This is a genomic window from Pontibacter sp. YIM B11418 (assembly GCF_059278805.1).
The window spans coordinates 803,492-857,806 of the sequence record NZ_JCAEMH010000001.1 but is presented as its reverse complement, the minus strand read 5'-3'; the positions used below and the strand labels follow the sequence as shown (position 1 = coordinate 857,806).

Annotated in this window: 65 protein-coding genes and 1 tRNA gene (1 of these 66 running past the window's edge); 36 read left to right on the top strand and 30 right to left on the bottom strand. The window is 50.9% G+C overall.

What is annotated here, in order from left to right; translation table 11 throughout:
• Positions 1–192: 192 nt before the first annotated feature.
• The 6 genes from hemB to AC4QZR_RS03955 form a co-directional block, all read right to left on the bottom strand.
• Entirely contained in the window at positions 193–1,167 is a 975-nt protein-coding gene (hemB, locus tag AC4QZR_RS03980; RefSeq protein WP_494479721.1) for a porphobilinogen synthase, read from the bottom strand.
• Between the two features lie 116 nt (positions 1,168–1,283).
• On the bottom strand, positions 1,284–1,454 hold the full coding sequence (locus AC4QZR_RS03975) for a hypothetical protein (RefSeq protein WP_494479720.1): 171 nt from the start codon (positions 1,452–1,454) through the stop codon (positions 1,284–1,286).
• 46 nt (positions 1,455–1,500) lie between these two features.
• Positions 1,501–1,626 (bottom strand): hypothetical protein, encoded by a 126-nt coding sequence (locus tag AC4QZR_RS03970; protein WP_256488427.1) that lies wholly within the window; start codon positions 1,624–1,626, stop codon positions 1,501–1,503.
• Between the two features lie 132 nt (positions 1,627–1,758).
• Positions 1,759–2,016: a putative signal transducing protein gene (locus AC4QZR_RS03965; RefSeq protein ID WP_494479719.1), complete on the bottom strand. Its 258-nt coding sequence runs from the start codon at positions 2,014–2,016 to the stop codon at positions 1,759–1,761.
• A gap of 121 nt (positions 2,017–2,137) precedes the next feature.
• On the bottom strand, positions 2,138–3,379 hold the full coding sequence (gene rocD, locus AC4QZR_RS03960; RefSeq protein ID WP_494479718.1) for an ornithine--oxo-acid transaminase: 1,242 nt from the start codon (positions 3,377–3,379) through the stop codon (positions 2,138–2,140).
• Positions 3,380–3,530: 151 nt separating this feature from the next.
• Positions 3,531–3,845 carry a hypothetical protein gene (locus AC4QZR_RS03955; RefSeq protein ID WP_494479717.1) on the bottom strand — a complete coding sequence of 105 codons (315 nt, stop codon included), beginning with the start codon at positions 3,843–3,845 and terminating at the stop codon, positions 3,531–3,533.
• A 145-nt stretch (positions 3,846–3,990) separates the two neighbouring features.
• On the opposite strand from AC4QZR_RS03955, the gene AC4QZR_RS03950 reads away from it, so the two are divergent.
• From AC4QZR_RS03950 to AC4QZR_RS03900, 11 genes are all read left to right on the top strand, one after another.
• Positions 3,991–4,164 (top strand): C1orf53 family protein, encoded by a 174-nt coding sequence (locus tag AC4QZR_RS03950; protein ID WP_494479716.1) that lies wholly within the window; start codon positions 3,991–3,993, stop codon positions 4,162–4,164.
• 133 nt (positions 4,165–4,297) lie between these two features.
• Positions 4,298–4,537, top strand: a complete 240-nt coding sequence (rpmB, locus tag AC4QZR_RS03945) for a 50S ribosomal protein L28 (protein ID WP_007652245.1) — start codon at positions 4,298–4,300, stop codon at positions 4,535–4,537.
• Positions 4,537–6,156, top strand: a complete 1,620-nt coding sequence (locus AC4QZR_RS03940; RefSeq protein ID WP_494479715.1) for an aminopeptidase P family protein — start codon at positions 4,537–4,539, stop codon at positions 6,154–6,156. The genes rpmB and AC4QZR_RS03940 overlap by 1 nt, the downstream gene beginning before the upstream one ends.
• Before the next feature lie 51 nt (positions 6,157–6,207).
• The gene (locus AC4QZR_RS03935) at positions 6,208–6,420 is read left to right on the top strand and encodes a PLDc N-terminal domain-containing protein (RefSeq protein WP_494479714.1); all 213 of its coding nucleotides are present in this window, start codon (positions 6,208–6,210) and stop codon (positions 6,418–6,420) included.
• Positions 6,421–6,542: 122 nt separating this feature from the next.
• Complete coding sequence (gene rpmG, locus AC4QZR_RS03930; protein WP_007652246.1) at positions 6,543–6,731, top strand: 50S ribosomal protein L33; 189 nt, start codon at positions 6,543–6,545, stop codon at positions 6,729–6,731.
• 2 nt (positions 6,732–6,733) lie between these two features.
• A complete protein-coding gene (locus AC4QZR_RS03925; RefSeq protein ID WP_007652248.1) occupies positions 6,734–6,886 on the top strand; it encodes a DUF4295 domain-containing protein in 153 nt (50 codons plus the stop codon).
• Between the two features lie 115 nt (positions 6,887–7,001).
• Positions 7,002–7,961, top strand: a complete 960-nt coding sequence (gene ftsY, locus AC4QZR_RS03920; RefSeq protein WP_494479713.1) for a signal recognition particle-docking protein FtsY — start codon at positions 7,002–7,004, stop codon at positions 7,959–7,961.
• An 18-nt stretch (positions 7,962–7,979) separates the two neighbouring features.
• Positions 7,980–8,492: a carboxypeptidase regulatory-like domain-containing protein gene (locus AC4QZR_RS03915; RefSeq protein WP_494479712.1), complete on the top strand. Its 513-nt coding sequence runs from the start codon at positions 7,980–7,982 to the stop codon at positions 8,490–8,492.
• Between the two features lie 157 nt (positions 8,493–8,649).
• Positions 8,650–9,054, top strand: coding sequence for a hypothetical protein (locus AC4QZR_RS03910; protein ID WP_494479711.1), 405 nt, complete (start codon positions 8,650–8,652; stop codon positions 9,052–9,054).
• Between the two features lie 208 nt (positions 9,055–9,262).
• Positions 9,263–10,576 carry a 30S ribosomal protein S12 methylthiotransferase RimO gene (gene rimO / locus AC4QZR_RS03905; RefSeq protein ID WP_494479710.1) on the top strand — a complete coding sequence of 438 codons (1,314 nt, stop codon included), beginning with the start codon at positions 9,263–9,265 and terminating at the stop codon, positions 10,574–10,576.
• A gap of 180 nt (positions 10,577–10,756) precedes the next feature.
• A complete protein-coding gene (locus tag AC4QZR_RS03900; RefSeq protein WP_494479709.1) occupies positions 10,757–11,152 on the top strand; it encodes a hypothetical protein in 396 nt (131 codons plus the stop codon).
• 1 nt (position 11,153) lies between these two features.
• Here the strand turns inward: AC4QZR_RS03900 and AC4QZR_RS03895 are convergent, their stop codons facing one another.
• The gene (locus tag AC4QZR_RS03895) at positions 11,154–11,534 is read right to left on the bottom strand and encodes a PH domain-containing protein (RefSeq protein WP_256488421.1); all 381 of its coding nucleotides are present in this window, start codon (positions 11,532–11,534) and stop codon (positions 11,154–11,156) included.
• Positions 11,535–11,780: 246 nt separating this feature from the next.
• On the opposite strand from AC4QZR_RS03895, the gene bshC reads away from it, so the two are divergent.
• Both bshC and AC4QZR_RS03885 read left to right on the top strand, forming a co-directional pair.
• Positions 11,781–13,358: a bacillithiol biosynthesis cysteine-adding enzyme BshC gene (gene bshC, locus AC4QZR_RS03890; protein WP_494479708.1), complete on the top strand. Its 1,578-nt coding sequence runs from the start codon at positions 11,781–11,783 to the stop codon at positions 13,356–13,358.
• Positions 13,358–13,939 (top strand): 5-formyltetrahydrofolate cyclo-ligase, encoded by a 582-nt coding sequence (locus tag AC4QZR_RS03885; protein ID WP_494479707.1) that lies wholly within the window; start codon positions 13,358–13,360, stop codon positions 13,937–13,939. Before bshC ends, AC4QZR_RS03885 begins: the two co-directional genes overlap by 1 nt.
• Here AC4QZR_RS03885 and AC4QZR_RS03880 read toward each other — a convergent pair.
• The 4 genes from AC4QZR_RS03880 to mnmC2 form a co-directional block, all read right to left on the bottom strand.
• Complete coding sequence (locus AC4QZR_RS03880; protein ID WP_494479706.1) at positions 13,936–15,024, bottom strand: endonuclease/exonuclease/phosphatase family protein; 1,089 nt, start codon at positions 15,022–15,024, stop codon at positions 13,936–13,938. The genes AC4QZR_RS03885 and AC4QZR_RS03880 overlap by 4 nt on opposite strands.
• A gap of 184 nt (positions 15,025–15,208) precedes the next feature.
• Complete coding sequence (locus tag AC4QZR_RS03875) at positions 15,209–15,526, bottom strand: hypothetical protein (protein WP_253401125.1); 318 nt, start codon at positions 15,524–15,526, stop codon at positions 15,209–15,211.
• A gap of 271 nt (positions 15,527–15,797) precedes the next feature.
• On the bottom strand, positions 15,798–16,337 hold the full coding sequence (locus AC4QZR_RS03870; RefSeq protein WP_494479705.1) for a glutathione peroxidase: 540 nt from the start codon (positions 16,335–16,337) through the stop codon (positions 15,798–15,800).
• 66 nt (positions 16,338–16,403) lie between these two features.
• Positions 16,404–17,081 carry a tRNA (5-methylaminomethyl-2-thiouridine)(34)-methyltransferase MnmC2 gene (mnmC2, locus tag AC4QZR_RS03865; protein WP_494479704.1) on the bottom strand — a complete coding sequence of 226 codons (678 nt, stop codon included), beginning with the start codon at positions 17,079–17,081 and terminating at the stop codon, positions 16,404–16,406.
• Between the two features lie 307 nt (positions 17,082–17,388).
• On the opposite strand from mnmC2, the gene AC4QZR_RS03860 reads away from it, so the two are divergent.
• Together AC4QZR_RS03860 and rlmN are read left to right on the top strand one after the other, a co-directional pair.
• Positions 17,389–17,817, top strand: coding sequence for an acyl-CoA thioesterase (locus AC4QZR_RS03860; RefSeq protein WP_494479703.1), 429 nt, complete (start codon positions 17,389–17,391; stop codon positions 17,815–17,817).
• Between the two features lie 21 nt (positions 17,818–17,838).
• Positions 17,839–18,912, top strand: coding sequence for a dual-specificity RNA methyltransferase RlmN (rlmN, locus tag AC4QZR_RS03855; protein WP_494479702.1), 1,074 nt, complete (start codon positions 17,839–17,841; stop codon positions 18,910–18,912).
• Between the two features lie 75 nt (positions 18,913–18,987).
• On the opposite strand, the gene AC4QZR_RS03850 is transcribed toward rlmN, so the two are convergent.
• On the bottom strand, positions 18,988–19,977 hold the full coding sequence (locus tag AC4QZR_RS03850) for a YihY/virulence factor BrkB family protein (RefSeq protein ID WP_494479701.1): 990 nt from the start codon (positions 19,975–19,977) through the stop codon (positions 18,988–18,990).
• 73 nt (positions 19,978–20,050) lie between these two features.
• Between AC4QZR_RS03850 and AC4QZR_RS03845 the strand changes: the two genes are divergently transcribed.
• Positions 20,051–20,839, top strand: coding sequence for a hypothetical protein (locus tag AC4QZR_RS03845; protein ID WP_494479700.1), 789 nt, complete (start codon positions 20,051–20,053; stop codon positions 20,837–20,839).
• A 132-nt stretch (positions 20,840–20,971) separates the two neighbouring features.
• On the opposite strand, the gene AC4QZR_RS03840 is transcribed toward AC4QZR_RS03845, so the two are convergent.
• The 3 genes from AC4QZR_RS03840 to AC4QZR_RS03830 all read right to left on the bottom strand — a co-directional run bounded on the left by AC4QZR_RS03840 (position 20,972) and on the right by AC4QZR_RS03830 (position 24,200).
• Positions 20,972–22,426, bottom strand: coding sequence for a DUF4403 family protein (locus tag AC4QZR_RS03840; RefSeq protein ID WP_494479699.1), 1,455 nt, complete (start codon positions 22,424–22,426; stop codon positions 20,972–20,974).
• Between the two features lie 75 nt (positions 22,427–22,501).
• Entirely contained in the window at positions 22,502–22,840 is a 339-nt protein-coding gene (locus tag AC4QZR_RS03835; RefSeq protein WP_494479698.1) for a thioredoxin family protein, read from the bottom strand.
• A gap of 382 nt (positions 22,841–23,222) precedes the next feature.
• On the bottom strand, positions 23,223–24,200 hold the full coding sequence (locus AC4QZR_RS03830) for an NAD-dependent epimerase/dehydratase family protein (RefSeq protein WP_494479697.1): 978 nt from the start codon (positions 24,198–24,200) through the stop codon (positions 23,223–23,225).
• 386 nt (positions 24,201–24,586) lie between these two features.
• Between AC4QZR_RS03830 and AC4QZR_RS03825 the strand changes: the two genes are divergently transcribed.
• The 5 genes from AC4QZR_RS03825 to AC4QZR_RS03805 all read left to right on the top strand — a co-directional run bounded on the left by AC4QZR_RS03825 (position 24,587) and on the right by AC4QZR_RS03805 (position 28,426).
• Positions 24,587–25,990, top strand: coding sequence for a hypothetical protein (locus tag AC4QZR_RS03825; RefSeq protein ID WP_494479696.1), 1,404 nt, complete (start codon positions 24,587–24,589; stop codon positions 25,988–25,990).
• A 65-nt stretch (positions 25,991–26,055) separates the two neighbouring features.
• Positions 26,056–27,252 (top strand): glycine C-acetyltransferase, encoded by a 1,197-nt coding sequence (gene kbl, locus AC4QZR_RS03820; RefSeq protein ID WP_494479695.1) that lies wholly within the window; start codon positions 26,056–26,058, stop codon positions 27,250–27,252.
• Between the two features lie 105 nt (positions 27,253–27,357).
• Positions 27,358–27,648 carry a hypothetical protein gene (locus AC4QZR_RS03815; RefSeq protein WP_494479694.1) on the top strand — a complete coding sequence of 97 codons (291 nt, stop codon included), beginning with the start codon at positions 27,358–27,360 and terminating at the stop codon, positions 27,646–27,648.
• A gap of 7 nt (positions 27,649–27,655) precedes the next feature.
• On the top strand, positions 27,656–28,186 hold the full coding sequence (locus AC4QZR_RS03810; protein WP_494479693.1) for a hypothetical protein: 531 nt from the start codon (positions 27,656–27,658) through the stop codon (positions 28,184–28,186).
• A gap of 27 nt (positions 28,187–28,213) precedes the next feature.
• Positions 28,214–28,426, top strand: coding sequence for a PLDc N-terminal domain-containing protein (locus AC4QZR_RS03805; RefSeq protein ID WP_494479692.1), 213 nt, complete (start codon positions 28,214–28,216; stop codon positions 28,424–28,426).
• 80 nt (positions 28,427–28,506) lie between these two features.
• Here AC4QZR_RS03805 and AC4QZR_RS03800 read toward each other — a convergent pair whose 3' ends face one another.
• From AC4QZR_RS03800 to folP, 3 genes are all read right to left on the bottom strand, one after another.
• A complete protein-coding gene (locus AC4QZR_RS03800) occupies positions 28,507–28,848 on the bottom strand; it encodes a hypothetical protein (RefSeq protein WP_253401112.1) in 342 nt (113 codons plus the stop codon).
• 298 nt (positions 28,849–29,146) lie between these two features.
• The gene (gene cdaA / locus AC4QZR_RS03795) at positions 29,147–29,995 is read right to left on the bottom strand and encodes a diadenylate cyclase CdaA (protein ID WP_253401111.1); all 849 of its coding nucleotides are present in this window, start codon (positions 29,993–29,995) and stop codon (positions 29,147–29,149) included.
• Positions 29,992–30,849 (bottom strand): dihydropteroate synthase, encoded by an 858-nt coding sequence (gene folP, locus AC4QZR_RS03790; RefSeq protein ID WP_494479788.1) that lies wholly within the window; start codon positions 30,847–30,849, stop codon positions 29,992–29,994. Before folP ends, cdaA begins: the two co-directional genes overlap by 4 nt.
• 42 nt (positions 30,850–30,891) lie before the next feature.
• Here folP and AC4QZR_RS03785 point away from each other — a divergent pair, with 42 nt between their 5' ends.
• The 5 genes from AC4QZR_RS03785 (at position 30,892) to AC4QZR_RS03765 (ending at position 34,706) form a co-directional block, all read left to right on the top strand.
• Positions 30,892–31,446 carry a DUF1599 domain-containing protein gene (locus AC4QZR_RS03785; protein WP_494479691.1) on the top strand — a complete coding sequence of 185 codons (555 nt, stop codon included), beginning with the start codon at positions 30,892–30,894 and terminating at the stop codon, positions 31,444–31,446.
• A gap of 140 nt (positions 31,447–31,586) precedes the next feature.
• Complete coding sequence (locus AC4QZR_RS03780) at positions 31,587–32,057, top strand: hypothetical protein (protein ID WP_494479690.1); 471 nt, start codon at positions 31,587–31,589, stop codon at positions 32,055–32,057.
• A gap of 72 nt (positions 32,058–32,129) precedes the next feature.
• Positions 32,130–33,221 carry a BT_3928 family protein gene (locus AC4QZR_RS03775; RefSeq protein WP_494479689.1) on the top strand — a complete coding sequence of 364 codons (1,092 nt, stop codon included), beginning with the start codon at positions 32,130–32,132 and terminating at the stop codon, positions 33,219–33,221.
• Positions 33,222–33,236: 15 nt separating this feature from the next.
• Positions 33,237–33,758 carry a shikimate kinase gene (locus tag AC4QZR_RS03770; RefSeq protein WP_494479688.1) on the top strand — a complete coding sequence of 174 codons (522 nt, stop codon included), beginning with the start codon at positions 33,237–33,239 and terminating at the stop codon, positions 33,756–33,758.
• Positions 33,759–34,136: 378 nt separating this feature from the next.
• Positions 34,137–34,706 (top strand): sterol desaturase family protein, encoded by a 570-nt coding sequence (locus AC4QZR_RS03765; RefSeq protein ID WP_494479687.1) that lies wholly within the window; start codon positions 34,137–34,139, stop codon positions 34,704–34,706.
• Between the two features lie 68 nt (positions 34,707–34,774).
• On the opposite strand, the gene AC4QZR_RS03760 is transcribed toward AC4QZR_RS03765, so the two are convergent.
• The 5 genes from AC4QZR_RS03760 to pheS form a co-directional block, all read right to left on the bottom strand.
• Complete coding sequence (locus AC4QZR_RS03760; protein WP_188500559.1) at positions 34,775–34,945, bottom strand: hypothetical protein; 171 nt, start codon at positions 34,943–34,945, stop codon at positions 34,775–34,777.
• 205 nt (positions 34,946–35,150) lie between these two features.
• Positions 35,151–35,224 (bottom strand) — tRNA-Asn (locus AC4QZR_RS03755).
• A 135-nt stretch (positions 35,225–35,359) separates the two neighbouring features.
• Positions 35,360–35,749, bottom strand: coding sequence for a hypothetical protein (locus tag AC4QZR_RS03750; RefSeq protein ID WP_494479787.1), 390 nt, complete (start codon positions 35,747–35,749; stop codon positions 35,360–35,362).
• A 22-nt stretch (positions 35,750–35,771) separates the two neighbouring features.
• Entirely contained in the window at positions 35,772–36,629 is an 858-nt protein-coding gene (locus AC4QZR_RS03745) for a 3-hydroxyacyl-CoA dehydrogenase NAD-binding domain-containing protein (RefSeq protein WP_494479686.1), read from the bottom strand.
• A 218-nt stretch (positions 36,630–36,847) separates the two neighbouring features.
• Positions 36,848–37,876 carry a phenylalanine--tRNA ligase subunit alpha gene (gene pheS / locus AC4QZR_RS03740; RefSeq protein ID WP_494479685.1) on the bottom strand — a complete coding sequence of 343 codons (1,029 nt, stop codon included), beginning with the start codon at positions 37,874–37,876 and terminating at the stop codon, positions 36,848–36,850.
• 321 nt (positions 37,877–38,197) lie between these two features.
• On the opposite strand from pheS, the gene AC4QZR_RS03735 reads away from it, so the two are divergent.
• From AC4QZR_RS03735 to AC4QZR_RS03700, 8 genes are all read left to right on the top strand, one after another.
• Positions 38,198–39,049, top strand: coding sequence for a LiaF transmembrane domain-containing protein (locus tag AC4QZR_RS03735; protein ID WP_494479684.1), 852 nt, complete (start codon positions 38,198–38,200; stop codon positions 39,047–39,049).
• Positions 39,049–40,107, top strand: a complete 1,059-nt coding sequence (locus AC4QZR_RS03730) for a sensor histidine kinase (protein WP_494479683.1) — start codon at positions 39,049–39,051, stop codon at positions 40,105–40,107. The genes AC4QZR_RS03735 and AC4QZR_RS03730 overlap by 1 nt, the downstream gene beginning before the upstream one ends.
• Positions 40,082–40,825, top strand: coding sequence for a LytR/AlgR family response regulator transcription factor (locus tag AC4QZR_RS03725; protein WP_494479682.1), 744 nt, complete (start codon positions 40,082–40,084; stop codon positions 40,823–40,825). The genes AC4QZR_RS03730 and AC4QZR_RS03725 overlap by 26 nt, the downstream gene beginning before the upstream one ends.
• A gap of 263 nt (positions 40,826–41,088) precedes the next feature.
• Entirely contained in the window at positions 41,089–41,727 is a 639-nt protein-coding gene (locus tag AC4QZR_RS03720) for a TetR/AcrR family transcriptional regulator (RefSeq protein WP_494479681.1), read from the top strand.
• A gap of 19 nt (positions 41,728–41,746) precedes the next feature.
• Positions 41,747–43,222: a TolC family protein gene (locus AC4QZR_RS03715; protein WP_494479680.1), complete on the top strand. Its 1,476-nt coding sequence runs from the start codon at positions 41,747–41,749 to the stop codon at positions 43,220–43,222.
• Between the two features lie 30 nt (positions 43,223–43,252).
• On the top strand, positions 43,253–44,401 hold the full coding sequence (locus AC4QZR_RS03710; RefSeq protein WP_494479679.1) for an efflux RND transporter periplasmic adaptor subunit: 1,149 nt from the start codon (positions 43,253–43,255) through the stop codon (positions 44,399–44,401).
• Positions 44,402–44,419: 18 nt separating this feature from the next.
• Complete coding sequence (locus AC4QZR_RS03705) at positions 44,420–47,854, top strand: efflux RND transporter permease subunit (protein WP_494479678.1); 3,435 nt, start codon at positions 44,420–44,422, stop codon at positions 47,852–47,854.
• Positions 47,855–47,857: 3 nt separating this feature from the next.
• Positions 47,858–48,115: an acyl carrier protein gene (locus AC4QZR_RS03700; protein WP_494479677.1), complete on the top strand. Its 258-nt coding sequence runs from the start codon at positions 47,858–47,860 to the stop codon at positions 48,113–48,115.
• A 168-nt stretch (positions 48,116–48,283) separates the two neighbouring features.
• On the opposite strand, the gene AC4QZR_RS03695 is transcribed toward AC4QZR_RS03700, so the two are convergent.
• The 3 genes from AC4QZR_RS03695 to AC4QZR_RS03685 form a co-directional block, all read right to left on the bottom strand.
• A complete protein-coding gene (locus tag AC4QZR_RS03695; protein ID WP_494479676.1) occupies positions 48,284–49,024 on the bottom strand; it encodes a M48 family metallopeptidase in 741 nt (246 codons plus the stop codon).
• Between the two features lie 265 nt (positions 49,025–49,289).
• Entirely contained in the window at positions 49,290–49,982 is a 693-nt protein-coding gene (locus AC4QZR_RS03690; RefSeq protein ID WP_494479675.1) for a DUF1232 domain-containing protein, read from the bottom strand.
• Between the two features lie 179 nt (positions 49,983–50,161).
• Positions 50,162–50,782, bottom strand: a complete 621-nt coding sequence (locus AC4QZR_RS03685) for a C40 family peptidase (RefSeq protein WP_494479674.1) — start codon at positions 50,780–50,782, stop codon at positions 50,162–50,164.
• Between the two features lie 291 nt (positions 50,783–51,073).
• Here AC4QZR_RS03685 and AC4QZR_RS03680 point away from each other — a divergent pair, with 291 nt between their 5' ends.
• Positions 51,074–51,451, top strand: coding sequence for a hypothetical protein (locus AC4QZR_RS03680; protein WP_494479673.1), 378 nt, complete (start codon positions 51,074–51,076; stop codon positions 51,449–51,451).
• Position 51,452: 1 nt separating this feature from the next.
• Here AC4QZR_RS03680 and AC4QZR_RS03675 read toward each other — a convergent pair whose 3' ends face one another.
• Entirely contained in the window at positions 51,453–52,088 is a 636-nt protein-coding gene (locus AC4QZR_RS03675) for a thioredoxin family protein (RefSeq protein WP_494479672.1), read from the bottom strand.
• A gap of 9 nt (positions 52,089–52,097) precedes the next feature.
• The gene (locus AC4QZR_RS03670; protein WP_494479671.1) at positions 52,098–52,454 is read right to left on the bottom strand and encodes a TlpA disulfide reductase family protein; all 357 of its coding nucleotides are present in this window, start codon (positions 52,452–52,454) and stop codon (positions 52,098–52,100) included.
• Positions 52,455–52,711: 257 nt separating this feature from the next.
• Between AC4QZR_RS03670 and AC4QZR_RS03665 the strand changes: the two genes are divergently transcribed.
• Entirely contained in the window at positions 52,712–53,269 is a 558-nt protein-coding gene (locus AC4QZR_RS03665) for a type 1 glutamine amidotransferase domain-containing protein (protein ID WP_494479670.1), read from the top strand.
• A gap of 205 nt (positions 53,270–53,474) precedes the next feature.
• On the opposite strand, the gene AC4QZR_RS03660 is transcribed toward AC4QZR_RS03665, so the two are convergent.
• Complete coding sequence (locus tag AC4QZR_RS03660) at positions 53,475–54,020, bottom strand: DUF6992 family protein (protein WP_494479669.1); 546 nt, start codon at positions 54,018–54,020, stop codon at positions 53,475–53,477.
• Between the two features lie 124 nt (positions 54,021–54,144).
• Positions 54,145–54,315, bottom strand: partial view of a YceI family protein gene (locus tag AC4QZR_RS03655; protein WP_494479668.1) — the final stretch only. 552 nt of this gene lie beyond the right edge of the window; only the last 171 of its 723 coding nucleotides appear in the window; the start codon falls outside the window, past its right edge; it ends in the stop codon at positions 54,145–54,147.

Below are 54,315 nucleotides of genomic sequence, written 5' to 3'. Positions count from 1 at the left end.
TTTAGGTAGAAGTTTAGAACCACCAATATAGCTAAAAGTGCCCGAACCCCAAACTGGTTCAGAATGAATCAGATAATTGGCTAAACATTGACTTTGAAGTTATCTATACCTGATGTTAATCAAGCCATTTACAAAAAAAAGCGCCCTGCATTTTTAGTACAGGGCGCTCTCAATTTCAGAAGGCTTATCCGGTTATTTTCGGAGGTAGTTAGCAAAGTCTTTGGCGAAATAGGACAGGATGATGTCGGCACCGGCACGCTTGATGCTCAGCAGACTCTCCAGCATGGCCTTTTCACCGTCGATCCAACCTTTGAGGTCCGCGGCTTTCACCATGGCATACTCCCCGCTCACGTTGTAGGCGGCGATGGGTAGGTGAGAGTTGTCGCGGAGCAGCTTGATGATGTCCAGATATGCCAAAGCAGGTTTCACCATCAGGTAATCAGCTCCTTCTTCGGTGTCCAGGGCAGCTTCGATCAGGGCTTCGCGGCTGTTAGCCGGGTTCATCTGATAGGTTTTTTTGTCACCCATTTTCGGGGCAGAATCGAGAGCGTCGCGGAACGGACCGTAGAAAGCGCTCGCGTATTTGGCGGTATAGCTCATGATGCCCACCTTGTGGAAGCCGTTCTCATCGAGTACGCGACGGATGTGCCCAACGCGCCCGTCCATCATATCCGAAGGACCCACAATGTCGGCCCCGGCTTGCGCCTGTGTGAGCGCCATGTTGCCCAGTACTTCCAACGTTTCGTCGTTCACGATCTCACCGTTTATCACAATGCCGTCGTGGCCGTCGGAGCTATAAGGATCCATAGCAACATCGGTCATCAGCACCACATCCGGGAAGTTTTTCTTGATCTCGCGGATAGCTCTTGGGAACAAGCCGTCGGGGTTCGCGCTCTCTCTGGCGTACTTGTCTTTCAGGTTTTCGGGGATGCTCGGGAAAGGGGCGAAAGCCTTGATGCCCAGGTCCACGCAGGAGGCCACCTCATCGAGCAGGGTATCCACAGAATAGCGGTTGATGCCTGGCATGGAGCCTACTTCCACCTTCTGATTCTGGCCCTCGATGATAAAAAGTGGGAAAATGAAGTCGTTTAGTTCGAGGGCAGTTTCCTGCACCATGCTGCGGATGACTTCGTTATAGCGGTTTCTTCTTGGTCTTTTCGTGATCATAATATAGCGTTTGCTCTAAAATGTTTCAACATAAGTATACCGCAAAGGTACGGCTTATGCGGGGCAAAGCGAAGTTATACCTTATATTTTGGCAGGCGCTATACCTGGAATCGCGTCTACTCCTGATGAGGTTCAGAAATAGCTTCCGGTGCGATGTTGTCAGATTTTGTATGCTGCTTGTGCGCCACAAAAGCGCCAATACCAAGCCCCACCAAAAAGCCGGCAAATGCAAAGGCGATGATCCATTTTCTTAAGCGAAGAGAGAGGGAATGGGTGTTGGGTTTCATTGATGGGAGTTTGCCGCGGGGAATCGTTGAAAGAAGTCGAACTGTATTAAACTGTAATATAATAAATTGCCTCACCCATGCTTTTGCCGAAACTGTAAATAGCAAAAGCCGAAGCGGCAAGTAAGATTGCTTTGATGATTATCGGTGTCAGGTATAGGTCTCCTTTTTTCATAACGGATTAGCGTGTTATGTTAAAAATAAGTTCGCCAATACTGCTTCCGACCTGTTCTCCTGCTATGAACACTATAACAAGCGCTATTATGATAGTGCCTATTCTAACTGATTTTTTCATAAGTCAAATTTGCTAGTCTTCATTGTCAAAAGCGGCGTCATTAAAACCCTCTAAGAGTCTTTTGGCCTCCTCTTCATCCTGCTCTGAAATAATCAGTTTCACCGGATTAAAGCCGCCTGAACTTACCTGCCAGGGCGCGATGCTACCCATGTGCTCGTTTTGCATGAACACGTAAATGCTATGGTTCTCAAGCATGTTTTTGATGACGGCCGCCCGGTGGAAGTCGCCGGAGAAGATAACTATTGGGTTGGTTTGATCGGATTTGGTCATGTTTTCAAAGCTGTTGCTTTCTAAAGCTAGTGAATTTAAGGCAGACTTGAATGCTCGATGCATAACAAAAAAGGCGAAGCCGCTACAGCCTCGCCTTTCATGCGTTTCAGGTATACCTGACTTAGAATTTCATGATCACCTTTTCGATGATATCGCAGCATTCGTGCAGTTGCTCCTCTGTCATCACCAAAGGCGGTGCGAAGCGGATGATATCACCGTGGGTTGGCTTGGCGAGCAGGCCGTTCTCCTTCAGTTCTACGCACACATCCCAAGCAGTGCGGCCGTCAGTTGCAGGCTTGATCACGATGGCGTTGAGCAATCCGCGGCCACGTACCAGCGTTACTACTTCCGGGCGCTTTGCCATCAGTTGGTTCATGCGGTCCCGGAAGATCTCACCCAGTTTGTAAGCATTCTCCACCAGGTTTTCATCTTTGATCACCTCCAAAGCAGCAATAGCCACAGCGGCAGCCATCGGGTTGCCACCAAAAGTAGAACCGTGCTCGCCTGGCTGAATGCACAGCATGATATCGTCGTCGGCCAGCACACAAGACACCGGCAGCACACCTCCCGAAAGAGCTTTGCCCAGTATCAGGATGTCGGCTTTCACGTCGTCGTAGTACGTAGCCAGTAGCTTACCAGTGCGGGCTATACCTGTCTGAATTTCATCGGCCATCAGCAGCACATTATACTCTTTACAAAGCGCATGTGCCTTGGATAGGTAGCCGTCCTGCGGCACGACCACACCCGCCTCGCCCTGAATCGGCTCCACCATGAAACCGCATACGTTCGGGTTTTCTTTCAGAGCTGTTTCCAGCGCTTCCAGATCATTGTAAGGAATTACTTTAAAGCCCGGCATGTACGGACCAAAGCCTTTGGTCGAGTCCGGGTCGGTAGAAAAAGAGATGATGCCCGTGGTGCGGCCATGGAAGTTGCGCTCCACTACAATGATCTCGGCGTTGTGCGAAGCGATACCCTTTTTCAAATAACCCCACTTGCGGGCCAGTTTAATGGCGGTCTCCACAGCCTCGGCGCCGGAGTTCATGTAAAGCGCCTTGTCGTAGCCAAACAGCTCGCAGATGTACTTCTCGGCTATACCTAACTTGTCGTTGTAAAAGGCGCGGGAAGTAAGTGTAAGCTGCTTTGCCTGTTCGATCAGGGCGTTGATGATGTGCGGGTGGCAGTGTCCCTGGTTCACGGCGCTGTAGGCCGACAGGAAATCATAATAGCGTTTGCCTTCCACGTCCCACAGGTATACGCCCTCACCTTTGTTAAGCACCACCGGCAGTGGATGGTAGTTGTGGGCGCCGTATTTTTCTTCGGTTTCGATGGCCTGTTGGCTGGAAGTAATGGATAGCGTGCTCATAGTTGATGTGTTAAAAAAGCTGTTGTCTGAAACTCGGGACAGGGCTGCACCACAGGCTGCAACTCCGAACCTATATCTACAGGGTTTCTGATGATTTGTTGTAAATATAGCGATAAACAGCCTGAATTATACCCTCGCCCGGAAACTAAGCCTATGCGCGCCTCGCCTGCCCTTTCAGGCATTGTCTGAACACAGCGTAGAAGCCCTCCGGATCATACTCGGCGTAAATGTTGGTCATGATGCCGAACTGGTTGTCATCGGTGCGGAAGCCGTATATCTCCTCTTCGCCACTCTGCGCAGAAGGCGAAGGCACGATATGCCGCTCGAGCAGGGTAAGTTGGGTAGGGGAAATGGATTTACTCAGCTCAGAGCAATATACCTGCTGGTGCTGTATGCTGAAGGTGTTCACGAAGCCGCGGGCGCGCATAACGGATACAGCCTCACTCAAATTGTTGAAATGGGACATAGTTTATATGATTTAGGTATTGAATGCGCGGCAGGGAGCAATATCTTGTTTAACGGATATTGTGAGGAAGGTATAGAGAGAAGCACAGTTATTTGGTGAGCGTCCTGGTTTTGCCGATATTTGGCGTTTAAAAAGAAGTATAGCCGTGAGCGATCTGAGAGAAGGAGAGGATTTTTACTTTGAGCGGGGACTGATGGTGCTGACGGCCAGGTACCTGCTCAAGCGTGGCTATTGCTGCAAAAACGCCTGTCGCAATTGCCCTTATGGCATCACTAAAAAGAAGAAAGAAGCCGGAGAGAAAGGTTCGGACAAGGTATAGGTGACGCAATTTAAAGGCCTTTGTAGCTGTTTTAGAGCATGTTTTGCTAAAATTATCTGCTATGCCTTTGACATTGTGTTTCTTTTTATAGATATTTGCACCCCTATTGAAATAATTTAGAAGAAAATACAAGATGGCACGAGTTTGCGATTTAACCGGAAAGAGAGTACAAGTAGGAAATAACGTTTCTCACGCTAACAATAAGACAAAGCGTAAGTTCTATCCGAACCTTCAGAAGAAGCGTTTCTACATCCCTGAAGAAGATGCTTGGGTAACCCTTAAAGTTTCTACTTCAGCATTGAGAACAATCAACAAAAACGGTATTTCTGCCGTTCTGAAGAAAGCAGTAGAGCAAGGCTTCATTATGTACTAATGGCAGCCTTCCGGCTGTGCGTACTGTTATGCTGGCTGTCTTTTACGGCAGTAGCGCATCCGCACGCAGGCTCGGGAAAGCCATCTGATACTTTAGATAAAGAGTTTCACCGGCAACGGAGAGAGGTACTGCGGCAACAGCTGCCCCCTCGCTCCGTTGCCGTTCTTTTTGCCAGTCCCGTGCGCAACCGCGCCAACGACGTGGACTACTACTACCATCCCGACCCCGACTTCTACTACCTGACCGGCTATACCGAGCCGAATGCGGTGCTGCTGCTTTTCCAGAGTCCGCAGAACGTGAATGGCAAGCAGGTGCAGGAAGTTTTGTTCGTGCAGCCCAACGACCAGATGCAGGAACTCTGGAACGGTAACAGGCTAGGCGTGGAAGGAGCAGAGAAGGAACTAGGTATAGCTACGCTCGAGAACACCGACTTTGCCGGCTTTAAACTCGACACGATCAACCTGCAGCACATCCTGATCAAGGAATTGCCGCATGACGTGCGCGACGATGCTGCTGACGAAGCCGACTTGTTTAGCCTGCTCGGTCAGTTCAAAACGAAGGTAAAGTACCCGGCCAACTTCAGCGCCACCCGGAGCATGCTCTACGGCATTGTGCGCGAACACGGGCTGGGGCAGGCAGAAGGAGTAGCCGCCTACATTCAGGAGGCCATGCAACGAGAGCCGGATCTGAAGCATGACAAGTCGCTACAGGGTTACCTGCAAGCTAAAGATATGCGCTCCCGAACCAAAGCCGTGGCCGCTATACCTAATCAGAAACTCGACGCTTTCACCCTAGACCAACTGCTGGACGGCATGCGGGAAGTGAAAACCGATGCGGAAATTAATCTCCTTCGCAAGGCGGCAAGTATGTCGGCTATCGGGCAGATAGAGGTGATGAAAGCCATGAAGCCGGGCATGTCCGAAATGGAAGTGCAGGGTATACACGAGTTCGTGTTCAAGAAATACGGGGCGAAACATGTAGGCTACCCGAGCATAGTGGGCGCCGGCAACAACGGCTGTGTGCTGCACTATACCTCCAGCGCCAAGCCGGCTATACCTGGCAACGAACTGGTGTTGATGGATGTGGGAGCCGAGTACCTGGGCTATACCGCCGACGTTACGCGTACCATACCTGCCAACGGCAAGTTTACCAAAGAGCAAAAGGCCATTTATGAACTGGTGCTGAAGGCGCAGGAGGCGGGTTTCCAGCAGTGCAAGGTGGGCAATGCTTTTAACGCACCGCACCAGGCAGCCGAAGCCGTGATTGCTGATGGACTGGTGAAGCTGGGTGTTATTAAGAAACGTGAAGAAGTGCGGCGCTATTTTCCGCACGGCACCTCGCATTACCTGGGCCTCGACGTGCACGATCGTGGTAGCTTCGGACCTTTCCAGGCAAACACAGTCATTACCGTGGAGCCAGGCATTTATATACCGGAGGGCAGTCTCTGCGACAAGAAGTGGTGGGGCATTGGCGTGCGCATCGAAGATGATATTCTGATCACTGAAAAAGGCTGGGAAAACCTCTCGAAACTGGTGCCGCGCACCGTAACGGAAATCGAGAAGACCATGGCTCAGCCGAGCGCATTGGATGGTTTTAAATTGCCAACATTAGAACACTAGTAGTTAAGGCGGCCATCAGGTATATTGCATACTTGTTCAGGTATAAAGAAGATGGATGCAAACTTTAATGAATCAGCGCTTTATTATGTTATTGGCGCCTTACTTATCCTGCAGATGTATATCGTGTGGGACATATACCGGAAAGACTTTAGAAGCGAGTGGGGCAGAACGCTGTTTCTGGCGGCTGTGATGCTGATTCCTGTTGCTGGTATGTTACTGTATGCCCTTTTCTCCCACAGATTTCTGAAAGAGCAAGACGCATAAGCAGGTATAAACGTGTACTTCTGGCGGCTCGAAAAAGCTTCTTCAGAAAAATTTATACTTTGTTTGTAATTAGAGATTTAAGCTTGTATATTTGCAGTCCTAAATAAAAATTTACTGTTGAGATGGCTAAAAAAGCAAAAGGTAATAGAATCCAGGTAATTATGGAGTGCACAGAGCATAAAGCGACTGGCATGCCTGGAACTTCAAGGTACATCACTACCAAAAACAGAAAGAACACAGCTGAGCGTTTAGAGCTTAAGAAGTATAACCCTGTGTTGAAAAAAGTAACTGTACACAAAGAAATTAAATAACCATGGCTAAGAAGGTAGTTGCAACCCTAAAGACCGCTACAGGTAAAGATTGGGCAAAAGTGATCAAAGCCGTTAAGTCTCCAAAAACTGGTGCTTACAGCTTTAAAGAAGAGATGGTGCCTGTTGACAAAGTACAGGAGTTCCTAAAGAAGTAATTAAGCCTACTCTACTTATACATAGATAGAATACTTAAAGAAGTCCCTTTACCGGGACTTTTTTAGTATATTACCGTATCACACCGAGATAGTCTTCACCCTACAAAACACGCAGATGGGAATTTTTGACTTTTTCAGCAAAGAGCAGAAGAAAGAATCGCTCGATAAGGGCCTTGAGAAAACCAAAACCAGCTTTTTCGGGCAATTGAGCAAAGCAGTCGTTGGCAAATCTACGGTAGACGTGGAGGTGCTCGACGAACTGGAGGAAATTCTGGTGCATGCGGATGTGGGGGTAGAGACGACGGTAAAAATCATCGACCGCATTGAGAAGCGTGTGGCCCGCGACAAGTACGTGAGCACCAGCGAACTCGATAGAATTTTGCGGGAAGAGATTGCCGCCCTGCTTGAGGAGAACCGTGCCGGCGACGGCGCCAACTTCGACCTGCCAGTAGGTATAAAGCCCTACGTGATCATGGTCGTAGGTGTAAATGGTGTGGGGAAAACCACCACCATCGGCAAACTGGCATCGCAATTCCATAAGGCTGGCAAAAAAGTCGTGCTCGGCGCTGCCGATACCTTCCGTGCCGCTGCAGTGGATCAGCTGATCATCTGGGGCGAGCGTGTGGGCGTGCCGGTGGTATCGCATGGCATGAACACCGACCCGGCCTCTGTGGCCTATGATGCCGTAAAAAAAGGCGTGGACATTGGCGCCGATGTGGTGATCATCGACACGGCCGGCCGACTGCACAACAAAGTGGGTCTGATGAACGAGCTTTCGAAGATCAAGCGCGTGATGCAGAAGATAACAGAAGACACGCCACACGAGGTGCTGCTGGTGCTCGACGGCAGTACAGGCCAGAATGCCCTGCTTCAGGCGCGTGAGTTCACCAAGGCCACTGACGTGACGGCGCTGGCCATCACCAAACTCGACGGCACGGCCAAAGGCGGTGTTGTGATCGGTATCTCCGACGAATTCAAGATTCCGGTGAAATACATCGGGGTAGGCGAGAAGATTGAAGATCTGCAGTTGTTCGACAAGAACCAGTTCGTAGAGTCGTTCTTCTCCCGCAAATAAATTTTTGCTGTTGCCTGTATGGGAAAATTGCTGCTGATAGGGCTCTCGCTGTTACTGACCGTTTGTAACGGCACTCAAGGCACCTCAGGCCAAGAGGGCGAAGCGCAAAACACGCAGCAGGAGCTGAAAACGCAAACCGGGCAGCAGATGCAGATTAAACAAGGTATACGGGGGCAGATTCTCTGGGAAGCCGGCAACCAAATGCCTTCTCCGGACGCCCCGCCCAGCCAACCAGGCGGCGTAGAGCGCACCGTGTACATCTACGAGCTGACCAACAGTTCGCAAACCACATCTCAGGACGGTGTTTTTCACACCAACATTCAAACTAAACTCATTACGCAGGTGAAGACAGACGCCAACGGCAACTTTGCAGTTCGTCTGGAGCCTGGCAGGTATAGCCTCTTCACAAAAGAAGAACAAGGCCTGTACGCTAACCTTTTTGACGGCGAAATGAACATTTTTCCGGTAGAGGTAAAGGAGGGCGAAGTAACGACGGTGGAGTTTCTGGTTAACTACAACGCATTTTATTAGCTTGTTCCGCCGTCATTGACCGTTTAACAGTACATTTGCTACAAGATCATCCTTTAGCCTATTGTTGGGCAAAAACTAAACAATTGGCAGCACTACCTCTTATAAAGCTATAAACAACTTCACTTACAAAGATCCACTCTTAACCGAAGGTGCCCTTATGGCTGGAAGCGAAAACAGGATGATGGAATTGGTGTACGAAGCTGCCTCCAATACATTAAGCGTAAAGTGGTCAGATGACCTGAGTGTAGAGTCCGAACAATTCTATGAAAGCATCGTCACGCTGTTTGTCGCGATTCGGGAGAAGCAGGTTGCCAACCTGATCGTGGCCTCTGGCAAGCCCTCGGGTGGTGTGCTCACCGAAGACATCATCCACCATATCGTCCGTAATATTCCCGGAACACCCCTGAAGCGCGTCGCCCTACTGGAGTCTCCGGATTATCTTTGGGACTCAAACCTGTACCAGGTAATCAAATTGCTTATAACCAGCTACAATCTGCCAATAGCCTTGGAGGTGATGAAAAGCGAGTCTGCCGCCAGAAAATGGTTTTATCAGCCGCTTTGAGCCGAAATTTGAGCGCTGGGAAAAGCCAGGAACCTGTCAAATGTGTTGCTGAACAGGTATAGCACGGAAAGAACAACCTGCTATACCGGAAGCTGTTCTGTTATTACCCAAACATGTTGTACTTTTGCAGTTCATTTGCCCAATCGAACTAATGCGCAGCCGCAATGGTTTTGAGTAATTGGGAATTACCGTGCTAATACATAGATAAGTGAAAGTAAGAAGTTTAAAGAAAGACAAGGTAAACGTCATCACACTGGGTTGCTCTAAAAACCTCGTGGATTCGGAAGTGCTGATGGGGCAGCTGCGTGCCAACGAGATTGACGTGGCGCACGAGTCTGCAAACGACGATTCGAATATTATCATCGTGAACACCTGCGGCTTTATCGACAATGCCAAACAGGAGTCTATCGACACCATTCTGCGCTACGCCGATGCCAAGGAAGCAGGCCAGATTGATAAGCTATACGTAACCGGCTGTTTGTCGCAGCGCTACAAAGACTCGCTGGAAGCAGAGATTCCGCAGGTAGACGCCTACTTCGGAACGCTCGAAATGCCGCAGCTCCTCAAAAAGCTGGAGGCAGACTACAAGCACGAGCTGATTGGTGAACGATTGATTACTACACCTTCGCACTTCGCCTATTTTAAGATAGCCGAAGGCTGTAACCGTCCTTGTTCTTTCTGTGCTATACCTTTGATGCGTGGCAAACACGTGGACCGTCCGATTGAGGACCTGGTGAAGGAGGCGAAACGATTGGCCAGCATGGGTACCAAAGAACTTATTCTGATTGCCCAGGACCTGACTTACTACGGATTGCAGCACTATGGTGAGCGAAAGCTGGCCGACCTGCTGCGCAATCTGTCGGATGTGGAAGGTATAGACTGGATCAGAATGCAGTACGCTTATCCGTCGCAGTTCCCGATGGAGGTGTTTGACGTGATGAAAGAGCGCGAGAATATCTGCAAGTACCTAGATATGCCTTTGCAGCACATCTCCGACAATATGCTTAAGACCATGCGGCGTGGCATCAGCAAGCGCCGCACCATCGAGCTCGTAGACCAGATCCGTCAGCGCGTGCCAGACATCGCGCTGCGTACGACACTGATCGCCGGTCACCCGGGCGAAACCGACCAGGATTTTCAGGAACTTTACGACTGGGTGGAAGAAACCCGCTTTGAGCGTCTGGGTATTTTTACTTACTCGCACGAAGAAAACACCCATTCCCATACCTTAGAAGACAATGTGCCGGACGAAGTGAAGCAGGAGCGTGCCGATGCCATTATGGAATTGCAACAAGGTATATCGGTAGAGCTGAACGAAGAGAAAATAGGCAAGACCTACAAAGTGCTTTTCGACCGTAAAGAGAGCGGTTACTTCGTGGGCCGTACCCAATACGACTCGCCGGAGGTAGACAACGAAGTGCTCGTACCAGCCGACAACCAGTATGTGCGCATTGGCGACTTTGCCAACGTGAAAATCACCGACTCCTCGGACTTTGACCTGTATGGCGAAGTCATAATTTAATTTTGCTCAGATCTAAGCGTTTAACTCACGTATAGACAATAATTAAAAGAGGAATTCCTTGGATGCTTCGGCAAACGAGGAATTCCCTTTTTGATTTTAGGGCATAATTGCGTATTATGGTTCTTCGAACCCCTATACATTCAAAAAGCAGGCTTTTATCAGCTAGTCTGTCTCTCCCAAATGCGACACATTAAATTACTCACTACCGACTCGTTCACCCTCGAGTATAACGCTGTGGAAGATTACATTGCCGCCACCTGGCATGGCACCTTTACCAGCGAGGTAATTAAACAGGGCTACGAACAGATCCTGTTTTTCCTGCAGAAAGAGCGCTGCCATAAGCTGCTCGACAACCACTACGACGTGCAGGGCCTCTGGGTAGAACTGACTGATTGGCTGGCTTATGATTGGCACCCTCGGGCAGAGCAGGCAGGCCTGCAATACCACGCCGCCGTTTATTCACGCGATTACTTCAGCCGGCTCTCCACTGACAGAGCCATGAGCATGGTGCGGGATGGCATTGCCAAGGGCTTCGAAACGGCTGAAAATGCTGAAAACTGGCTCAATTCGCTCTAGCTTATTTGAGCACGTATTTGCTCAGCACCTTGTAGGCGTCGTTCACGTTGTCACCTTTGCGGAATTCCTGTTTAATAGTGGGCGTGGCCTCTCCTGTCAGCCAGATCTTTAGCTCGGCTTCAAAGTCCATCATACCGGCGCTTTCTTTTGAGAACATTTTGATGCTGGCGTAGGGTACGCTCTGATACTCGATCTTCGAACCTGTTAGACCTTGTTTGTTCACCACGATCAGCCGCTTGTTCGTGAACACAAGCATGTCGCGGATGAGTTTGAACGCCTTTTCGATCTGTTCGTCCTCGAGCAGGATCGGCTGGAATTCTTTGGTGAGTTTCTCGACAGGCACCGCCGAAGCATGGCCCATCAATCCGTTTAGTAATCCCATATGGTTGACTGGAAAAAAGAGTGTTTGACAAAAAGCCGATTCAGGTATAGTCTGAGGGCATAAACGCTGATTTTGGCAAATAGGTATACGTACCTACTCTCTATTCTGTCCGCCTATACCTGTTTTCTGTCGTAACAGCTGTATATCAGGAATAAAAAAACGAACTTTGTGGCGCAACCCGGGCAAAGGCACCTTGTTATACCGTGCAGGTATAGCCTTGCAATGCCAGACCAAAAGACAAAGCAGATGGAAGTAACTGATATGAAAATAACGAAGGTAGACTATGCCACTACAGGCGCCTTCTCCCAAACAATAGCCGATTACCTTGCCCAAAGCGAAAAGCTGCAGGGGTTCTATAACCGCTTCCCGACGCTGGAGGCGTTTGGTAAACAGATCGAGGAAAAGCAATTCACCGAAGCCCAGCGCCATACCTTGTACCAGGCGCTGCAGGAGCAGTATAGTTCAGTGGCTGACATCCATCCCGCAGTGCAGCAAAACCTGGCGCTGCTGCAGCAGCCCAGCACCTATACCGTTACTACAGGCCACCAGCTCAATATCTTCACAGGTCCGCTTTACTTTGTGTACAAGATTGTAACGGCCATCAACACCTGTCGCCAGCTGAAGGAGAAGTACCCGGATTACAACTTTGTGCCGGTTTACTGGATGGCCACTGAAGACCACGACTTCCCGGAAATCAACCATTTCAATCTGTTCGGCAAACGCTATACCTGGGAGTCGAATCAAACCGGTGCCGTAGGCCGCTTCGCTACAACTGGCCTGGAAAAAGTGCTGGAGGAACTGCCCGAAGCTTTCCCGGTTTTTGAAGAAGCCTACCGTAACAGCAACACCCTGGCCGACGCGACCCGCGCCATTACCCATGCCCTGTTCGGGGAGTATGGTCTGGTGAGCATCGACGGAGACGACAAAGAACTGAAGAAGGCGCTGCTACCAGTAGTGGAAAAAGAACTGACCGGGCAGCTGTCGAATAAGTTAGTAGAGGAAACGAACGCACAACTGGAGCAACTCGGGTATAAGCCGCAGGTGTTCTCCCGCGAGATCAATCTGTTTTACCTGCAGGATGGTATGCGCGAACGTATTGTGCAGGAAGGCGACAGGTATAAAGTGCTTAACACCGACCTTAGCTTTACGCAGCAGGAAATACTGCAGGAGGCGCAGCAGCACCCGGAGCGTTTTAGTCCGAACGTGATTTTGCGCCCGCTCTACGAAGAGATGGTACTGCCGAACCTGGCCTACATTGGCGGTGGCGCCGAAGTGGCGTACTGGTTCCAACTCGGCAAGGTGTTCGAGGCCCATCAGGTAACTTTCCCGATCATCATGCTGCGCAATTCGGCCCTGTACATCAGCAAACCCAACGCTACCCGCATGCACAAACTGGGTCTGCAGCCACTCGATCTTTTCCAGGATTACCAGGAACTCAAAAAGAAACTCTCTTCGCAGCTACACGAAGCGGAAATAAACCTGGAGGCGCAGCGCGATGCTTTAGCGCAGATTTTTAAACAGGTAGAAGAACTGGCCGCAGGTATAGACCCGACTTTGGTGAAAGCCGTAGCGGCCGAACAGCAGAAGGCCATCAACTCCCTGCAGATGCTCGAAAAGAAGCTTTCAAAAGCCCGCGACAGCAAACACGAGCAGACCTTCAAGCAACTCGAGAACCTGAAAGATAAACTCTTCCCGAACGGCAGCCTGCAGGAACGTCAGGATAATTTACTCTCGTACCAGACCAACCACCCAAACTTTATACCTGCGCTGGTAGAGGCCTTTGACCCGCTGGAGTTTAAATTCACGATACTGGAGGAAGAATAATGCACAAAGCCGAGCTGCGAAAGACCATGCTGCAACGCCGCCGGGCACTTTCAGTCGACGAGGTGGCCGTGCGCAGTCAGCGCATTGCCGATTTGTTTTTCCAGCACTTTGCGCTAAAAGCGGGGCAGACGGTGCACGTGTTTTTGCCCATCATCAAAAATAACGAAGTAAATACCTGGGCCATTATTGAGCGGCTGCGGCTGGAGCACCCCGATGTGCGGGTGGTGGTGCCCGTGACTGATGCTGCACAAAACGTGCTCACCCATCATCACCTCACCGAAGCATCCGTGCTGGTGGAAAACGCCTGGGGTATACCGGAGCCGCAAGACGCGCAGATCATACATGCCAACGAGGTGGACCTGGTGCTGCTTCCTTTGCTGGCTTTTGATAAGCAGGGCCACCGGGTAGGGTACGGCAAGGGCTTTTACGACCGCTTTCTGGCCGACTGCCGGCCAGATGTAGTGAAGGTGGGGCTGTCGCTGGAGCCGCCTGTGGAGCGCATCACAGACCCCAACGTGTACGACGTGCCACTCGATTATGCTATTACGCCCGAAGGCGTCTGGCCGGAGGCTATACCTTAATCATCTTCTTCCTGCGCCTCCTCTTTGCCCTCTTTTATGGTCTTGGCTGCTTCTTCAGCCGTGTCCTCATCGGGTTGCGGCTCTTTCTGCTCATATTTGTTCTCAGGCTCAAAACTTAGAGTAGCCATCATCGGAAAGTGATCGGAGTTGATGTCCGGCAGGCGTTCCAGTTTCACCAGCTTGAAGTGGTCCGAGTGAAAGACATGATCCAGGGGCCATCGCAGCAACTTATACCTGGCGTGGAAGGTGTTGTAAAAACCACGGCCTATGCGCGGGTCCAGCAGGCCGCTCACTTCCTGAAACAAGAGGGTGGTCTTCGACCAGGCCACATCGTTGAAATCTCCCGCCACAATCACGGGGTAGTTAGAGCGCTTCACTTCTTTGCCGACCAGTACAATCTCCGCATCACGCTTTTTGGAGTCATCATCTTCTGTGGGTACGGGCGGTTTGGGATGAACAGCATGCAGTTCCACCCATACGCCGTTTCGCAGTTGCACATAAGTTTTAATAGAAGGAATTTCCTTGTCGAGCAAATGCCGGACGCGTGTCTGGCGAAGGGGCAGTTTGCTGTACAGGTGCATGCCGTAGGTGTTCGACAGGGGGGTGGTGACACGCTCCGGGAAAGCGTCGGTGGCGGGGCGCAGGGCTTCCTGCCAAATGCTATCCGTCTCGAGCGTGAGCAGCAGATCGGGGTTGCGTTCCTTTATCAGGTTAACAAGCAACTGGTGCTCCACATTATGCTGGTACACATTGGAGACCAGGATACTCAATTGTCCATTCGCGGGGGCATCGGCAGGCGCCTGTTTCACTTCTACAGGGGAGAGGAAGGTATAGGGATAAATATTCACCGCCTCATAGGCAAGAGAGACGACCAGCCCCATCAGTAAGGTTTTGTCTAAGCCGAAGCGCCACAGACGCATACCCAGGAAAAAAAGCAGTGTCAGGGCGGCCATAACAAATAGCTGGGCTCTTGGAAAATCAAAGATGCGGATATACCAGTCCTTAAAAGGCAGTAGCGGCACAAAGGTCGCTAGGATGAGTATGGTAGCCACAGTTCTCAGCGCAATGACTGCAGCGTTTTTCATGGTCTTTCGGGGTGCGTTTGGCAGGGTCTGGGGTGGGAGGATGATTTTCCTATATAGTTGGTTTGCAGTATTACGCAAGCTCCACGCAGATGTTAGGGGGCTTAGCCAGATGGCACCGGAATGGCAACAAAAAGCCCCGCTGCAGGTCTGCAACGGGGCTTTGAGTAAGGGACGCCGATAGCGTTTATTTCTTCTTGCCATTCACTGCCTGGCGGAGCTGGGCGACAGGGCCGAATTCAGCCTGCTCAATTGTTTTGCCGCCGAGGTAAATTTTGCGCAGCTGCACTTCAACAGGTGCCATGGTGCGGGTCATGTCTGAGGTTACCACTTTGCTGTAAAATTCACGGGCCTCCAAAACTGCGCCGCGCTCAAACTGGTGTCTTGACTCGTTCTTGTTAACGGGCAGGCCAGGGATCACCTGGTAAGTTGTGCACACTACTTCATACTTCGCCTTGAATGGGGTTACCAAAGGCTTCACCACTTTCTGTAATAATTTCTTCATTTTGCTTCCTGTTGATTTGCTTTCAATGCTTTAAGACAATGCAAAATAAGACTTAATTCCAGAAATAAAACAATTTTTGTAGCAGAGTCCGAAAAAAAATCAGACGAGTGGAATTGTAAGTGTCTGTTTTATACTTTGTTAAGATGAAACATGGCTGTAAGGAGCTAAGATTAAGCAGCTTGGTATAAAATGAAGGTATAGACTAAACCTGCTATACCTGTTCAACCATATAATCAGTACCCTAAGTTGAGATTTGCAACTTGCTGATATACTATTTGTTAGCTTGTTCTACTCTATCTGGAGTTACCTGAGCCTTCTGTAGCAGGCGCTCTATATCCGGTGTTATTTTCTCGGGTTTGGTAATCGGAGCATAGCGTTTTACCGGCTTTCCATTGGCATCGATCAGGAATTTAGTGAAGTTCCATTTCACCCGGCTGCCCAGCAGACCACCCAGTTCCGACTTCAGATACTGAAATACCGGATGGGCATTGGGGCCATTTACGTCCACTTTCTCCATCATCGGGAAACTAACGCCATAATTGATCAAGCAGCCCTGCTCTATTTCTTCTTTGCCGCCCGGCTCCTGGTTGCCAAACTGGTTACAAGGGAAGCCAAGTATCACCAATCCATCGTCCTTGTATTTTTTATAGAGGTTTTCCAGGCCTTCGTACTGAGGCGTGAAACCGCAGTGGCTGGCCGTGTTCACTACCAGCACGACTTTTCCCTTTAAGTGATCCATGTCCACTTCCTTGCCCTGCAATGATGTGGCCGAGAGATTATAAAATGGACTATTATTATTTTGATTGTTCATCGTTCGTTTGGGTATGTTTTCTACTTCAGGTATACTATACCTCAACCGAAAACGAGAGAAAAAGTTTTACTCGACTGGTCGGAGGCCGCGCGTCATTTCACGCTTGCCCGGAGGGCCTGGCAGGGCCTCTACTTCGTAGCCGGCTGCTTTGAGGCTGCGCTTAAACGAGCCCTTCGCACAGTAGGTAACCAGTACACCACCAGGGCGAGTGGCCTGAAACAGCTTGGCAAACATCTCGTCAGACCACAGCTCGGGCTGCTTTTCGGGAGCGAAGGCGTCGAAGTAGATCAGGTCGTAGTAAGCGCGTGGCGGCACGAACTCTTCGAGTGTTTCGTGGATCTTTTGTAAAGTAAAGTAGGGGATCACATCGACCGGCTCGTTCCAGGGGGCTTTGTGCAAGTCCAGAAACGCATCGTGCAGTTCCGGATTCAGGATTACTTTATCAAACTGAAGTTGCTCTACTACGTCCATGGTCAGCGGAAACTTCTCCAGGGTATCGTATTGGATGAAGGCTTTTTGAGCCAACGCAAAAGGGTAGGTGAGGATGGCGTTGAGGCCGGTGCCAAATCCTACCTCCAGTATTTTGATGTCCTTGCGCAGATTAAGCACATACTCCAGGCCGTGCTTAATGAAGACATGCTGCGACTCCTGCAAAGCGCCATGCACCGAGTGGTAGTGCTCGTTCAGTTCGGGCACATACAGGGTGTTGGAGCCGTCTTTGGTCTGCCTGATTTCGAGATGCATGATTATTTGTTTACTTTACAAATGTAAGCAATGGTTGGAGAATAATGAGGAATGAATAATGATTAATGAATAGTGAGGAATAAGGAATGAATAATTAGGAATGACTATGGAGGGATGATGAACGTGCTATACTGTTCCGCGGCTTGATTTCCTAACTCACTACTTTTCTAACTCTAACTCTACTTATACGCAGTTAATTAGGACATTCTTTTTCAAGAGCGTTTTAGTTACCGTAGGGACAGGTCGCGACCTGCCCAATCATACACAACCAACTATTCAACAATTTAACCATTTAACAATTCACCCCATGCCCCGCATCAAAGTAGCTATACCTACGCACGTTTCTTTTGAGACCACTATACCTGTTCGCATCACCGACCTGAACTACGGCGCCCATCTCGGCAATGATGCCCTGCTCTCCATCCTGCACGAAGCCCGCCTGCAGTTGCTGAAACACTTCGGCTATAACGAGCTCGACCTGGGCGGGGCCAGCCTGATTATGGCCGATGTGGCGATCGAGTACAAGGGCGAAGGCTTCTATGGCGATGTGCTGACGCTGCGGCTGGCATTCGACGATGTGCACAAGTATGGCTTCGATATTACCTACCATGTGCTCAACCAAAACGGCAGGGAAGTAGCCCGTGCTAAAACAGGTATGCTGTGCTTTAACTACCAGGAACGAAAATTAATGGCCCTACCCGACGAAGTAAAAGCCCGGATTGAAACTAAAGCCTAAGTATTTTTGTAATTTTGTGGTATGAATTTGATTGCAGATATACCCGTTTTAACTAAAAAAGACATCCGTAAGCTGTCACTTGACGACTTAAAGGCCTGGCTCGTGGAGCAGGGCGAGAAAGCGTTTCGTGCCAAACAGGTCTATGAGTGGATCTGGAAGCACTCGGCGCAGTCGTTTGAGGAGATGAACAACGTGAGCCTGGCCCTGCGCGAAAAGCTGGACCAGCACTTTGCCATTAACGCGGTGCAGGTGGCTACCAAGCAGATCAGCAACGACGGCACTATCAAATCTGCTTTCAAACTATACGATAGCAACATCGTGGAAGGTGTGCTTATACCTCACGAAGAACGTAAAACGGCCTGTGTGAGTAGCCAGGTAGGTTGCTCGCTTACCTGCAAGTTCTGCGCTACCGGCTACATGGACCGCGTGCGTAACCTCGATGCCGCCGAGATTTATGACCAGGTAGTGCGCATCAACCAGCAAAGTCTGGAGCAGTATGGTCAGCCGCTTTCCAACATCGTGTACATGGGTATGGGTGAGCCGATGCTAAACTATGCCAACGTAATGAAGAGCATCGAGCGCATTACGGCACACGACGGCTTAGGTATGGCCGCACGCCGCATTACAGTAAGCACAGCAGGTATAGCCAAAATGATCAAAAAGATGGCTGACGATGGTGTGAAAGCCAACCTGGCCCTGTCGCTGCACGCCGCCAACGACGAGAAGCGCAACCAGATCATGCCGATCAATGAAACAAACTCACTAGAGGCACTGACGGATGCCCTGAAGCACTTCCATGAGGTGACGGGCCGCAAAGTGACTTATGAGTACATCGTATTCCAGAACTTCAACGACACCCTGCAGGATGCTGAAGAACTGTACCGTTTCTCTAAAGTGATCCCCTGCAAGATCAACCTGATCGAGTATAACCCGATCGAGAACGCCGACTTTAAAAATACTGACGAAGAGCGCTGGCAGAATTTCATTTACTACCTCGCCGATCGTGGCGTGCAGGTGAACGTGCGCCGCAGCCGCGGCAAAGACATCGACGCCGCCTGCGGACAGCTTGCCGTAAAGGAGAAACAGCCCGCTTAAGGTATACCTGTCACAAATACAAAAGGCCCCTGCTATACCTGTAGCAGGGGCCTTTTGCTATACCTAAGTTTACGATTAACTGGCTTTGTTGAACCTGCCTTCCGGCCTTGGTCTGCCACTGGAGATGTCGTGCGGGTTATCAGTGATTTCCTGCTCCCTGAACAGCACCGCATGGGCCTTCGGACGGATCTCCTGGCCAAACTCTGCAGCGTACTGCTGGGTAAACTCCGCCCCGAACAGTACAATGAGCGACGAGTAATAGATCCACACCAGAATCACGATGATGGAGCCTGCCGCTCCGTAAGCCGAACCCGGATCGCTGGTACTGATAAACCAGCTGATCAGAAATTTACCGATCGTGAACAGCAAAGCAGTGATCAAAGCGCCTACCCACACATCTTTCCATTTGATAAAGGCATCAGGCAGGTACTTGAAAATAAGTGAGAACAGAGCCGTGATGATGGCAACTGACAGGATGAAATCCATGGCCTTGATGAGAAAGTAGAGCACATCAGGCGATATAAAAGTCAGGTAGTTGTCGAAGATGGCCCGGAGGTAATCGCTCAGGATCGAGATGACAGCACTCAGCAGAAGCGACACCAGCATCAGTAGGGCGATGCTCAGCACGATGCCAAAAGAGAACATGCGCACTTTCAACATCTTCACGATCCCGTTTGTTGGCTTTGGCTTCACGTTCCATACCCGGTTCAGCGACTCCTGCAGGGTGGCAAAAAAAGTAGTGGAGGCAAAAATCAACGTACCTATACCTATCCAGAACGCTATACCACCTCCTTCGCTCAAAGCCGCATTCTGCACAATACTTTCGATGGATTCGGCTGCGCTTGGGCCGATAGCGGTGGAGATCTGTGTTGAAAGCTCACCGGAAACAGCTTGCTCGCCAAAAAAGAAACCGGCTGCCTGTATGATGATGACCAACAACGGAGGTATAGAGAAAATAGCGTTGAAGGCCAGCGCCGCCGCGAGCATCAGGGAGCCATTGTCCAGAAACCCGTTGAAGGTGTTCTTTGTGAGAGGGAATATAATGCTGGTTATGGATTTGGTCATATCGCTTGTCAGTATCAGGATAGCTTTTTGATACGGCAGCGATAAATGTTAGGTTGGCAACTAGAGCTTATCAATGGCGGCATCTTGCGCGGGTATAAATCCGTACACGGGAGCGAACGTAAAGTATAGCCCGATGTTGCTACGAAACCTCCTCCAACCACTGTTGCTGTTCCTGCTGCTGTCCGGCTGCGCCCAAAGCCCCGACGATAAAACCAAAAGTATAGCCCGGGAGGTGATGGAAAACATGGGCGGGGAGAAAGGCTGGAACGACACCCGCTACCTTGCCTGGACCTTCAACAACCAGTACCAGGTATGGGACAAACACCAGAACCGCTTCCGTTGGGAGCAGGACAGCCTCGTGGCCATTATCAACACCGACACCAAGGACGGCAAAGTATACGTAGAGGGCCAGGAGCTGCAGGACCCGGAGGAGAAACAGAAGCTGCTGGAGCGCGCCTATGCCCTCTGGATAAACAACTCCTATTGGCTCGTGATGCCCTTTAAGCTGCGGGACGAGGGCGTAACGCTCCGGCATGTGGGCGAGGAGCAAACCATGGATGGCGCCTCGGCCGATGTGCTGGAGATGACCTTTGCAAAGGTGGGCCTCACGCCGCAGAACAAGTATAGACTATGGGTGGATAAGGAGCAGGGACTGGTAACGCAGTGGGCCTTCTTCCGAAGCGCAGAGGATGCCGAGCCCTCCTTTACCCGGCGCTGGAGTGATTACGAAGACTACGGAAGTATAAAACTGGCCTCCGACCGCAGCAACTCTCAAGGTGAATTCAAGCTGACCGACATAGCCGCTCCAGCCGAGGTGCCGGATAGCGTGTTCAACAGCCCCACGCCAATCGAGAAACTTTAGTTGCTGGGATACAAGACACTGAATCATTTTATGCCGGCCCGGTATAGAAGAGAAGAAACGGGAAGGGCTGCCATACCTGGCAGCCCTTCCCGTTTTTAAAAAGTCTTATGTCTTAAGTCCTGCGGTCCGGAACTACAGCTTATCGATGGTGGCCGTGAGGGTGCCGCGGGCATTCACAACGGCCTGTATACCTGTTGGGCTCAGGTAGATGTTCTCGAGCGCCAATTCGCTGACGGCACCACGCAGCAGCACAGCTTCATGCAGGCGACCTGACTGGTTCAGCGTCTTCTGCAGCATATTTCGTACATCGGTCAGCTGGCTCTGCACCGGTATGTTCACCTGACTTTGGATCATCTCTTTGAACTTGTTTTTGGCGAGCCAGTTGGCTGTATTCAACAGCATGTCTTTGGTGTCGAAGTCGTAGTCTACGTCGCGGAGTTTGATGGAGGCGGTTTGCGGATCGTAGTAGGGCGTACCGCGTAGGTATAGCTTGCCCACCAGCTTTTTAGTGAAAAGACCTGCTTTGGTTTTTCCGTCTACGTCCAGCATCAGGATCAACTGCTCGCCACTTGGGGTGATGGCGGCATCGTTCACTGTGAGCTGACTTTTACCGTCGTCGAAGGTATAGGTTTGGTTGGCTACCTGTTGCTGCATCAGGCTGCTGGCGTGGGTATAGGGCACGGTCGCGGTCAGACCGATCTGGATATCGTCGCTCAGGCGGCTGTCGATGATCAGGCGTGGCAGGTTCTTGTTTACCTGTGTCTGTGGCTTGCCGTCGGTGCTCACCCGTATAAATGAGCTGATGCCAAGGCGGGTGTGCAGACTGCCATTCTCAGCGTATAAGGGCGCCATACGCACTTCCTGCGGACTCACAGTCAGCCAGGCATTCAGGTTGTTGTCCAGCTTCACGGGCTGCTGCATTTGCACCCAGGTATCGGCTACGTACTGGCGCAGGTTCAGGCGGCTCTGTATCTCTTTGTCCAGCTGGCGGGCGATCGTGTTCATCTGCTGCTTCATAGCAGGCTCTATAAAGCGCGACAGTCCGATCTTGAGCGGACCCAGATGAATGAAAGGCTTGGTGTTGCCCCACTCAAAATTGCTGCTTGTGATGGTGTTTACTTTGTAATCGTCAGTCAGGCCAAAGCGGCTTTCGGTTTGCACGACCATATCAAAAGAAGTAGCCTCGGTTTTGCTGAACGAAGGGCAAGCCTTGCAGGGATTCCAGTTCCAGCGTCCTTTGGCGTATACCTGCAGCGGCACACTGAAGTAGAGTTTATCCTTCTCGGCCCGGATGGTCATGCGGCCCTTTTTGAGCACGGTCACCGTCAGGTCGTCATCGTTCAGGTTATCATCTTTGTAAAGCGTGCCCTGTATTTCCTGGTTAAGCTTGTCTTCGATGGCAGACAGCGGAATGGAAACAGGTATGCTGATAGAAGAGAGCTTCGGTTGGTACACGGGCGCATTTGCCACCGTAGCTGGTGGGGCAATAGCATCAAGGCGGGCAGTACTGGAGCAAGCCTGAAAAGTGAGCAGGCCGCCTAATACGAATAAAATAAAAACCAGCTGTAGGGTAGTGAGTCGGAACACGCGGTATAGCTTTCTAGATAATGGCGCAATTTACGGTTTTTGCGCCTGCGCTATACCTATGCAAGGTATAGCAAATCAGGATTCCTGACCAGCAGGTTGCAGGAGCCGGGTCAGCATAGCGCGGATGCCTTCTTCGGTGTCAACAATACCACACTCCTGAATTGTTCCTTTCAGGTAGGAAGCAAAAAAGGGCGTACCAGATAGTTTGACTTCCTGGCTGGACACAGGGTTTTCGCTGGCACTCATGCGCGTGAAGGTGATGCTGTCGTATTGAGGCTCCGTGGAAAGCTTCCGAAAAGAAGGAGAAAGCTGTTTGCATACCGGGCAAGCCGGGTCCGTGAACTTTACGATCACTCTTTCTTTTTCAAATATCAGCTGGCGCAGCTTGTCGTCATTTATATCAGTTACAGTCATGATCTCGTGTTTTGTAGTCGCATACCTGCTGAGGTCCTGCGATAGTACTTCTGTAACTTGTAGACGTTTTGTGCAAAATATAGGTTAACTGCTGAATAAGAAAACAGCCGGCAACAAGATGCTGGCGGCTGTTTGTGCAAGTGTAGCTAATCTTTAATCTTTATTAAAATACAAATCCAAGGCGGAGGCCTCCATTGGCAAACGAAAAGCAAAGGATATAATCGTTTCAACTCCTTTTTATATTTGTAATAATATATAGTGAGAAGCAAATGTTATGCCTGATTATTACAGAAGGGGGCTGGGGATGAAAATATAGTTTGTTGAGCAAAAAAAGCGGGTGATACTTTCGCACCACCCGCGGTTATTCTTTGAAACGCTATACCTACGCCAGCGTCTGCTCTTCCTTCATTTTCTTCAGGTTCAGGAGCATATCCTCCGTCATCGCGTCCAGGTCGTAAGCCGGTTTCCAGCCCCAGTCCTGTTGGGCAGTGCTGTCGTCGATGCTCTGCGGCCACGAGTCGGCTATTTGCTGACGGTAGTCGGGCTTGTAGGTAATCTTGAAGTCAGGTATAAACTTGCGGATAGATTCGGTGATTTCCTTTGGCGAGAAGCTCATCGCGCTTAGGTTGTAAGAGTCACGGATCTTCACCTGCTCAGCCGGAGCATGCATCAGGTCCAGTGTTGACTTAAGCGCATCGGGCATGTACATCATTGGCAGGTACGTGTTTTCGCTCAGGAAACACTCGTATGTTTCGCCTTCCAAGGCTTTATGATAGATATCCACGGCGTAATCGGTGGTGCCGCCGCCTGGCAGGGCCTTGTAACCGATCAGCCCAGGATAGCGGAGGCTGCGCACATCAAGGCCATACTTCTGGAAGTAATATTCGCACCAACGCTCACCAGCTTGTTTACTGATGCCATACACTGTGTTGGGGTCCATGATAGTATGCTGCGGTGTGTTCTGGCGCGGCGTGTTCGGGCCGAATACGGCGATAGAACTTGGCCAGTATACCTTCTGCACCTTATGCTCCAGCGACAGGTCCAGCACATTGAAAAGGCCTTCCATGTTCAGCTTCCAGGCGAACTTCGGATTCTTCTCGCCGGTGGCCGACAGCACTGCTGCCAGGTGATAGATCTGCTTGAATTTATATTTGGAGGCCAGTTCGGCCAGTACGTTTGTGTCCAGCACATCCACTTTCTCAAATGGGCCTGAGTCGCGGAGGTCAGCCTGCTTGGGAGCCGCAATATCGGCTGCCACTACATTAGACCCGCCATACATGTTGCGGAGCTCCAGGGTGAGTTCAGAGCCAAGTTGTCCGCAGGCACCAATCACCAATACCGTGTCACTTGTGTTTGCCATAGTCAGATAAATTATTTGCACAAAGTAACCGATTTCAGGGCAATCCTGAAAGTATAAGCGCAAGAATCCCAGGGGCTCTGAAATAGAAAACGCCTGCCAAAGGCAAGCGCTTCAAGCTCACTAATTAAATCTTAACCTATTATTTTCACCACAGACCAAAGGTATGGCGGCTGATCGGGTCCTGAAATAGCTGCAAGCAGATTTAATGATTAAGTAACGCAATGTTAAAATAGAAATAATGCCATCCTGTTTCAGGAGAGCGATTTTCTTATATTTGTTGAGCAAAAGGCCGGTTTAGGTAGTATAAAAGGCCGATTGAGCGAATATAAAACACGATTCAGGCCTGTTTCCGTACCTTTGCAGGTATAGCACACGGTCAGCGCACTATGACGTTTGAAGAGTACCTCATAAAGAAGCGGATAAACAGGAATGCCTTTGCGGCAGAAGACCCGGCCCGGTACCAGGCCTGGGAGAGCATGTATGCGCAAATGCACCCCAATAGCTTTTATGTGGCCGTGAAAATGGTGCTCAACAACGTGCGCCTGCGCTACCACCTGCGCGAAGAAGATGTGCCGAGACTAGCCACTACAGCCGCTCCACGACCAGCCGCCCGACGCGCTGCAGCTCCTGCCAGCAGAACGGAAGCAGTACCTCCAGTGGCCATACCTGAAGCGCCGGTTTCTATACTTGTAGCAAGTGATGTTCCACAGGAAACAACTGAGGAAAAGCCGGTTATACCTGCCGCAGCGCCTAAACCAAGGCCTGTAGTACGGCGACCAGCTGCTTTGAAACCACCAGTGGAAGGGGAGGAAACCGCAGCAGCAGCTAAACCGACTGAAGCAGCCGATAAGTCTGCAGTGCCACGCGCCAGACCAGTAATTAAACGCCCGGACGCCCTTGCAAAACCAGAAGATCAGCCAGCCAGCGAAGAGCAAGATGCCAAAGCTATACCTGATCAGGCTGCTACTACAGAAACTTCAGATGAACCTGCTAAACCCGCTCGTCCGAGACCCGTGATCAAACGGCCTGCTGCGTTGCAGAAGCCGCCTCAAGGAGAAGTGATGCCTACTCCGGAAAAGCCCGCCACAGGTATAACACCAGCAAGCGAGAAAGCCGCAGAAGCTCCAAAGCCACCGCGCCCAAGGCCGGTGATCAAAAGACCAGCTGCTCTGCAGAAACCTACGGAGGAAAAGCAGGCGACTCCAGGTATAGAAGACCAGCCAGCTGTGACGGAAGCAGCGCCAACAGGTATAGACAGCCCAACGCAGCCCGCTGCCGAAGACGCACCAAAACCGCCAAGACCACGTTCTGTGATCAAGCGACCGGCTGCTTTGGCCAAACCAGCAGCTTCGGAAGCGAAACCAGAAGAGGCAAAACCTGCATCGGAGGACGTTGCTATACCTGAAGCTACTACAAACGTATCCCCGGAAGAAGAATCATCAGTGAAAGTATCTGCTACAGAAGCAGCACCATTGGCACCAACTTCAGGAGCGGAGCAGGGTGGAGAAATGCCAACTGAAAATTCACCGGAAGCCGAGCCAAATGCTGTACCGCTAGCTAAGCCGCCTCGTCCGCGTCCGATCATCAAGCGACCGGCACTACCCGCAGCAGCTGCACCAGAGGCAAAGCCGAAAGCTGAAGAGCAGCAGGAGGGGAGTTTGCCAGTAGCAGACAAACCCGAGGAGGCATCAACCGAAGAACCACCTATAACTGAGAACCAGGCGGAAAAATCGAAACCACCACGGCCCCGTCCCATCATGCGTCGGCCTCCGCCCAAAACAGAAGAATAACAAAAGGCAGGTGCTATACCTGACCAATCAACATAAAACAAGTAACCGCTAAACGAAGATAACCCATGTACGAAACCTTAAAACCAGATTTGGAAAAACAGCTTGCCGAGATCAAGGAAGCTGGTTTGTATAAGCAGGAGCGTATTATCACTACGCCGCAGGGAGCCGATATCGATACCACGCAGATGCAGCACGTGCTCAACTTCTGTGCTAACAACTACCTGGGCCTGTCGGCTCACCCGAAAGTGATCGAGGCAGCCAAGCACGCCATCGACACGCACGGGTATGGCATGAGCTCCGTGCGCTTTATCTGCGGCACCCAGGACATCCACAAAGAACTGGAGCGCAAGCTGTCGGAGTTTCTGGGCACGGAAGACACGATCCTGTACGCAGCAGCTTTCGATGCGAACGGTGGTGTGTTCGAGCCACTTTTCGATGCGGAGTCAGCCATCATTTCGGATGCTTTGAATCACGCTTCCATCATCGACGGCATCCGTCTGTGTAAGGCGCAACGCTTCCGTTATGAGCACAACAACATGGAAGACCTGGAGGCCAAGCTGCAGGAAGCCGTAAATGCCGGGACCAAGCACCGCGTCATCGTAACCGACGGCGCCTTCTCCATGGACGGCACGGTGGCGCAGCTCGACAAGATCGTAGAGTTGGCCGACAAGTATAAGGCCCTGATCCTGGTGGACGATTCGCACGCGACTGGCTTTATGGGCAAGACCGGCCGTGGCGTGCACGAGTACCACAACGTGATGGACAAAGTAGACATCATCACGGGCACGCTGGGCAAAGCCCTGGGCGGCGCCATGGGCGGTTTCACGTCTGGCAAAAAAGAGATCATCGACATGCTGCGCCAGCGTTCGCGTCCATACCTGTTCTCCAACTCACTAGCGCCGTCTATCGTGGGCGCCTCCATTGCCGTACTCGACATGCTGCGCTCTACTACCGAGCTGCGCGATAAGCTGGAATGGAACACAAAGTATTTCCGTGAGCAGATCACAGCCGCTGGTTTCGACATCAAGCCCGGCGATCACCCGATCGTGCCGGTGATGCTCTACGATGCCCCGTTGGCGCAGGAGTTTGCCACCCGCATGCTCGACAAAGGCATTTATGTGATCGGCTTCTACTACCCAGTGGTTCCAAAAGGACAGGCCCGTATCCGGGTGCAACTCTCTGCCGTGCACGACCGCGTACACATCGACAAGTGTATCACCGCCTTCATAGAAGTAGGTCGCGAGCTGGGTGTGATCAAGTAGAATTGCAAAACTATCGAGGTATAGAAACAGCCGCTTCCATTGGGGGAGCGGCTGTTTTTTTTATTACCTTGTCAGGCACGGTTTTCATCTATACCCGCTATACCTATGAACAACGTCAAAATAAAGGCTGGACAGTTGCTGCTCGGCACGGTGCTGGCCTGGCTGGTGATTTCGTTTCTGGCCTACGCCACAGCCGACATGCGGGGAGAGGTTAATCTGACGGGTACGCTGCTTCAAATCACCTTTTACTTCTCAATCCTACTTTCAGCGGAGGCTTATCTTAGTATTATGCTCAACCCACAGTGGGTGCGGGTGAACCTGGGGATAATACTTCTGCTTTGTGCCCCGGCACTAGCCTACCTGGCGTGGTTTGTCAGTCAGATTATTTTTGGGTAGTTACCTGATGAAATACCGATTTATTATTAGTGTACTTTTATCTTTTTTAGTAGTCGCGACAGCTTGCGGTCAATCCCAAAAAGAGCATTTGATAGAAGAGATATTGAAAGAAGTTTCAACTATTAATGCCGATACTAATATTACCGAAGTTGTACTGGATGCAGAAGCTTTTTTGGAGAATCAACCGGATGGAGGAGGTGAATTAAAAGGTCTGTACGGAGGAGGCTCTATCAGAAAAATTAGTTTGTGGGTAGGGCTTTCAAACGGCTTCGAAACCAAAGATTACTATTTCCAGGATGATGGGCTGATTTTCGTACATGAACAGTTCAACAACTTTGTGTATGACACAGAGAAAGGTTCATTTAACCTGGACAAAACTGAGAAGACCTTTGATGGCCGCTATTACTTCGTCAACGGAAAACTGCTGCACTACGAAACAACTGGTCACAATCGCTTTGAAGATGATTCAATAGACCCAGAAAATACGCTACTTACTGAAGCGAAGGAATATTCAAGGCTTTTAAGCGGTAAACTCTAAGAATCTTTTCATCCATAAGCTAATCCTATGCTCTTCTGCTTTATCCAAAACGATCCTTTCTTTGGCTCTATTGTGCTACTGGTGGTGGCCCACTACCTACTGGTGGTGTTTTCGCTGTTGCACCTGATCTTCAAAACAGATTATACCCTGACGGAGCGCCTGCTCTGGATGGTGGTGCTGTGGGTGGTGCCCGTTTTTGGGTTGCTGGCCTATTGGGTATTCTGGAAAAGAAGGGCTTAAGGTATAAACGCAAAAAAGCCTCCGCTAAGCGGAGGCCCTTTCCATAGTTAGTTCTAAGTATTATCGTAAATGCGCTGAGGCTAGTCTTCTTTAGAAGCGTCTTTGCCTTGTTCGTCAAGAGTGATTGTACCAGACTGACCTTCTTTGTTGGTCAGGTTGATCTCGTAAACAACTTTCGCGTCGGCAGCACCTTCAGCTGGCTTCACTTTGTAGATGTCGCCTACCGTCCACTCTTTATAAGTTTCGTGATCCAATACCGCCTTTACAGGGGCTGGAAGCTGATCTTTGGTAACTTTCTCTTTATTGTCGTTCTGAGTTTGCGTCTGGGCTTGCTCAGCAGCCTGGGTAGCTTGTGCGTTTGCATCGATTGATGTAAATCCAAGAAGGGCGATGGCGGCTGCTAAAAAAGTTACTTTTTTCATATTGTGTTAGTTTAGTTCTGATTAACATTTGATTTCGGATAGCCCTATTGGCATAACCGTGCCACAAGTTTGTTTTAGAATCAAACCAATGATTATCAGGCTGTTAGTTGTAAATGGTGTTTTGTCCAGATTGTGGAAGCGCGTAGGAAGGTGGGGAACAACTTCTACACATTGTGGTCTGAGCCCTCAATGAAGTGTTGCCTAAAAGCAGGTATAGTTACCAGGAAACCTTTGCTTCGGCAAATAAAAAAAGCCAGCCCCGAGAGGCTGGCTTCGCTATTAGCTTATGGCTTATACCTTATGCCGCGCTCACCGGCTTTTCGGCAGGGGCCGGAGCAGCGACCGGTCTCTGGTCTGTATCGAACAGGAACTGGTTGAGCTTCACGCGCAGGTCAGCAGAGGAGAGGTTGCGGTATACCTCGGCATTGCGCACGAGCGCGATCTGGCCTGTCTCTTCAGATACCACCAGCACCACACTGTCCGTCACCTCACTCAGGCCGATGGCGGCGCGGTGGCGCAGTCCCATCGAAGCAGGTATGTCGTTGTTCTCAGTTACGGGCAAAATGCAGCGGGCCGCTTTGATGCGATTGCCCGAAATGATCACGGCGCCGTCGTGCAGCGGACTCGTCTTGTTGAAGATCGACATCAGCAACCGCTTCGAGATCACGGCATCGATGAGGTCACCGGACTCAGCGTAATATTTCAGTTCAGAGCTCTTGGCAAAAACGATCAACGCACCTGTGTTTTTAGCGGCCAGCGATTTAGCGGCTTCAATAAAAGGAGTGAGGCTGAGTTTCTCGACTTGATCGCGGCGCCATGGGAAACCACGGAACAGGCGGTCGTTGTTGAAGGCAGTGGTCTTGCCGATCAGCAAAAGGAAGCGCCGGATCTCAGGCTGGAAAACGATGATGGCCGCCAGCACGCCTACACCCATAAATTGGCCGAGGATAATGCTGAGCAACTCCATGCCAGCCGCTCTTACTACTAGGTATAGCAGGTATACGGAGAGCAGCCCCAGGAAAATTTTGAGGGCTACGCTACCGGTCAGGAGCTTGTAGAGTTGGTAGAGCAATACCGTGACGAGCAGGATGTCAAGCACATCCAGCAACTCAATCTCCAAAAAACCCAGTGTAAATAAAGGAATCAATGCGCTACTTTCGTGTATAGTTGGATAGTCTGTTTAGTTTCTTTTACGTCGTGCGCCCGCAAAATGTCGGCGCCCTTTGTTAACGCGATGGTGTTAAGGGCTATTGTGCCAGCCAGTGCTTCAGATTGGTCGATGCCCAGGTACTTGTAGGTCATGGACTTGCGGGATACTCCCACTAGTAACGGTAGCTCGAGTATGCGAAGTTCCTCAAGGCGACGCATTAGCTCAAAGTTCTGGTCCACGGTTTTGGCAAAACCGAACCCCGGGTCCAGTATGATGTCGTTCACACCCAGGTTCTTCAGCTGCGCCACTTTAGCCTGCAACTCCTCAATCACCTCCAGCACCAGGTCGTTGTAGTCCGTCAGGCTGTTCATGGTCTGCGGTGTGCCGCGCATGTGCATCAGGATGTACGGTACCTGCAGTCGCGCCACGGTTTCGAACATGGCCTCGTCGAGGTTGCCGCCCGCAATGTCGTTGATGATGGAAGCGCCCGCCTCTATACTGGCCTCAGCTACTTTGGCACGGAAGGTATCCACGGAGATAATGGCCTCCGGAAAGCGCTGCATGATGGCCTTCACGGCAGGTATAACACGATCCAATTCCTCGGCCTCCGAGACTTCCACAGCTCCCGGTCGGGACGAATAACCCCCGAGGTCGAGGATGTCGGCGCCGTCGCGCAGCATGGCTTCGGTGCGGTGCAACACATCGTCGAGAGAGCTCAGGCGACTGCCTGCATAAAAGGAGTCAGGCGTAACGTTGAGGATGCCCATGACTAGCGGCGTGTCCAGCGAAAGGATTTTTCCGCGGCAGTTAAGTGTGCTTTTCCTTCGAAAAAACTTATCTTTCGATTCCAATGTTGGCGTATCTGTCAATCGTTTAAAATTAAAGCTAAAAAGTTGATTAGTCAAACACTCCAGGAATATAATCAGGTAGTAAACCGCTGCAAAGATACCTTCGTCAAGAAGACCAAAGATTACGGCACCGCCTGGCGCGTGCTCCGATTGCCGTCCATCACCGATCAGATTTTTATCAAGGCACAGCGCATCCGCTCTATTCAGGAGAAGGGCAAGCAAATGGTGGAAGACGACATCCGCGACGAGTTTGTGGGCATCATCAACTACTGCGTGATCGCGCTGATGCAGCTTGGTTTGCAGGAGAGCGACGAACTGACGCTTTCGGCAGAGGAGGTGGAGCGCATGTATACCGCCCAGATCGAGGAGAACATCAAACTGCTCAACGCCAAGAATCACGACTACGGCGAGGCCTGGCGCGACATGCGCGTGAGCTCCATCACCGACATCATCCTGATGAAGCTCTACCGCACCAAGCAGATAGAAGACAACGAAGGCCATACTCTGATCTCGGAAGGCGTAGAAGCCAATTATCGTGACATGATCAACTACGCGGTGTTCGCGCTGATCAAGTCGGGCTTTGCGGAGACGGTGAAGTAAGGTATAAGCAAGACGCAATTATGTCATCTCGACGATAGGAGAGATCTGGAGGCTTGTAAACCGAAACAGTTTCAGATTTCTCACTAATCCCTTGCCCTCTATTAGAAATGACAGTTTAGGTTAAAATTTAAGATCAACAGATGAAAAGCGATAAACTTGCCTACGGTTCACTTAAATACGGTCTATTGTTCTTTGGTCTTTTATTTATAGCAATACCTGCCCTAAATGTTATAGATCCTGAACTGGCAACATTCAATGGCGAGCACAAAGCGATGGATTGGTTTACTTTCTTAATTTTCATTCTGGTTGGTTTACTAGCGATACTTATGTTTCTGCTATTTCAGGACAAGTTTGCGATGGTTGAATTAGGTAACCAGAAGATAAAAGTGAACAGAGGCAGTGAAGAGATAGAAGTAAGCTGGTTAGAGGTAGAGTCAATAGATTTACTACAGTTTATTTTTCCACCTTTATATAAACTAAAAATCAAGGGGCGCGAAGATTATATTCTTTTTGCAACTAACCGCAGCGGACTAAGTGTAGGAGGTTTCACTAAAGATTTAAGTGAGATGGGTGGCTTAGTAAATAAGAAAAAAAGAGAGCTTGGCATTTAGTTACAACTTTAAAACACAAACATAATTCCCACCCTCTCCTGTTTTTAGGAGGGGGCAGGGGGGAGGTAAACCATGAAATACATCACCAAATTTTTCTGGCTCTTTGTGGGCGTGCTGTTCATCTTCTCGGGCCTGATCAAGATCAACGACCCGGTAGGCACGGCTATTAAACTGGAAGAGTATTTTGAAGTGTTCGCCCACGATATTTCGCCTGTGTTCCTGTCGCTGGTGCCGGCGGCGCTGTTTCTGTCCATCTTTCTGAGTGCGGCCGAAATCGTGCTGGGCGTGGCGCTGCTGCTCCGCTGGAAGCTCAAGGAAGTGCTGTGGCTGCTGCTAGCCATGATCGTGTTCTTCACCTTCCTGACCTTCTACTCGGCCTACTTCAACAAAGTGACGGACTGCGGCTGCTTCGGCGATGCCATCAAACTCACGCCTTGGGAGTCGTTTACCAAAGACATCGTGCTGCTGGTGATGATCGTCTGGCTGCTTCTTAATAAGCGCTACCTGCAGCCGCTGGTACAGCCTAAAGTAGGAGCGACCGTAACAGCACTCACCGCCTTGGTTTCGGTAGGCATTGGCTGGTATGCTTATGAGCACCTGCCTTATGTCGACTTCCGAGCTTATAAAATAGGCAACAACATTCCGGCCCTGATGAAGCCCTCGGCGCCACTGCGCTACAAATACGTGATGGTGAAAGACGGACAGGAGCAGGAGTTTGAGGACTACCCGATGGACGATGCCTATACCTTCAAAGAGATGGTTGCCGTGAATCCGGAGGACGGTCCGAAGATCACGGACTTCAACGTATGGAACGATCAGGGCGACTTCACGCAGGAGATCCTGAGCGGTAAAAAGCTGTTGGTGATCGTGCATAGTATAGAGAAAGCCAACCGAAGCGACATCGATAAGATAAGCAAGCTGGTGCAGGAAGCCGAACAGCAAGGTATAACACCGGTGATCATCACCTCGTCTGGCCGACAGGAGTTTGAGGCTTTCCGCCACGAGGTTGGTTTGGCTGCCCCTTACTATTTCGGCGACGGCACCGTGCTCAAGACCATGATGCGCTCCAACCCCGGCACTATGCTGCTGGAGGACGGCACCGTGAAAGGCTTATGGCACCACAACGATACGCCCGAAGTGTCGGAACTGGTGAGTTTACTGTAAGCGAAACGCTTTACCTTGGCTTTGAACACGCAGCGCATTTTCCTGATCGGCATGATGGGTGCCGGCAAGACCACGCTGGGACGTGAGCTGGCCGGGCGGCTCGGCTATACCTTCGTGGACCTCGACGAGTACATCGAGCAACGGGAAGGCAGTAGCATTGCGCAACTGTTTGAGGCAGGAGGACAGGAGTTATTCCGGCAAAAGGAACGGCAGGCGCTAGAGGCAGTGTTGCGTGAATTTGAACTGGTTGTTGTTGCTACAGGCGGCGGCACCCCCTGCTTCTTCGACAACATGAATTTTATCAACCAGCACGGCACCAGCATCTTTCTGGATGTGCCGGCTGAGGAACTCACCCAACGCCTACTTGCGACAGATCTACGTCAGCGCCCCCTGCTGGCTCAAAAAAATGAAGTGGAGCTGAAGGATTTCATAGTCAAAACATTAGCTGCACGACGGGTATTCTACAAACAGGCCAGGTATACGGTATCGGGAAAAAGGTATAACATTGAACGATTAGAATCGTTAGTTAAACCATAATAAAAACTCCGCGTTACCGCTTATGTATTGCAGCGGATAAATACATACGGTATACCTAATATTTGACTAATTTTGCAGTTAAAATCCGTTTTTAGCAAAACCTGACTATGAAACCCAATCACAAAGGACAAGCCCAGATATTCCAGAACCCTGTGCTGGAAAGACTGACCCGTACACACATCGCACTGCCTATTTCCATCTTCATTGTTATTGCCATCGGGCTGATCTACTATGGGATCACCTACAGTTTTATCAATGTGCTGGAGGCGATCAGCTTCTTTCTGATGGGCTGGCTTATCTTCTCGCTAATAGAGTACTGCGCGCACCGTTTTGTGTTCCACATGGACACAGACACGCCGATGAAGGAACGNGAACCCTGTGCTGGAAAGACTGACCCGTACACACATCGCACTGCCTATTTCCATCTTCATTGTTATTGCCATCGGGCTGATCTACTATGGGATCACCTACAGTTTTATCAATGTGCTGGAGGCGATCAGCTTCTTTCTGATGGGCTGGCTTATCTTCTCGCTAATAGAGTACTGCGCGCACCGTTTTGTGTTCCACATGGACACAGACACGCCGATGAAGGAACGCATCCAGTATACTTTTCATGGCAACCACCACGAGTACCCGAAAGACAAAGAGCGCCTGGCCATGCCGCCGATCGTGAGTTTGTTCATCGCTTCGTTCTTTTTCTTTGTGTTTAAGCTGATCTTCGGGCAGTTTGTGTTTGGCGTGGTAGCCGGTATGCTGTTTGGCTATGCACTATACCTGTTCGTGCACTACGCCGTGCACGCCTATGCACCGCCTAAAAACTTCCTGAAGCAACTCTGGATCCACCACAGCATTCACCACTACAAAGACCCCAACGTGGCCTATGGGGTGTCGTCTCCGCTCTGGGACTACATACTGGGCACCATGCCGAAGCGCACAAACGCAAAGTAGTTTATTAAGGTATACGGAAATCAAAAAGGGAGCCATTTGGCTCCCTTTTCTTTTGTTAGGTATTAAGCTTATCGTCTGAATCGGCTGAACAGCCAGCCCACCAGGGCCACGATCAGAACGATGATGATGAGGGCGGTCCACATGCCCGCCTCGAAGATGTCTCCTATTAATTCGCAGCTGCTTAGCGTAACTGCCATCAGCACGAATAGTACGGATAAGTATGCTCTTATATTGTTCATAGTCTTAGTTAGTTTAAGTGATAGCACGGCACCATATGCTCTACTCAAATACGAGGCCGCGGTTAATATGACGAAATTGTCATATATATATCAGATACTTACTTTTTTGGGAAAAGGTTGGCTTTTAAGCAGTGGCAAGCTGTAAAGGAATGCTTAACCGAAAGGGTATAAAACAAAAAAAGCCACTCAGTTGAGTGGCTTTTTGCTCTCCCTCCTGGGCTCGAACCAGGGACCCTCTGATTAACAGTCAGATGCTCTAACCGACTGAGCTAAGGAAGAGTGTTTCGGTTATTTCGCCGGCGGTGTGCCGTTGAATTATGATGCAATATTACGGCTCTTTTTGAGATTATGCAAGTCCTGTCCTAAAAAAATCTTCTCTGGAAGCGTAAATTTCTGGGAATCAATCTGAAAATTTTAATTGAAAATGGAGAGCAGGGAGCCATTCAGCGCAGTTCGGTATTGCCGGAGGCCGTACACGGCGGGACCCGCCATTACGCCACCCTGAAAATTGAACTGCGAACCACAGCAAGCGTCTACCATAAACAGGTTGGATTGGTCTGCCTCCACCTGTCCGCAAGGTGCGCCGGCAGTAGGGTCGTAAGGGCATGCGCGTTCGAAAGCCAGGTATAGGTTTGCGTTCTGTCGGATCACGATAATGCCTTTGTAACCGGAGTTCAGGTATACGTAGCCACCGTCCTGCCGCAGGCGTGTGTACAGTTGGCTGTTCACGTTGATCTGCTCGCTCACCGGCACGTTGGGAATGCCGGGCCCCTGGTTGTCACTGCCGCATGAGGCCAGCAGCACCAAGGCAAGCAGGTAGAAAAACCTACTGATAATCGTAAAAGCCTTTGCCAGACTTGCGGCCGTGGTGGCCGGCGTCCACTTTCTGCTGCTGTATGCGGCTCGGTCTGAATTTCGGGTCATAATGGAAAGCCTCAAACATGGAGGAGGTAACAGAGAAATTGGTGTCTACGCCGATCAGGTCCATCAGTTCGAAGGGCCCCATCTTAAAGCCGCTGGCCTGCATGAGGCGATCTATACCTTTGGCATCGGCTACGCCTTCTTCGAGCAGCTTGAGCCCCTCTACATAAAAGTGGCGCGCCACCCGGTTCACAATAAAGCCTGGGGCGTCTTTTGCCATCACCGGTTTTTTGTCCAGCTTCAGAGCCAATTGTCGGATGGTTTCAGCTACTTCCGGTGAAGTGGCCGCTCCTGAGATCACTTCCACCAACTTCATGATATGGGCTGGATTGAAAAAGTGCATGCCTACTACGCGCTCCGGATGCGGTATACCTGCCGCAATGCGCGTGATAGGTATAGACGATGTGTTGGAGGCAAAAATAGTATCCGGTGTGTTGACCGCATCCAGGTCCTTGAAAATACTTTGCTTCACCTCCAGGCGCTCTACCACGGCTTCTATGATAACGTTGCAGTTCAACTGAAGCGTATCGCCGGTATAGGTAAGATTTGCCAAGGCAGCTTGTTTCTCAGCTTCGGTCAGTTTGCCGCGCTCTATACCTTTGTCGAGGTTCATCACGGTCGTGGCTTCAGCTTTTTTGAGCACCTGCGCATTGATATCGAACAGGATGGTTTTATACCCAGCCTGCGCACAGATTTGCGCAATGCCTTGCCCCATGGTGCCGGCACCCACTATACCTATGGTTTTGATGTCCTCGAAAGTCATGATTGAGTGATTTAGTGATTGAGTGATTTAGCGATTGAGTGGTTGAGTGATTAGGTATAAGTTAGTGAATTCTGATTTAATGATTCAAGTAGTGATCGATTTACGATTTATGCCAGTCATTTGGACTAATAGGCCACATCATCAAACCAATGAATAACTCCTCAATCAAAAAATAAACAATCACTCATTCACTCAACCACTCATTCAAAAATCAAAAATTAAATCACCCCTTTAAACTGCCGTAGGAAACGTACATCGTTTTCGGTAAACAGGCGCAGGTCTTTGATCTGGTAACGGAGCATGGTGATGCGCTCGATACCCATCCCGAAAGCGAAACCAGAGTATACAGTGGAGTCGATGTTGCAGTTATCCAATACGTTGGGGTCCACCATACCGGCACCGCCGATCTCTACCCAGCCCGACTGCTTGCAGATGTTGCAGCCTTCGCCTTTACAGATGAGGCACGAAATGTCGATCTCGGCGCTCGGCTCGGTGAAAGGGAAGAACGACGGGCGGAAACGCACTTTGGTGTCTTGGCCGAACATCTCCTTGGCAAAGTAATAGACGGTTTCCTTCAGGTCTTTGAAACTTACGCCTTTATTCACGTAGAGGCCTTCCACTTGCTGGAACACCATGTGGGCACGGGCCGAAATGGCTTCGTTACGGTATACGCGGCCCGGCATGATGCTGCGTAGCGGCGGCTGGTTGTTCTCCATCAGGCGCACCTGTACGTTAGAGGTATGCGTACGGAGCAGCTTGTCGCGGTCTTCGCTCAAAAAGAAAGTGTCCTGCATTTCGCGGGCTGGGTGGTTCTCCGGGAAATTGAGGGCCGTGAAGTTGTGCCAGTCGTCCTCGATCTCCGGACCGTCGGACACATTGAAGCCGATGCGCTCGAAAATGCGCACGATCTCGGCACGCACCAGCGAAAGCGGGTGACGGGTACCCAATGTATTAGGTATAGGAGGTAGCGTAAAATCAAAAGCGTTCTCGGCTTCCGCGCCAGCAGATGCACTGGCCAGTTGCTCCTGCGCCTCGTCGAAACGGGCCTGCGCGCGGTTTTTGAGCTGGTTCAGCTCCTGGCCCACCTGGCGGCGCTGCTCCGGTGCCACTGATTTCAGGTCATCGAAAAGTGCGGCGATGGCGCCTTTGCGGCCGATGTAAGTGATGCGAAACTGTTCCAGCTCGGCAGCGCTCGTCAGCTGCGCGGCCTCTATCTCTTGTGCTACTCTCTGTATATTCTCAACCATAGTATGCAAAGATAATAATTTGCGAAATTTAGCGGTTGTTTTGACTTTATAAATAAGGTCATCCCCCTGCCCCCTTCAAAAGGGGAGTTTTCAAATAACGTTTATTTTTAATAACTGCACGCATATTGAGCGTCCCCCTTTGAAGGGGGCGGGGGATGATATTACTGTAGGTGAATAATACAGATTAAAAAACTAACTTGGTTTACCGACGCCAACCGGCCGTTTACCGACTTCTGTCCAAAGGTAGCCTAATTACCATTGAGCTGAGCCAATGCATCTTATACCTTTGGAACAGATCTTAAAACGAAACGAAATAAAGCCATGAAAAATCAAGATTATAAAAGCGGCGGTTCCGGCAAGATGGCCGGTGTTTTCCTGTTGATGGTGGGCGTGCTGCTGCTCACCGCCAAAATGGGTATTTTCTTCTTGCCAGACTGGGTGTTCTCCTGGCCAATGTTCCTGATCGCGCTGGGCGTATATCTGGGCTTCAAGCACTCATTCCAGAAACCAAGCTGGCTGGTGCTGGTTGTGATCGGTGGCGTTTTCCTGCTCGACAGACACTTCTTCCTCGACATCAACCTGAAACTTTACTTCTGGCCTATTCTGATCATCGGATTGGGGTTGTGGCTGATCCTCAAGCCCAAGAAGCGCAACCCTTGGGAAAACCAGGTGAATGCCACAGCAAGTCCAAGACCGGAAGACACACCCGGCTACTACACCGACCCGGTGAACGGTGCTTATCCCGGTGCCTATACCGACTATACGGGTGAGGAGGCCTATACCTCCAGTGCCTATACCGGGACAACTGACCAGGCGGCTTACGGACCCGAAGACCACATCGACAGTGCGGCCATACTGGGAGGTATTAAAAAAAACATCGTCTCTAAGAACTTCAAGGGAGGCGAAGTGGTGAGTGTGTTTGGGGGCACGGAGCTGAACCTGATGCAGGCTGACATACAGCACCCGATCGTGCTGGAGGCCACCCAGATCTTCGGGGGTACTACCCTGATCATCCCACCGCACTGGCAAGTGAAATCCGATGAGATGGTGGCCATCCTGGGAGGGATAGACGACAAGCGCCCGGCCATGCCACAACAGGGCTACGATCCCAACAAAGTGCTGATCCTAAAAGGCGCTACTATCTTTGGCGGGCTAAGCATCAAAAGTTACTAATGGAAGGGGTGGCTTCGCAGGTGCGCCTGGTGCTGCTATACCTTGGCTGGGGGTTGCTCTGGTCGCTGGTGCAGGTGCTGGTACTCTGGCCGTCGGGCTTTGAGAGGCACATCTTGGTGACGGATGCGTTGCTTACCAATCTGCTGCTTGCCATTGGTGGCTTTGCGATGGGCACGGGTCTGCGCTACTACCAGCCCAGTTTGCGGCAGGCAGGCTACCTGCTGGGCTGGAGCCTGGGGCTGGCAGGTATAAGCGCGACCATCTTTTACTGGAGCACTCATACCTTGTTCGAGGGTAACGCGCTATACCTGCGTTTTGTGGACAGCACCCTGGCCGTTCGGGTGGCTTTTAACTGGCTGATGCTGCTACTGATGCTGCTCCTGACCTGGCTTTGGTTTTATACCCGCGAGTTGCAGGAGGCCGAGAAGCGCAAAGCCGCTACCGAGAAGCTGGCCCGCGAAGCCGAACTCTATAACCTGCGCCAGCAACTGCAGCCGCATTTTTTGTTCAACAGCCTTAACTCCATCAGCGCCCTGGCGGTGAGCCGGCCGGAGCAGGCCCGCAGCATGGTGCAGCAGCTTTCCGATTTTCTGCGCGGCACCCTGCGTAAGGACAACAACCAGCTGGTGCCGCTGGCCGAAGAACTGAAGCAGCTGCAGCTATACCTGGATATTGAGAAAGTTCGCTTCGGGCACCGGCTGCAGGTGGAGGTAGAGGCGACTGAAGAAAGTCAAAGCCTGAAGCTGCCCGCCCTGCTCTTGCAGCCAGTCGTTGAAAACGCCATCAAGTTTGGTCTCTACGACACAGTGGGGGAAACAGCCATTAAGGTAAATGCCACTACAGCAGACGGCTACCTGACCATCACCACCCAAAACCCCTACGACCCCGCCACGAGCCAGCCCCGCGAAGGCACCGGCTTCGGATTAGACTCCATCCGGCGCAGACTATACCTGCTTTATGCCCGGCAGGATCTGCTCAGTATTTCGCAGCATGATCATCAGTTCACAACCACCATTAAGATACCCCAGCACTATGAAAAAATGCCTGATAATAGATGACGAACCGCTGGCCCGCAGCATCGTGGCCGAATACCTGCAGGCGTATCCCGAGTTGGAAGTAGTGCAGGAGTGCTGCGATGGCTTTGAAGGTGTGAAGGCGATTATGCAGCACCAACCCGACCTGATCTTCCTGGATATTCAGATGCCCAAGATCAACGGTTTTGAGATGCTGGAGCTGGTAGAACAGGCGCCCGGCGTCATCTTCACCACTGCTTTCGACGAGTATGCCATCAAAGCCTTTGAGGCCAATGCCGTGGATTATTTACTCAAGCCTTTCAGCAAGGAGCGCTTCGATGCGGCTATACGGAAGTGGCTGCAGAGCCAGGCTGCCGCACAGGCTATACCTGCCACCGCTGCGTTGGAGGAAGCTACCGGCAAACAGCCAGAGGAACAACACCGCATTGTGGTGCGGGCCGGCAACAACATCCGCATTATACCTGTGGGAGAGGTGCTATACCTGGAGGCCTACGACGACTATGTGAAGATCCATACCCGCGACGGCGCGTTCCTCAAGAAAAAAACCATGGGCTACTACGAAAAAGCCCTGAACCCGGCGCAGTTCGTTCGCGTGCACCGTTCCTACATCATGGCCCTGTCGCAACTCACCCGCATTGAGCCTTTCGAGAAAGACAGCCATGTGGCCTTGCTGCGAAACGGCGAGCGTATACCTTTGAGCAAAAGCGGCTATACCCGGTTGCGGACCGTGCTGGGTATATAGCCGTACTACTCCTCGCATATTATTGTATCTAGCTGATTGTAAAGATGCTTTTAGCCGTTGGAAGACAAAATGTTAACGTCTGAATCAGCTTTTGCACTGTTCGTCTAAATCGTTTTCTCCCTTCATAAAAACCTGACACATTTGTCTCGCCTAAGACAGATTTCTTTTCATCCTAAAAGGCTAAACATTTACCAAATAATTCTGTTAATTACTGGTGGAAACTTTCGGGATAAAAAACGTTTCCGTAGTTTTGCCCCAGAATTATGAAAATGGAAACGTCTGAACAACCACCGGTAAAAGAAAAGATAGCAGTAGAGGCTTTTAAGCTTTTCTGTCGGCGTGGCATCAAGGGCACTTCAGTCGATGACATAGCCCAGCACCTTTCGATGTCGAAGAAGACCATCTACAAGTGGTTCAGCAATAAAGACGAGATCGTGTTTTGGGCCATTAACTCATACCTGACCTCGGTGGACACGGACTGCGAGTGTTGCAGACAGGAAGCACCCAATGCCATCGAAGAACTTTTTAACATCATGAAGACCACCCGCCAGGTCTTCGCCAGCATTCACCCCAGCATATTCTACGACCTGCAAAAGTACCACGCCAATGCCTGGCAGAAGTGGCAGGAGTACAAAAACCACGACTTCCTGAACCGGATAAAGGAGAATCTGGAGCGGGGAATGTCGGAGGGTTTGTTTCGCAAGGACCTGGACATTGAGGTGATCGCCCGCCTTCGCCTCTCCCAGATCGAAGTGCCCTTTGACGAAACAATCTTCCCACGCTTCCAATTTGAGCTACTGCATGTGCAGACGGCCAGTCTTGAGCACTTTATGCTTGGCATTGCCACGCTCAAAGGCCATAAGATGATCAACGACTACAAGCAAATCACTGAAGAAGAATAATCGCATATACCTCCCCACTATGAAAAAACACCGCAGCCTGTTATTGACAATGTTTGTCCTCCTGAGTCCGCTTGGGGTGCTTGCGCAAGGGTCGCCGCAGGCTTTTAGTCTGCAACAGAGTATAGACTATGCCCTGCAGAACCGTATGAGCCTGAAAATAGTCCGCAATCAGCAGGACATCGACAAAGCCAAAGTAGGGGAGATCCGGGCGATGGGCCTGCCGCAGATTAATGCGAATGCAGAGGTCGGCAACAACTTCATCCAGCAAAAGACTTTGTTTGATCCGAGTAGTTTTGGCGGAGCCCCTTCTGAGTTAGATCCATTTATAATCACTCCTGAGCAGGTTGCCTCCGGACAGCCTATCGTCCTTAATCCGACTTACTCCCAACCAGAACCTCAGCCATCCACCGGACTTCAGGCAATTTCCTTCGTGCAGCCTTATAATGGAAGTCTCACCATTACAGGTAGTCAACTATTGTTCGACGGCTCTTACCTGATCGGGTTGAAGGCCGCCAAAACCTATACCGAGCTCTCGCGCAAAACCACCGAACAAAACGAGATCGATGTGGTGGAGCAAGTGACAAAGGCCTACTACAGCGTGCTGGTGAGCCGCGAGCGCATGGAACTCCTCAATCAGAATCTCAACCGCCTCGACACACTTTTAAAACAGACACAAGTGATGTTTGACAATGGCGTGGCCGAAAAGTTGGATGTGGATCGTCTGCGGGTAACCTATAATAACCTGAAAGTAGAAAAGCAGAAGACCGAGCGCCTGCTCATTTTAGGCGAAGACTTGCTCAAGTTCCAGATGGGGATGCCCCAGAAAGAGCAGATCACCTTAACGGACAGCCTGAGCGAAGTGCAGGTGGATATGGCAAAGGCCGATCGGAATGGCTTTAACTACAGCAACCGCATCGAATATTCTGTACTGGAGACGCAGCGTGACCTCGCACTGCTGAACCTGCGCAACATCCGCTCCGGTTACCTGCCGAAGCTATACCTGAATGCACGCTATGGTTATATTGGAGTAGGGTCTACTTTTTCAGATGTAATGAACATCAGGGCCGGCCAGGATAACACGACAGACAGGAACTACTTTGACTTTGGCTATGTGGGGCTGCAGCTGCAGGTGCCGATTTTCGACGGACTGCGCAAGCACTACCAAATACAGCAATCGCGCCTGACGCTGGAGAACGCTAAACTCGGTTTTGAGAGCCTGCAGCAAGGTATAGACCTGGAACTGGAGCAGGCCTCCACTGACCTGACCAACTCGCTCGACGTGCTGGCCTCGCAGCGCGAGAACCTGGAACTGGCCGAAGAGATTGCCCGCGTGTCCAAGATCAAGTTTCAGGAGGGCGTGGGCTCTAACCTGGAAGTGGTAACCGCCGAAACCGATCTGCGCCAGGCACAAACCAACTACTACGCCGCCATGTACGACGCACTCATCGCAAAAGTGAACCTCGACAAAGCCACCGGCACCCTTCTGACAAAATAAAACACCCAAAAGCTTTACACCCGACTTACTATGAAAAAGATATTTGGAGTTTCATCGCTGGCCCTGTTCCTAAGCCTGGCCGCCTGCAACCAGGGCAACGACAAAGAGGCACAACTGGCCGAGCTGAAGCAGCAGCAGACCGAGCTGCAGGAGCAAATCGCGCAACTGGAGGCAGAGCTGAAAGCAGAGGGCAAGGGCGGACCGGTTGAGAAGAAGACCGTGCCGGTAACCGTGGCACAGGTGCAGCAGGATACATTCCGCCATTACCTGGAAGTGCAGGGCCGTGTGGACTTCGACCAGAACGTGTTTGTAAGCGCCAAAGTGCCGGGTGTACTCACAAGCGTGCGCGTGAAGCGTGGCGACAAGGTAAACAAAGGCCAGACCATGGCAACCATAGACGCGCAGGTGCTGGAGCAGAACATTGCCGAGGTACGCACCCGTCTGGAACTGGCCAACGTGGCATACGAGCGCCAGAAAAACCTTTGGGACCAGAAAATCGGCACCGAGATGCAGTTCCTGACGGCCAAAAATAACAAAGAAGCCCTGGAGCGTAGCCTGGCTACCCTGCAGCAGCAGCGTGACCAGTACAACGTCAAAGCTCCTGTAAGCGGTGTGGTGGATAACGTGATTCCCAACGCCGGAGAGGCCGTAGCGCCGGGCGTGGGCATCATCCGGGTTGTTAACACAAGTGGCTCTAAGATTGTGGCAGAGGTGTCGGAGGCCTACCTGACCAGGATCAGCAAAGGAGACGAGGCCTTAGTGCGCTTCCCGGATCTGAATCAGGAAATAACAGCGACTGTGGATGTGGTGAGCAGCTTTATCAACCCCGGCAGCCGCACTTTCACCATTGAGCTCCGGCCTAAAAACGTCGATGTAGAGTTGCGGCCGAATCTGGTGGCCGTGGTGCGCATACAGGACTACCGAAAAGAGGACGCCATCATTATACCTGTCAACCTGGTGCAACGTGACGAGAAATCGCAGTATGTGTATGTGGCCCAGAAACAAGACGAGCGCTACGTGGCTACCCGCAAAGAAGTGGAGACAGGCGTGAATTACCAGGGACAAGTAGAGGTGCTGAAAGGGCTGAAGGCGCAGGACTACATTATTACAGCAGGATACCAGAGCGTGAATGAGGGGCAGCCGGTTGTTTTCAACCAGGAAAGTATCGCGCAGCAATAACCTTTTAAGCCGAAGACTATGAAATATTTCAAGCCGACCAATTGGTCCATTGATAATAGGACGAGCATTTACATCATTACCCTGATCATCGCGGTATGGGGTATATTCTCGTACATCACGCTTCAAAAAGAAAATTTCCCGGACATCGTAATCCCGACGGTGTTTGTGGGGACCGTATACCCGGGCACATCGCCGGCCGATATCGAAAACCTGGTGACCCGCCCCATCGAGAAGCAGCTGAAATCCATTTCGGGAGTGAAGGAGGTGTCCTCAAATTCCATTCAGGACTTCTCCATGATCACAGTGGAGTTTAATACCGACGTGGATGTAGTAGAGGCGAAGCAACTTGTAAAAGATGCCGTCGACAAAGCCCGCACCGACCTGCCTACCGACCTTGACCAGGACCCGGACGTGCAGGAGGTGAACTTCTCTGAGTTTCCGATCATGTACCTCAATGTATCGGGCAACTACAGCCTCGACCGTCTGAAGAAGTACGCTGAAGATATTCAGGACCAGATTGAGGCACAGCCGGAGATTACCCGTGTGGACATGGTAGGCGCTCTTGACAGAGAGGTGCAGGTAAACGTGGACCTTTACAAGATGCAGGTCGCGCAGGTGACCTTTGCCGACATCAGCCGGGCTATTGCATCCGAAAACGTGACGGTGTCTGGTGGTAATATTTCGGTAGGCGAAACTAAACGCTCCGTGCGTGTGGTAGGCCAGTATACCGACCCGAATAAGATCGGTGATATTGTCGTGAAATCGCTGTCTGGTGCTAACATACAGCTGAAAGAGATAGCCGAGGTAAAAGAAGGTTTTGAAGAGCAGGAAAGCTTTGCCCGTCTTGATAATTCACCTGTTATCACGCTCAACGTGATCAAGCGAAGCGGCGAAAACCTGATTGAGGCGTCTGATAATATCCATACCCTGGTGGAGAACATGCAGGAAACCGTGTTACCAGGAGACCTGAAAGTGACAATCACCGGCGACCAGTCCACGCAGACGCGCCATACCCTCAACGACCTGGTCAACACGATTATCATAGGCTTTGTGCTGGTGACTCTGATCCTGATGTTCTTCATGGGCACGACCAATGCCATTTTCGTGGGGCTGTCGGTGCCGATCTCCATGTTCATCGCTTTTATGCTGATGCCGGTGCTGGGCTTTTCGCTTAACATGATCGTGCTTTTCTCGTTTCTGCTGGCCCTGGGTATTGTTGTGGACGATGCCATTGTGGTGATCGAGAACACGCACCGCATTCTGCACCAGTCCAATCTGGGCGTAATGAAGTCAGCTAAGCTTGCGGCCGGTGAGGTGTTTGTGCCTGTGTTGGCGGGTACGCTTACTACGGTGGCGCCTTTTCTGCCGCTGGCTTTCTGGCCAGGCATCGTGGGTAAGTTCATGTTCTTTTTGCCCATCACGCTCATTGTAACGCTGATGGCCTCGTTGCTGGTGGCTTTTATCATCAACCCGGTGTTTGCGGTTTCTTTCATGAAGAGAGAGCACGAGCAGGAAGCTGACATTGCCCCGCGTGCCCGCCGTAACTTCTGGTTGCTGATAGGGGGTGCCGCGCTGGTGGCTATAGTAGGCTATCTGGCTGGCTGGTACGGCACGGCCAACCTGATCATGCTGGCTGTGGCATTGGTGCTGCTCAATCGCTTTGTGTTCCGCCGTATGATTCACGGTTTTCAAAACAAGACGCTGCCGCGTTTCATGCGGGGCTACGAGCGCCTCCTGCGCTGGATGCTGGTAGGCAGACGTCCTGTCTGGATGCTGGTAGGCATGTTCGGACTACTTATTTTTTCAATTTTCCTGACAGGTCTGCGCGCTCCTAAAGTAGTATTCTTCCCGGATTCTGATCCAAACTTCGTGTATACCTACATCAGCATGCCGGTCGGTACCGATCAGCTTGTGACAGACTCAGTTACACGTGAAGTAGAGAAGCGCATCTATGGGGTAATAGGAGAAGATAATGCCGATGTGGAATCGGTTATTTCCAATGTGGCGATCGGGGCCGGCGACCAGAATGACCGCAGCGTGACTGCACAATCTCACTTAGGAAAGGTTACCGTAGCCTTTGTTGAGTATCAATACCGGACCGGCGAGCGCAGCACGCAGGCGTACATGAACGAAATACGCGATGCGGTACGCGGTATACCTGGCACTAACATCACGGTAGATAAAGAGCAGAACGGCCCGCCGGTGGGTAAGCCGATCAGCATTGAAATAGCTGGCGAAGACTTTGATGGCTTGGTGGCACTGTCGAAACAGGTGCAGACTTATATAGAGCAGCAGCAAATCGGAGGTATAGAAGAGCTCCGCAGCGACCTGGAAGATAGCAAGCCGGAGATCATCATCAACATCGACCGGGAGCGCGCCAACCGCGAAGGCATAACCACCGGGCAGATAGGTATGGAACTGCGCACGGCCATCTTCGGCGACGAGGCCTCCAAGTTTAAACTGGACGAAGAGGAGTACCCGATACAGGTGCGCTATGCAGAGCCTTACCGCGAGAACATCGATGCCCTGCTGGACATGCGCATCACCTACCGCGACATGAACAGCGGCTTGGTGCGGCAAATTCCGCTTTCATCGCTGGCGACAATAGAATATGGTACGTCATACGGAGGTATCAAGCGCAAGGACCTGAAGAGGGTGGTAACGCTGGAGTCGAATGTGCTGGACGGGTATAACGCCAATGAGGTAGTACAGAGCATCGGAAGCGCGCTGCAGAACTTTGAGACGCCGGAAGGCTTCGAGATAAGCATGGGCGGCCAGCAGGAGGAACAGGAGGAAACAGCCAACTTCCTGATGATTGCCCTGGTGGCGGCTTTCCTGATCATCTTCCTGGTGCTGGTGACGCAGTTCAACTCCATCTCTAAGCCGTTCATCATTCTGTCGGAGGTGCTCTTTAGCATCATTGGCGTGCTGCTGGGCTTCTCCATCTTCGGGATGGATGTGTCGGTAGTGATGACGGGCGTGGGCATTGTGGCGCTGGCTGGTATCGTAGTGAAAAACGGTATCCTGATTGTGGAATTTACGGACTTGCTGCTAGAAGAAGGACGCGACCTGAAAGAAGCAATTGTCGAAGCAGGCAAGACGCGTCTGAACCCGGTGTTATTAACGGCAACGGCAACTATACTAGGCCTGATACCCTTAGCGTTAGGTATAAACCTGAACTTTTACACCCTGTTCACGGAGTTCAAAGCGAACTTATTTATGGGGGGCGATAGTGCTGCCTTCTGGGGGCCGCTGGCATGGACCATCATTTTTGGCCTGGGATTTGCGACCATTATCACGCTGCTTATTGTGCCAGTCATGTACCTGCTCAACGAGCGGCTGAAAGCGAAAATAAAAGGAAATAAAAAGCCCGCAGGCGGCGTGAAAATCATACCTCAGGATGAAGCCGGGGTGCCTGTAAATGGAAAAGTAGTTAGAGAATACACCCAATAATATATGATTGCAACAACAGACAAGACTATTGAACGCGAGGTGATCCGTATCATTAGCAAAACCAAGGAAATTAGGCCTGCCCGTCTGCAGGCAAATGCCCGTCTGGAAAAGGATTTCGGCTTTGATGTGGTGGATGTAGTGGATATCATCCTGGAGTTGGAAAAAAATTTCCAGATCACCATTCCGGACGAAGTTCCGATCAACACGGTGGGCGACTTCGTGGACTTTGTGGCATCACATACGATGCAGAAAGCCAGCTGATCGAATTTGTAACGTTATAAACAGGAGCGGCCGGGGTGCAAACCCCGGCCGCTTTTTATTTGGTGAAACAACAGCACGAAGGGTAGTGTGAGTTCCTGTGCGACTGCTGTTATGCGTATGTTTTCAAATAGTAAGGTATAGTAAGCGTTCTTTCGATAAGCAATTATTTTAGTAGATGGAAATACGGTAAGCCTTCAGCTTTTGGTCGAGTACCTTTGAGTTAGGGCAAACCTTGTCGAGCAGCGACCAGAAGCCTGAGCCGTGGTTCTTCTCGATGGTGTGTGCCAGTTCATGTAGGATCACATAGTCGCAGAGCGAGTCGGGCAGGCGCATCAGGTGCAGGTTCAGGTTAATGTTGTTGGTGTGTGAGCAGCTTCCCCAACGCGATTTGGCATTCTTGATGAACACATTCTGGTAGTCGAAGCCAAACTTGTCGGCAAAGAACTTAACACGTTCCGGCAAATACCCCTTGGCCTCTTTGCGGTAAGCTTCTTCAATCGACTTGCGGATGAACTTCTGCACGTCGCTGTCGCGCACGTCTTTGTAGGCCGGGTAGAACACGTTGATGTAACCGTTCTCGATCACACAGCGCATGGTGTACTGGGCGTGCGTGAGCAGGCGCAGGGTATGGTTGCGGGTCCTGAAGTCGGTGTTGCCATCGTACATGGTCACGCGGGCCTCCTGCTGCTTCATGCGGGCCTGATGCTCTTTTATCCAATCGCTTTTGGTATAAATAAGCTGCTCGGCTTTCTCAAAGCTGATATGGGGAGGCACTGCCACGCGTATACCTTTGATAGGGCGCACACTGATGCTAAGACGCTTGGCCTTGTCGCTTCGTTCGATCAGAACCTTCCCGATTCCGTCGATGTGAAGATTAACGGATGTTAGTCGTAGAAATGATGAAGACACCTTGGCTAAAAGTTAAAAATACACAATCATCAGTCCAAATATAGAAAATTAATTCCTTAGGAAACTAATAGCCAAGTGGCTTTTTTCTAAATTATTTCAAATTTCAGTATTTGAATAGTACTATATTGTGCAGTCAGAATGTATTTTTTTAAGCTGTGTTACACGGTTACCTGGCTTGCGTAAACACTCCTGCGAGCCGGTAAAAAGGCATAAAAAAAGCCGCCTTTATGGGCAGCTTTTTATGTAATTCTACTTTAGATTGGGTTTAGCGGATGTTTCCGCCGTCCGGAACATCGTCATGTGGGTCTTTGGGTACACGGCTGCTGTCGGTCGTGGAGGCGCGCACGATCGGCTCGTGGTGGCCCAGGTTTTCGGTGTCGTGCCCCTGCGAAGCGGGCGCCGTGCCTTCGTGACGAACTTCGGTGGTGCCGGCAGGCTGGTCGCTGTACTTTGGCGTGCCAAAGGAGCTGTCGGCGTGGTGTGGCTCCATGTAGTGCACGGTTTTCTGTTGTGCCTGTCGTTCGCTGTCCCACTCCTTAAAGCGGTCCAGCTCAGACTTGATGCTGGCCATAAACCAGGCCAATAGGGCGGCATCGTCCAAAAGGCCGATCACCGGTATAAAGTCCGGAATCAGGTCAAGCGGCATCAAAAAGTACAGGATAACGGCTACCCCACCCACAAGGGTCGTGTTCGGTATACCTTTGTACTCCCCGTTCACGGCCGCCCTGATCATGTGCGAAAGCACCTGGAAACTTTCCCACACTTCGGAGGCTATCGTGCCGAGGCTTTTCTTGGCGGTGGCTTTCTTAAAGGCATCGTTCAGAAGCTTCACCACCTGCGAAGGGTGCTCCAGGTACTTCTCGGCCTTTTTGAGGATGTTTTTAAAGAGCGGGCTCTGGGAGATGGTGCTTCCGTCCGGGCGCTGTTGTTGCTGGTTTTGCGTATTTTGCTCTGTCATAAAGTGTCTGTGATTTTGTATGGCCCTTGTGCAGGGGTTATGCGAATCGGGCGCAAGTTGCTCAACTCCTAACAAGCTTCCTATACCTTGCCACAAGTAATTTTGTTGTATCCTGTAAACGAAAAAAGGGATGCTTTATGCTGCAGCCCTTTCTCGAAATCTGTCAGGAAGGTATGGGATTAGTCCACGCGGCCGGCCGCATAGTAGTAGTTGCGGTAATAGGGCTCTTTCAGTGAACTGACCATCACCCCGCCGCTGGTGGCAGAGTGCACAAACTTATTGTCTTTGAGGTAGATGCCCACATGGAAGATCGGTTGTTTGGGGCCGCGGCGGAAGAACACCAGATCGCCGGTGCGCACGCTGTCTTTGCGGATGCGGGTCACGTCGTCGAACATGGAGCGGGAACTCCTACTCAGGTCGATGCCGTATACGTCGCTGTAGATGCGGGTTACAAAGCCAGAGCAATCAGTGCCTCTTTTAGAGCTGCTTCCATAGCTGTAGGGCGTGCCCAGCCAGCTGGAAACAGTTTTGAGCAGGTCCTTGTCTTCGCTGTAGTCGAGCTTGAGGCCCAGTTTGCGGGAGTAGCGCTGGTAAAACGAGGAATCAATTGGCTCGCTGAGGTCCAGCGGCACTGAGAGTTCCAGGACTCTGGCGATGTCCTCACCGGTCTGCACCGGGTGCAGCAGGAGGGCGGCAGTTTCCGGTTCGGCTGGCGTCGACTCGGGCGCTTTTACATCGTAAAAGAAAGAAAGAGCGATGGAAATAAGGGCCAGTACGCTCAGTATGATCGTTTTTGTCATAGGGTTTAGCATGTTTCGCACTGCTGTAGCAGCGAACTTTTTCACCTTATGGTTGTAGCATGGTATAGGTCTTGCATTGACTTTTATACCCTACAACCTGTCCGACAGATAGAATAACTTACGAACGAAGTGACAAAAATAGCTACAATTTTCTAAACTGACAATATAGTAAATCGCTGATGCTCACGGGTAAAAGGTAGAAGGTTCACCCTTCAAGACAGTATTTTCACCCGTTAGAGCATTTTGGGGCCTAATCCGTAAAGACCATGATGCAGGTATAACATTACAAAAATGAAGTACAAAATTGTTGAAAACTCTCCCTTCGCGCGCATTGCCCGCATGGTGCTCAGGAGCAGCAATGTGGCCATGGTATTAGGCAAAACCATACACCTGAGCGGTGTGAAACGTGACGGATTTCTGAAAGACAGTGGCTGGGTGGCGCATGAGCTTTGCCACATCCGGCAGTTTCAGGAGCACGGCTACCTGCGCTTCCTGTGGCTATACCTGCGCGAGTCGATGCGGGTGGGCTACTGGAACAACAAATATGAAGTAGAGGCCCGTATTGCTGGCCTGAAAGGTGCGCGCGATATGCATATCGCTGAAAAAGCAGACAGCTCGATCAATCCGACCGAGCTGCCTATACCTGCTGATGTGAAAAAAGAAGTCTAGTCTAAGCTTCGCGCCACTTAATGGTGCAGCCAATCGCTTTGGTGTTGGGCTGGCTTACGGCTTTGCCCGCTACTAGTTCGTCAAGGGCGGCTTCGGCGTATTTCTTCTGCACTTTCTCCGGCTCGCGTGAATTGTCGTCTATGGTGCCGATGTAGGCTACCTTAAAAGTACCGTCCTTCTGTTTCTGCACTACATAGAGGTGCGGCGTGCGCGTGGCTCCGTAGGCTTTGGTGATTTCCTGTGTTTCGTCATACACGTACGGGAACGGGAAGTTCTTCTCTTTGGCGCGCACCTGCATGTGTTTGTAAGAGTCCTTCGGCGATGCCTTCACATCGTTAGGGTTAATGGCGATAACCGGATAGCCTTGCGGCGCATACTTGTTGTGCAGGTCGATGATACGGTCTTCGTAGGCCACGGAGTAGGGGCAGGTGTTGCAGGTAAAGGTCACGATAAAGCCTTTGGCATCTTTGTAGTCGACCATCGAGATCATCTTTCCATCCACGTTCTTCAGTTTGAAGTCACGGGCTGTGTCGCCTACCTGGTAACCAGTGTTTTCGGAGGCAGGTATAGCTGCCATCAGCACACCCACCAGCAGCAGGCAGGCCATGTAAAGGAACGGTATTCGGTTATTCTTCATAGTGTCAGGTTATGGTTTATACTTGGTGATCAGTTCATTTAACTCCTGCTGGGAGATTTCGCGCTCAATAAACTCGTACTGCCCGCGCTTGTTGTTAAAAAACATAGTGGCAGGTATAGCACCCGACCACTTCGGCTCGATACGGTCTATCCACGTGTTGCCATCGGGCTCGTCGAGCAGGTATAGCCGCGACTGTAAATTGCGTTTTTCCACAAAAGGCAGCACACGCTTCTCCTTGTCCTGCACGGCATCCATACTCACCAGAATTACGCGAACGGGCTGGTCTTTGTATTGGGCATGAGCGGCTTCAAAATAAGGCATCTCTTTGATGCAGGGCTTGCACCACGTGGCCCAGAAATTCACCACATACAGCGTGTCGTGCGGTGCCTAGCGCAGCTCCTGCAGCTGGTCGAACTTGATGGTGGTGACGGTCTGGGCATGTGCAGCCGTGCCGGTGATAAAGCCCAGGGCCAGTAGTAAGATAAGTTGCTTCAGGTATACGGTCATGGTGCTATAACGAAATGGGGAACAGCCCTATTGCTGTTGCTGCTTTCTAACAATTTGCCTTCTAAATCGTTGTGAATAGACGATATCAATTGTTAAACTATAAAAACGAACTTAGAATGGCTAATAATCTGGAAGGAAAAAAGATAGCGATAGTAGTTACCGATGGCTTTGAGCAGGTAGAACTGACCGAGCCGAAAAAAGCCCTGGAAGAGGCAGGCGCCGAAACCCACCTCATTGCCCTGAAAGAAGGCGAAGTGAAAGGCTGGAACCACACCGATTGGGGTGACAAATTTAAGGTTGATAAGACGATAGACAAGGTAAACGCCGACGACTACAGTGCTCTCCTGCTGCCTGGTGGCGTGATGAGCCCCGACAAGCTGCGTGTGAACGAGCAGGTAGTGCGCTTTGTGAGCAAGTTTATGGAGAGCGGCAAGCCCGTAGCCGCCATCTGCCATGGCCCCTGGACGCTGATTGAGACCGGCAAACTGAAGGGCAAAAAAATGACCAGCTACCATACCCTAAAAACTGACCTGAAAAACGCCGGCGTCGAGTGGGTGGATCAGGAAGTGGTAGTAGACAATGGTTTGATCACCAGTCGAAAGCCGGACGATATACCTGCCTTTAACAAAAAGATAGTGGAAGAATTTGCCGAAGGCCGCCACGAGCCGCGCTAAACAAGCATAACCGGAAAACAGAAACCGCCGCGTTATACCGAAACAGGTATAGCACGGCGGTTTTTTATCATACCTATACCTTAGTAAGGTATGAGGAGTAAAGTCGGGTTCCAACTTGAATTCTCCCCTCAGGGAAAGAATCTGGATATCGCTCTATCTTATGGTCTTGTCAAGGGCTGACAATGATATTTAGAGCTTAACGGCCCTACTGCAGCAGGCGCAGCAACTGTTCAGAGTGACCTTCCAGTAGTACGACCAGTACGATATCCAGCAACAGTAGAAACAGCGCCTGCAGCGTAATGGATTGCCCATAGCCCAGGTACTGCTCTGCCCTTGGCGAACTCAGGGATTTTTCTTTCATGTAGGCAGCCAGCATCAGAAAAGCCAGGTCCAGACCAATGCTCAGGTATAGCAACTTCAAAACCCATTGGTGGTAGTCCACGGTTTCGGGCAACGTGCGTGCGCCAGCGTCTACCGACAGAGTATAATAGAGCGAGCCACCCGCGATGATCAGGTTGACAATGTTCCAGTAGATGTTCATCTGGAAAAAGTAGCGCCTGTTGCGCGACGACTTGGTGAGTTTGATGCTACTGATCAGGATATTGATCAGTGCCCAGACTCCCAGTGCCAGCATCCCGAACTTCAGCGTCTCTGCCTGTTTTAAGTTAATTGCCGCTGCGGCGCTGCCCTGGGCGTTGGCCGTGAGGCAAAGTAGCAAAAGAGGCAACAGGCAAAGGTATTTTCTCATCATATGCGCACAAATGGTTTGTGTAGGAACGAACTACGGGTGAGTTTAGCATATTCGGGCTGGAATAAATGCAGGAACAATACAATTGCTGTAACGCAACTATGCCTGTAAGTGTTTGCTGGATAGCTTATTGGCGATGTGCTACTATGTCCAGTCCAATATTTACGGCCGGATAAATTGTCCTGTTCCCGAGCGATTTGTCAGAGCCATAGTTTAGCTTCCAGTGCGTACGGTCGATGTTGAAATTGGCCTTGGCGCGTAGCACCGAGTCTTCCTGCTCAATGCGGGCCGGGAAGCT

Excerpts from the sequence above, each read along its gene's own strand:
- AC4QZR_RS03875 (WP_253401125.1), bottom strand. The coding sequence starts at position 15,526 with ATGAAGAAATTATTACAGAAAGTGGTGAAGCCTTTGGTAACCCCATTC.
- AC4QZR_RS03925 (WP_007652248.1), top strand. The coding sequence starts at position 6,734 with ATGGCTAAGAAGGTAGTTGCAACCCTAAAGACCGCTACAGGTAAAGAT.
- AC4QZR_RS03800 (WP_253401112.1), bottom strand. The coding sequence starts at position 28,848 with ATGAAAAAAGTAACTTTTTTAGCAGCCGCCATCGCCCTTCTTGGATTT.
- AC4QZR_RS03975 (WP_494479720.1), bottom strand. The coding sequence starts at position 1,454 with ATGAAACCCAACACCCATTCCCTCTCTCTTCGCTTAAGAAAATGGATC.
- AC4QZR_RS03710 (WP_494479679.1), top strand. The coding sequence starts at position 43,253 with ATGAAAAAGATATTTGGAGTTTCATCGCTGGCCCTGTTCCTAAGCCTG.
- AC4QZR_RS03680 (WP_494479673.1), top strand. The coding sequence starts at position 51,074 with ATGAAGTACAAAATTGTTGAAAACTCTCCCTTCGCGCGCATTGCCCGC.
- AC4QZR_RS03895 (WP_256488421.1), bottom strand. The coding sequence starts at position 11,534 with ATGGGATTACTAAACGGATTGATGGGCCATGCTTCGGCGGTGCCTGTC.
- bshC (WP_494479708.1), top strand. The coding sequence starts at position 11,781 with ATGGAAGTAACTGATATGAAAATAACGAAGGTAGACTATGCCACTACA.
- AC4QZR_RS03870 (WP_494479705.1), bottom strand. The coding sequence starts at position 16,337 with ATGAACAATCAAAATAATAATAGTCCATTTTATAATCTCTCGGCCACA.
- AC4QZR_RS03835 (WP_494479698.1), bottom strand. The coding sequence starts at position 22,840 with ATGACTGTAACTGATATAAATGACGACAAGCTGCGCCAGCTGATATTT.
- AC4QZR_RS03825 (WP_494479696.1), top strand. The coding sequence starts at position 24,587 with ATGACGTTTGAAGAGTACCTCATAAAGAAGCGGATAAACAGGAATGCC.
- AC4QZR_RS03720 (WP_494479681.1), top strand. The coding sequence starts at position 41,089 with ATGAAAATGGAAACGTCTGAACAACCACCGGTAAAAGAAAAGATAGCA.
- AC4QZR_RS03665 (WP_494479670.1), top strand. The coding sequence starts at position 52,712 with ATGGCTAATAATCTGGAAGGAAAAAAGATAGCGATAGTAGTTACCGAT.
- rpmB (WP_007652245.1), top strand. The coding sequence starts at position 4,298 with ATGGCACGAGTTTGCGATTTAACCGGAAAGAGAGTACAAGTAGGAAAT.
- AC4QZR_RS03885 (WP_494479707.1), top strand. The coding sequence starts at position 13,358 with ATGCACAAAGCCGAGCTGCGAAAGACCATGCTGCAACGCCGCCGGGCA.
- AC4QZR_RS03940 (WP_494479715.1), top strand. The coding sequence starts at position 4,537 with ATGGCAGCCTTCCGGCTGTGCGTACTGTTATGCTGGCTGTCTTTTACG.
- AC4QZR_RS03700 (WP_494479677.1), top strand. The coding sequence starts at position 47,858 with ATGATTGCAACAACAGACAAGACTATTGAACGCGAGGTGATCCGTATC.
- AC4QZR_RS03760 (WP_188500559.1), bottom strand. The coding sequence starts at position 34,945 with ATGAACAATATAAGAGCATACTTATCCGTACTATTCGTGCTGATGGCA.
- AC4QZR_RS03965 (WP_494479719.1), bottom strand. The coding sequence starts at position 2,016 with ATGACCAAATCCGATCAAACCAACCCAATAGTTATCTTCTCCGGCGAC.
- AC4QZR_RS03805 (WP_494479692.1), top strand. The coding sequence starts at position 28,214 with ATGCTCTTCTGCTTTATCCAAAACGATCCTTTCTTTGGCTCTATTGTG.
- AC4QZR_RS03675 (WP_494479672.1), bottom strand. The coding sequence starts at position 52,088 with ATGAAGAATAACCGAATACCGTTCCTTTACATGGCCTGCCTGCTGCTG.
- AC4QZR_RS03815 (WP_494479694.1), top strand. The coding sequence starts at position 27,358 with ATGAACAACGTCAAAATAAAGGCTGGACAGTTGCTGCTCGGCACGGTG.
- AC4QZR_RS03915 (WP_494479712.1), top strand. The coding sequence starts at position 7,980 with ATGGGAAAATTGCTGCTGATAGGGCTCTCGCTGTTACTGACCGTTTGT.
- rpmG (WP_007652246.1), top strand. The coding sequence starts at position 6,543 with ATGGCTAAAAAAGCAAAAGGTAATAGAATCCAGGTAATTATGGAGTGC.
- AC4QZR_RS03735 (WP_494479684.1), top strand. The coding sequence starts at position 38,198 with ATGAAAAATCAAGATTATAAAAGCGGCGGTTCCGGCAAGATGGCCGGT.
- pheS (WP_494479685.1), bottom strand. The coding sequence starts at position 37,876 with ATGGTTGAGAATATACAGAGAGTAGCACAAGAGATAGAGGCCGCGCAG.
- AC4QZR_RS03900 (WP_494479709.1), top strand. The coding sequence starts at position 10,757 with ATGCGACACATTAAATTACTCACTACCGACTCGTTCACCCTCGAGTAT.
- AC4QZR_RS03715 (WP_494479680.1), top strand. The coding sequence starts at position 41,747 with ATGAAAAAACACCGCAGCCTGTTATTGACAATGTTTGTCCTCCTGAGT.
- AC4QZR_RS03745 (WP_494479686.1), bottom strand. The coding sequence starts at position 36,629 with ATGACTTTCGAGGACATCAAAACCATAGGTATAGTGGGTGCCGGCACC.
- AC4QZR_RS03955 (WP_494479717.1), bottom strand. The coding sequence starts at position 3,845 with ATGTCCCATTTCAACAATTTGAGTGAGGCTGTATCCGTTATGCGCGCC.
- AC4QZR_RS03780 (WP_494479690.1), top strand. The coding sequence starts at position 31,587 with ATGAAAAGCGATAAACTTGCCTACGGTTCACTTAAATACGGTCTATTG.
- kbl (WP_494479695.1), top strand. The coding sequence starts at position 26,056 with ATGTACGAAACCTTAAAACCAGATTTGGAAAAACAGCTTGCCGAGATC.
- AC4QZR_RS03830 (WP_494479697.1), bottom strand. The coding sequence starts at position 24,200 with ATGGCAAACACAAGTGACACGGTATTGGTGATTGGTGCCTGCGGACAA.
- AC4QZR_RS03730 (WP_494479683.1), top strand. The coding sequence starts at position 39,049 with ATGGAAGGGGTGGCTTCGCAGGTGCGCCTGGTGCTGCTATACCTTGGC.
- AC4QZR_RS03725 (WP_494479682.1), top strand. The coding sequence starts at position 40,082 with ATGAAAAAATGCCTGATAATAGATGACGAACCGCTGGCCCGCAGCATC.
- AC4QZR_RS03935 (WP_494479714.1), top strand. The coding sequence starts at position 6,208 with ATGGATGCAAACTTTAATGAATCAGCGCTTTATTATGTTATTGGCGCC.
- AC4QZR_RS03845 (WP_494479700.1), top strand. The coding sequence starts at position 20,051 with ATGGCGGCATCTTGCGCGGGTATAAATCCGTACACGGGAGCGAACGTA.
- rlmN (WP_494479702.1), top strand. The coding sequence starts at position 17,839 with ATGAATTTGATTGCAGATATACCCGTTTTAACTAAAAAAGACATCCGT.
- AC4QZR_RS03775 (WP_494479689.1), top strand. The coding sequence starts at position 32,130 with ATGAAATACATCACCAAATTTTTCTGGCTCTTTGTGGGCGTGCTGTTC.
- AC4QZR_RS03970 (WP_256488427.1), bottom strand. The coding sequence starts at position 1,626 with ATGAAAAAAGGAGACCTATACCTGACACCGATAATCATCAAAGCAATC.
- ftsY (WP_494479713.1), top strand. The coding sequence starts at position 7,002 with ATGGGAATTTTTGACTTTTTCAGCAAAGAGCAGAAGAAAGAATCGCTC.
- AC4QZR_RS03860 (WP_494479703.1), top strand. The coding sequence starts at position 17,389 with ATGCCCCGCATCAAAGTAGCTATACCTACGCACGTTTCTTTTGAGACC.
- hemB (WP_494479721.1), bottom strand. The coding sequence starts at position 1,167 with ATGATCACGAAAAGACCAAGAAGAAACCGCTATAACGAAGTCATCCGC.
- AC4QZR_RS03690 (WP_494479675.1), bottom strand. The coding sequence starts at position 49,982 with ATGACAGAGCAAAATACGCAAAACCAGCAACAACAGCGCCCGGACGGA.
- AC4QZR_RS03660 (WP_494479669.1), bottom strand. The coding sequence starts at position 54,020 with ATGATGAGAAAATACCTTTGCCTGTTGCCTCTTTTGCTACTTTGCCTC.
- AC4QZR_RS03880 (WP_494479706.1), bottom strand. The coding sequence starts at position 15,024 with ATGAAAAACGCTGCAGTCATTGCGCTGAGAACTGTGGCTACCATACTC.
- AC4QZR_RS03910 (WP_494479711.1), top strand. The coding sequence starts at position 8,650 with ATGGCTGGAAGCGAAAACAGGATGATGGAATTGGTGTACGAAGCTGCC.
- rocD (WP_494479718.1), bottom strand. The coding sequence starts at position 3,379 with ATGAGCACGCTATCCATTACTTCCAGCCAACAGGCCATCGAAACCGAA.
- AC4QZR_RS03850 (WP_494479701.1), bottom strand. The coding sequence starts at position 19,977 with ATGACCAAATCCATAACCAGCATTATATTCCCTCTCACAAAGAACACC.
- mnmC2 (WP_494479704.1), bottom strand. The coding sequence starts at position 17,081 with ATGCATCTCGAAATCAGGCAGACCAAAGACGGCTCCAACACCCTGTAT.
- AC4QZR_RS03685 (WP_494479674.1), bottom strand. The coding sequence starts at position 50,782 with ATGACAAAAACGATCATACTGAGCGTACTGGCCCTTATTTCCATCGCT.
- AC4QZR_RS03810 (WP_494479693.1), top strand. The coding sequence starts at position 27,656 with ATGAAATACCGATTTATTATTAGTGTACTTTTATCTTTTTTAGTAGTC.
- AC4QZR_RS03705 (WP_494479678.1), top strand. The coding sequence starts at position 44,420 with ATGAAATATTTCAAGCCGACCAATTGGTCCATTGATAATAGGACGAGC.